The sequence below is a fragment of the Nosocomiicoccus sp. HMSC067E10 genome (genome assembly GCF_001810835.1).
GTDB lineage: Bacteria > Bacillota > Bacilli > Staphylococcales > Salinicoccaceae > Nosocomiicoccus > Nosocomiicoccus ampullae_A.
The window spans coordinates 1-52,540 of the sequence record NZ_KV802780.1; the positions used below are offsets into that span (position 1 = coordinate 1).

Genomic DNA, 52,540 nt, shown 5'->3' on the forward strand with positions numbered 1-52,540 from the left:
CTAGGTTGATTATAAAATCTTCCATTCAAAATATCTTCTTTTGAGTCAAAGTTTCTATAAAAAGTTGTTCTATCTAGATCCGCAAGTTTTGTGATTTCGCCTATGGAAATACTATTAAATGACTTTTCTTGCATAAGTTTTATCAAACTTTCATATATCCATTGCTGTGATTGGATTACTGATGGATGATTAGACATCTTCATTACTATTTCACTCCCGTGCAACAAAAACCGTATTATGTTGAACTTCATTACAAAGTGTTGAGCTTATGTTATATGTAATTTACTATATAATCAAAAGTTCTACAAATGTTGCAATTAGGAGAGAGTATAATGAATAAAATTATATCTAAAAGTTTAGTAAAAGCTGCTAGTTTTATGAATATGGATAATCGAGTGAACTATTTCAAAGTATCTCCAGTTGGAATGGAAAATATCATGTTACAAGAGAAATATGTCAATAAAATAAAGATAGATCGAAAAATGGTCTCTCTAGTGAAACTATATGTTTCTGTTTTAAGTGGATGTTCTTACTGTATAGAGATGCACTATAAAGAGGCATCAAAAAAGAAAGTTGAGAAGAAACATATAGAGTCGATTTTGAATTTAGATATAGATAACGAGAACTTCAATGAAGAAGAAAGAGCGTTACTATTATTTGCTAAAAAATTAACGCTAATCTCAGAGTATTCTATTTCTGATGAAGAGTATTCAAAGATGAGAAAATATTTGTCAGAGAAAGAGTATGTAGATTTTATAATGCTTGTAAATCAAGTCAATACATGGAACCGTATATCTATAGGTACAGGAAATACAGGAGAGGTTATAGATATTTGATGAGATATGGATTTAGGGAAAGGCGAAACGAAAAATAAAAATTATATAATATAAATTATTGTTCTAGCGATGTAATATGCGATTAAAAATATTAATAGTGGTTTTATAAAACTTTTATTTTCTTTTTTGTAAACTATAATAATTGAAATGGAGAATATGAGTGGTAACCATAAGAACCAAAACAATAAATTATTGAAAAAAATTTCTAAAATGCTAATCATCCTTTAGTTAAGATTAATTAGTATACACTATATTTTGAATTTGTTTCTTTAATACATGTGTAGTTCATATGAACATATATAGCTGCTAGCCCTGCAGGTGTTACTTTAGCACCATTTTTATGATGGATTATTAACCTTATACAAGTATATGAATTATGTTAGTATAGAAATAAGAAAACTCAAAACATAGTATATATCAATAACTTTAAAATGTAAGGACTGATTAAATTTTGGATTTCTTTCTTAACGATATTCTAATCGGTTATATAGTAATTCCCTTACTAATAATTTTTGGCATATTTAAAATGAAAAAGAATGATAATAAAGCACAAGTAAAATCTGTTATATCTTTTTTAATTATTTACTTGATTCTAAGAACAGTATATTTGTTTTTATTTTAGAGTTAAATAGTTAAGATTCGTCTTTTACCCAATTTATAGGCGGTAGATCTAGCTTTTTTCTATCTTTTATATTTATTTTCAATTCAAGCACCGACTCTTTCTGGTTTAAATGTAAATTCATAAGCTATTATTGAATTGCAACGTTCATTCGATTTAATTTTTAAATCAGTAAAATATCGTGATAATTCTTTACTAATATGCTTTAAAATGTTTTTATCAATCTCGCTAAAAGTGTAATATTTTTGAGTATCTTATAATTCTTTAAACTTATCTGTAGAAATTATTACACTACCTACTGTGCGCGATTGTTTAAGTAGTCTTTATACTGTGTTATAGCAAAGAAAATTTCATTTCCGCACGTGTCCAATAACTCATATTTACTGTATTAAAATCATTATGATATTTGATGAGATATGGATTTATTGATTATTCCTGATATTATATATGACATATGAAATAGAAAAAATTAAGCACTTCTCGAGAAATCGAGGAGTGCTTGTTTTTTGTTATAACATATCTAGCATTTCAGGATGGAATACGGACAATATGGTATTACCTTTAGTTTTTAAGTCTTCATTAGAAGTGATATTTCCTAAATCTATCATTGCTCTTGCGGTTGGGTATGGTGATTGATGTTTTACGCCTTTATTAATTGCGATATTATAATATTTTATCGCTGTTTCCGTATCCTTATGTACTAAATTGTAAAGAGTGCCAAGATGATAATAAAATAAAGATATTGTTTTAGATATGCCGTAATAATCTTCCCATAAATTCATTTTTTCTTCTATCTCGTTAATGATATAAGCTTGTTGTTCATCTTTAAATAAAAAGAATATATAACTTAATAAAACAATGTCATTTGGCAATAAGTTTTCTCTATTCTGAATTGAGTTCCAAATAATCTTTCTATACTTTTCTTGTTCTTGAGCTGTACCTTCATAAAGTGTAGCTAGGCTATGTAGAATATCTATTTGAAAATCTGTTAGATAAGGATGATTATTAATAAATTCATCAATAACCACTATACGATTGCTTAATTCATTATTTAAATCATCAAAAAAATTAGGAATATCTTTTGACTTAGAATATAAATAAGCGAACTCAGAAAATGGAATGTTTAGTCGATCTAAAATCATAATTAAACTATAAAAATTAGCATTATCAATATCGTTTTCGATATTCGTATATGTATACTCACTCATAATTCCTTTATAAACATCACTTTTTGATAGATCTCTAGATTCTCTTAAAAATTTTATTAAATTTTCCATTATATCACACCTAGCATTAAATATATTACATTTTTTAAAAAATATGATTCATAAAATATTACTTCTAAAAAAATTTAAAATTGTGGTAATCATAAATCTTAGGAGGAATATTATGAATCATTCTTGGAAAAAGATTGTTAAATACTCATTACCCTTCACTATTATCGGAGTAGTAGAAATTTTAATTGTTATGATAGATCTTATGTGGAGTAAGATATTCATCGATGATGTACAAGCTATTTCTGCTATTCGTATCGTATTTTCTTATCTTTTACTAGTAGAAGGAATTGGAGTTGGTTTTACTTCTGCTTTAGTTATATATATGTCACAAAAATTTCATGAGGCACAGTATAGTAAGTCAGTGAATGCTTTTAATACATTATTTAATAGTAATATTATAATCGGTATTGTTATGAGTATATTAGGAATTATATGTCTTCCATTGATCGGAAAAGTATTTCAAGTGAATGATGAGATACTATCTTATGCACAACAATATGTAATTCCAATGTTGATTGGATTTATAATTTTGAGTTTAGCTAATTTTTTAATACTTTTACCGAGATATTTCAATAAATTAAAGCTGATTTACTTAGGTTTAACTATACTCATTATATCAAATATTGTTATATCTCCATTAGTTGTGATGTTCTTTAAAAAGTTAGAATTTAACGAATTGAATGCAATCGCATGGGGTACTGTAATCTCAAATTTTATTATGCTAAGTTATTTATTTTATATGATAATTTATAAAGATAGATTGAGTCTATTTACAACTCAAGATAGATTTCAATTTAAAATTAATTTTAAACTTATTAAAGAGAATGGAAGCTTTATCTTCTCGCAGATTTTTAATGGATTTACATTTAACTTTTCAGCATTTTTATATCTAGTTATTTTATCTATGTATCCTGATACAGCTTTTAATGTATACGCAATGGCTAGTTATATATTTATGATTGTAGGAATATTTGCGCAGAACTTCTCAGCAAGTGTCATACCACTTGTACCAGAATATAAAGCAAAAAATGAAATTAGCAATTTAAAGGTTTTAATCAGAAAGATGATTACGGTCCTACTAGTGTATACAGGAATTGTTTCAATTCTAATTGTAGTAATCGTGAATGTAACAGATTTACAACTGTTTTCAGGACTAGACATACACTATTTTAGAACTTTTATTAATGTATACATTGTGCCTTGGATGCTTGGTACAATTGCAATGATATTTATTTTAGTTAATGCTGGATCAGGCGATGCTAAAGGAAGTATGTACCTCATCATTTCTAATATGTATATAATTGTGATACTTACATTACTAATTATGCCAAAAATGTTTGAAGACCAAATTATTGGAGTGTTTGTTTCGTTAGCTACCATTCAAATACTGACGTTTATAAATTCTATCTCATTCTATAAAACTAACCGCTGGACGAAGAATTATTTTGCATAAAAATTATAATCAATAAATAAGAAATAAAATAAGACAGTGCTTTCATTAATGTGCTACCAAATTGTTCATATCGCTAATCATAATCTCTTTCACCACGTATTAGAGAGATAGAAAAACTAATAATGAAATAAATGACGGTAGTGATTATAAAAATCTTAAATGTAAAGTATCCAAATATAAAAAAGAATAATATTACAATGAAGTATATTGAAGATATTAGAATGTCAAATTTACTTAGTTGCATTTTAATCCCTCCTTATAATAATTATATCATATTAATTTAATTACTAAAAAATCAGAAATATGTGATAAATGTTAAAATGTATTATACAATATAAAAGTAAACGTTTACAAGGATTAAGTGAAGGAGGTATTTTATGACATATATTAAAAAACAAATGAGATATTTATTGATATTTATTTTTCCTATATTTCTATTAGGATGTGCATCTAATGAAGAGAATGGAGTTTATAATTTAGACTCTGACCTTTCTAATATAGTTGATACTATAGAAGATTATGAGGTAATCGTGCTCGCAGAACCAACTCATGCATCTTCAGACATAGACGAGATATTTATAAAATTAATAACACAATTAACAAAAGACGGTGACTATAATGTTGTTGGTTTAGAAACGTCTAGTGCAGAATTGGAATATTATTTAAATTTCTATGATGAGAGTAATTTAGATATAGTCAGAAATGAAAGTGTTATGGAAAAATATAGACAACCCAATTTTTCGAGTCTCTTTAAAAAACATTGGAATAATGAACTATCTGTAGAAGGTATAGATTGGGTACCTACTGTTTATAATCAAACAACAGATAATACACATTTGTTAGAAAATATTTACCAAGATATAAAAAAGAGTAATATAGAGAATGCAGAGGACTTTAAAAATAAAGAAATTAAACTTAGAGAATTCACTAGTAGAATGATTTTTAATGATGAAGAATATATTGATTACGACGAAGTTGATAGTTATCTTAATTTTTATAAAAACCTTAAAAATAGTAGCAGTTATGAAGATTTGGACCCTCATTCAAAAAAATTTATAAATCACAGAATTGATGTGCTACAGAACCCTTTATCTAAAGAATATTTAACAGGTTTAAAGATTACTAATCCTAATCAAGATTATTTTTCACGCAGAGGAATAGGCATGTATGAAAAAATAAATAACTTAGTTAAAGAAGGAAATAAGGTAATAGTATGGGTTCATAATTGGCATGCCTTAAAAAATCCTGGGAAAATAAATATTCCTAGCGAAGAAGGACAAATATCTAGACCTACTGATCATTATTCTTTAGGTTACTTATTAAATCAATCTAATTTAAAAACCTTTGTTATTGGGACGTATTTTAACAGTGCTGAAAACTTTTCTTCAATTTATTTAAACAATGAAGATTTAGAAAAAATAACTGATGAAAAATTTTTAGAAGCACAACTTTCTTATTATCAGGAAAGTCCATTATTTATAAATCTAGAACAACATAAGCTATTAAATAATAGATACAATGCTTACGACGAAGGTTTTATAGGAACCCTAGAGAACAATTCGATGGTCTTATCTATATTGAAGAAATCACTAATTAAGTATATTTTATGATTATATAAACAGTTAATTCACATTAGTGTTACAAATTAATTTTCATAGTGACGGTTTGTCGATGTTCAAATATTTTTATGCAAAGTTAATCTAGGTGGAAAAGTGGCAAACTTGTTTGCTTACAAGTCCAGTACACAAATTGCATAGCAATTTGTATTCATATGAAATTTAAAAGCACTTCTCGAGGAATCGAGGAGTGCTTGTTTTTACTTAACGTTCTGGTATTATTTCATCAAGAAATTCGCCATATTTTACTTCATTATTTTTGGTTAATAAATGGCCGTAATTATCTAAGATAGTAATATGTGTTTCCCAACCGTTTTCTCTATAAAATTCTTCTCCTTCCTTACTTGCAGTTAAAGCGTCAAAAGGATGTTCTTTGCTGTCGCCAGTATCATGTTCTCCGACAATCCAATAAATAGGGAAGTCGCCCGGTATAATTTCATCTTTTGGAATACGCTCACTTATATTTTCAACTTTTGGAGAACCGCCGCCTCCAAAAAGAACTGCGCCTCCTTCTTTAATATCTACTTTTTGAAGCTTTTCGATTAGCCAGTAAGATGTGATTTCGGCACCACCTGAAAATCCACCTATCCAAAGATTATCATGGTGCGGAAGAGACTGAATTAATTCAATAAGATAATCTGAATTAAGATCTCCTTCTTCCCACCACGTATCATATTTTGTTGAAGGTGTTTTAGGAACGACTAGAGTTAAATTTTTATCTTTTGCCACATGTTTAATCCCTTTTGAACCTTCTAAATACTCTTTTGACTTTGGATTCTGATATTCAAAAGCACCGTCACCATGTAACCATAATAGTATGCCTTTAGAATTACTCACCGGGTAAATCATGTATTCACCTTCACGTCCATTGGATGAAGTGAATGTTTAAGTAGAAGGACTGTTTACTTTATAAATAAATAATGTGAGTAATAAAATTGCTATAATTATAAGCAATACCCACTTTAATTTAATGTCCAATTTTAGTTCTCCTTAATGAATTAGCTATTTAAATTTACATCATTGTGACTTTTTATCATAGTATATATAATTAAATTTAATTACAATGAATATTATTTTATGAGAAGAGTGGTCTATCATGAATAAAGTAAGTGAAGAATATTGGAATGATTATTGGAAAAATCAAGAACAGCCTAAATCAGTGAGTGCATGGCAATTTGGGGATGCTCCTGACACTCTTGCACAGTTAGTAGTAGATGGTATTAAAACCGCAACTTGTTCAGCATATATATTGTATGAAATTGAAAACGAACCTCTGCCTACAACAGAGGATTACAGCATTATTTTGAACAGTGAAAATCAGCCCGTAGCAATTATCAAAACAGTTGAAGTGACTATAACTCCAATGAATGAGGTCAGTGAAGAATTTGCGATTGCAGAAGGCGAAGGAGATAGAACTTACCAATATTGGTGGGATGAGCATGAGAAATTCTTTAAAAAAGAGCTCAATGCAATTGGCCATGAGTTTTCAGAAGACATGCTACTTGTTTGTGAACGTTTCGAATTAATTGATGTAAGAAAATAAATTTAATTTTTTGATTAGTACTCTGATTTATAAAATTAAATATACAAAGATATACATTTATAAAGCTTAATCAAGCACTTTCCATTTTAGGAGAGTGCTTTTTTATTTCCAAAATTTTATTTTTCATTTCATATACGTTTTATAAATGGGTTGTATTATAAACTTGTAAAAGTTTGAAGGAGGTTTGTGATGTTAAGGAATGCATGGGTGTATGTTACGAGAAAGATGAGACGGACGTTGATTTTGCTTTTAATTTTAGCGGTCGTTCTCTCATGTTTATTTTCTTGTTTTAATTTTTTATATACGACAAATCAATTGAAGTCGTCGCTTGAGAAGTCTTCTCGCTCTTCTCTAGTGGTGATGAAAAAAGACGGCGGTGACTTTTTACGTTCGGAGTTTGACTCTGTTGAGGGTGATCAAAAGATTGTTTCTAAATATAAAGGGCTTGCGAAACCTAAAGGTTTAAAAGTGATTGAAGGGGCTCAGACGGTGATGCGAGAGGATTTACCGAGTGAGTTTAGAAAGGTGCTCGCTTTTGAAGCGGTTCAGGATGTGAAACGTCATGAGTTATTCCAAAGTGGTGCGTTTACTATTGAAGCGGGTGAAAATTTAAAAGAGAACGATGAGAATGGTATTTTAATCCACGAAGCTCTTGCGAAAGAAAACAACTTAAAAGTGAATGATGAGATTCAGTTAGAAATGTTTGAAACGAACAGTGAGAAAGCACATGAACCATACACGTTCAAAATTAAAGGGATTTTCTCTGGTAAAAAACAAGAACAATATACAGGTTTAACATCTGATTTTAGTGAAAACACAGTGTTTATGAATTACAAAACAAGTCAGCGTGCACTTGGCCTAGAGGATGATCATATAGTGAACGAATTAGAGATGTTCACAAAAGAACCAGCAAAGTTAAAAGAAACGTTAGAAAAGTCGAGTGTGCTTAGTGCAGAGTTTTACTTTGAAGAAAAAAACGATCCATTTAAAGATGTGATTGAATCTTACGGAAGTATAAATGACATGATTAAGCTTATGGCGTATTCGATATTAGTCGGTGGAGTTTTAGTGTTGTCACTCGTACTCACATTCTTTATCAGAGAACGCATTTACGAAATTGCGATTTTACTTTCGATTGGTGTTAGTAAGTTTAAAGTTATTATGCAGTTTTTAGCAGAACTTTTTATTATATCTATACCGGCACTCGTGTTGTCGTTTATCTTTAGCTATTTTGTTGTAGGGAAAATTATTGAGAATCAGTTAGTACAGAGTGAACTACAAATAGAAATGACGTATCAGTTATCTACATTTGTAATGAGTTATGGATTACTCGTTGTCATTATCGTGATATCTATAGTTATCGCATCGTTAATGATTCTCGTTAAAACGCCAAAAGAGCTATTATCAAAAATTAGTTAGGAGATTATTATGAGCATATTAGAGATAAAAAACGTATCGTATCAATATAAAAGCGGTAAAGGAAAAGTATTATCGAATGTAACTGAAACATTTGAGAAAGGTAAATTTTACGCAATTGTCGGTAAATCAGGATCTGGTAAATCGACGTTACTATCACTTCTTGCTGGGCTAGATGAACCGACAGCTGGACAAATACTATTTGACGGTGAAGATATTAAAAATGCCGGGTACACAAAGCATAGAAAAGACCATATATCGTTAGTGTTTCAAAATTATAATTTAATCGATTATTTATCCCCACTTGAAAACATTCGTTTAGTGAACAAAGAAGCGTCGCCAGATATATTATTAGCGCTCGGTCTTGGTCCAAATGAAGTGAAAAGAAACGTATTGAAACTTTCAGGTGGTCAGCAACAACGTGTAGCGATTGCACGTGCGCTAGTATCGAAAGCTCCGATAATATTAGCAGATGAACCAACTGGGAACTTAGATGACAATACAGCGTTAGATATTATCGAAGTACTAAAAGAACTCGCAATCAAAAGAGATAAGTGTGTCATCGTTGTTACACATAGTAGAGAGGTCGCAAAAGCAGCAGACGTCGTATTAGAACTGAAACAAAAAACACTTCAACTTGTCGATAGGGAGGTAAGAAAATGATAAAAAACGCCTTTCACTATGTGACGAGAAAGAAATTAAAAAGTTTAATTATAATGAGTGTCATTTTAATAATGACGACACTATCTTTAATTGGTTTATCTATTAAAGATTCTACTGAAAAAGCATCTGAAGAGACGTTTGGAAACGTCATGAATAGTTTTATTATGGAAATTAACCGACAAGTGAACCCAGGTACACCTAGAGGTGGGGGTAATATTAAAGGCGAAGATATTAAGAAGATATCAGAAGTAAAAAGTATCGATCACTACGTTAAAAGAATTAACAGTGTAGCAGACTTAGCAGACCATGATATTATCGAAACGCCTGAAACAAAAGTCGATCCGTCGAGTGACCGTGCAAAATACTTTAAGCGTACAGTCATGTTAACAGGGGTAAATGATTCATCTAAAGAAACTAAATTTGTATCTGAAAGTTATAAACTTGTTGAAGGTGAGCATTTAAAAGACGGAGACGTGAGTAAAGTCATCCTTCATAAAGAACTCGCTGAAAAGAATAATCTAAAAGTTGGAGATACAATTATAATCAAGTCGAACGTGTATGATGCGGATAACGAAAAAGGCGCTGATGAAACTGTAGAAGCGGAAATCATCGGATTGTTTGATGGAGAGAACAACGGACCAGTAACATCACCACAAGAGTTATATCAAAACACGATTATGACAGATTTAAATACAGCAGCTAAAGTGTACGGAAATACTGAAGACACTGCAGTATATCAAGATGCGACATTCTTTGTTAAAGGGGATACGAGTTTAGAAACGGTCGTTAAAGATCTTGAAAAACTCGACATCAACTGGAGTATGTATAGTTTAGTTAAGAGTACGTCAAACTTCCCAGCGTTAGAAGAGTCAATCTCAAATATTAGCAGCATTGCGAACACGTTGTTTATCGGTTCACTTATATTTGCTGGTGTCATCGTGTCATTACTATTATTCTTATGGATGAACGCCAGAAGAAAAGAAATTGCGATACTATTATCGTTAGGGATTTCTAAAGGTCAAATACTAATGCAACTTATTTTTGAAGTGATATTTATATCAATCCCTGCATTTATTGCCTCAACGATTATCGCAAAATACACAGCTCAAATATTCGGTGAAAAAATCTTAAGCAAAGTATCTGGCGATATCCAAAAACAAATCGAGTCACAATCATCATCTAGTCAGTTAGGTGGCGGTGCGGAAGTCGATGGATTTAATAGAACTTTAACGCATTTAGATGTTAATATATTAACTGAATCAATCGTTTACGTCGTAATCTTTATGTCTATCGTTTTACTCGTATCAGTCATCATTGCTTCTATAAATATTCTTAAAAAGAATCCGAAAGAGTTGCTTATAGATACGAAATAAGAGAATACAAGTATTAGGTAAGGAGATCATATGAAAGTACTCATTGTTGAAGATGACAAAATAATAAGAGAAGGCATCGCGGAGTATTTATCTGAATTTGGCTACACTGTGATAGAAGCTGAAGATGGTGGAGTAGCGCTAGAATTATTTAACCGTGATATAAAGCTCGTTATTCTAGACATACAACTACCAGTCATGAACGGTTTAGATGTGTTAAAAGAGATTAGAAAAAAGAGTACGCTACCGGTCTTGATGTTAACAGCTTTTAACGATGAAGCGTATAAAATCGATGCGTTTACGCACTTTGCAGATGGCTATATCGAAAAACCATTCTCCTTACCTGTATTAAAAGTAAGAGTCGATGCGCTCATTAAAAAACATTATAGTAACGTAGAAAGTTTTGAGTATCGTGATACAGAAGTGAACTTCACAAGTTACACAGCGACAGTGAACGGTGAGCCAGTTGACGTGAATCCGAAAGAATTAGAGATATTAAAGTGTTTACTCATCAATGAAGGTAATGCATTAACGCGGTCGCAAATATTAGATAACGTATGGAAAGATACCGACGACGCCCCCTATGACCGCGTGATTGATGTGTACATTAAAGAGTTACGAAAGAAACTACAGCTCGACTGTATTAAAACAATACGTAATGTCGGCTATAGACTGGAGAGACAATAACTTTATGAAGATATTTCCTAAAATGTTTATACAAATCTTTTCAGTTCTATTAGTCGTTACGCTACTCATTCATCTATTTGTCTTTTTAATTTTCCCAAAACCATATTTAGAAAGTAGAAAAGATGAAATTTATCGTAAAGCAGACGAAATATCAGAGAATTTAAATGGCCAGTCACTCTACTATGTCCAAGAATCATTAAATTTCTATTCGGAGAATAGTGAAATTAAAGTCGCTTTAAAAGGTAATCACAATAACAATGCTGTAGAGATTAACAAAGACGTTGGCATCGATCCGACGAGTAGTAATAACTCACTTATCATCGAAGAGCGTACAATTACTTTAAATAGTGGTGAAAATCTAGACGTTCAGTTTATATCAACAGCAGATATGCAAAAGGATGCGAGAGATTTAAGCTTTAAATTTCTACCGTATTCACTACTGTTATCATTAATCGTATCTGTTATCGTTGCGCTCGTTTATGCAAAATTTATTAAAAATAATATCGAAGAAATAAAATCTGTCACAGACGATATGATGTTGCTCGATAAAAGTGCATCGTTAGCAGTTACGTCAAACGATGAAATCGGAGATTTAAAAAGACAAATTAACGAATTGTATTTTACGCTACTACAGTCGATAGACGATTTAGAAGTTAAAAACAAAGAAATTTTAAAATTAGAAGCGTTAAAGTATGACTTTTATAGAGGCGCATCTCATGAGTTAAAAACACCACTCGCAAGTCTTAAAATTATACTCGAGAACATGCAGTATAACATCGGGAAATACAAAGATAGAGATAAATATATCGCGAATTGTATTGAAATTACAGATGAACTTTCACAAAACATCACGCAAATTTTATCGTTGTCATCTGTCGATCATTTAAAGGAAGATGAAGCGGAAATTCTAATTAACGACGTCTTACAAAACGTTTTAGATAAATATCGTGTTATTTCAAAGCAAAAAAATATTACAATTAGTAATCGAGTAGAAGACGAGACGATATATATTAACCATCAGGCGTTAACAATGATTATGTCAAACTTAGTGAGTAACGCAGTCAAATATACCGACGATCACGGTGAGATTAATATCGGTGTCGGTAATGAATGGTTCTTTATCGAAAATACGTATAAAAATGTTAAAGCGCTAAATACTGACGGGATATTTGATGTGAAATTTGATATCAACAAGAAGACGAGTAATGGGCTCGGGTTATATATCGTGAGTAGTTTATTAGATAATTACAATAAGCAATATAAAGTTGAAACGACAGACAAAGCATTTATTTTTAAAATCAAAATTAACGGATAATAATATGGAATCACCTCTATGAAAATAGAGGTGATTTTTAATATGAATCTATAAAAACGTTTTCTTGAAAACGCTATCTTTATTATTGTATATTCGATATACTAGATTTATAAAACTTCAGAAAGGGAGACAAAATATGATTACATTTTTAGTTAGTATAGTTTTATTAATTATCGGTTACTTTACTTATGGTAAATACGTTGAACGCGTGTTTATGCCAAAAGAACGTCCGACACCTGCGTATACGCATAGTGACGGTGTTGACTATGTGCCGATGAATACGAGAAAAAACTCTCTTATACAGTTATTAAATATCGCAGGAGTCGGACCTATTTTTGGTCCGATTATGGGCGCGCTTTACGGGCCGGTTGCATTCCTTTGGATCGTCATCGGTGCTATCTTTGCTGGTGGTGTACACGACTACTTAACAGGGATGATCTCTATTCGTAACCGTGGTGCACATTTACCAGAGCTTGCAGGTAAATTTTTAGGAAAAGTGATGAAGCACGTCGTAAACGCGTTCTCGTTATTGCTATTAGTGCTCGTTGGAACAGTGTTTGTATCCGCACCTGCAGACTTACTATACAATTTAATGAATGGAAAGATTGCGTTAACAGTTATTTTAGTACTGATATTTGCGTACTATATTTTAGCGACACTGTTACCAATCGATAAAATCATCGGTCGATTTTATCCGATTTTCGGTCTATTACTTCTCATCAGTGCGATTGGTATTGGTGGCGGATTAATTATAAAAGGTGCCCCGATCCCAGAAATCACACTACAAAATTTACATCCGGAAAACCTTCCGATTTTCCCGTTATTATTCTTAACGATTTCATGTGGTGCGTTATCTGGATTCCACGCAACTCAGTCACCAATTATTTCGCGTACGACTGAAAAAGAAGGCCAAGGTCGTAAAATTTTCTATGGTATGATGATCGCAGAAGGAATTATCGCAATGATCTGGGCAGCAGCAGGTATGAGCTTATTCTCAGGTGAAAACTTAAACGAATTACTCGCTTCAGGTGGACCGGCAGTTGTCGTAAGTGAAATCGCAACGACGATGTTAGGGGCAGTTGGTGGAACACTCGCAATTTTAGGGGTAATCATTTTACCAATCACGTCAGGAGACACTGCATTCCGTGGTGCACGTATGATCATTGCAGACTACTTTAACATTGGGCAATCTAAAATTAGTAAACGTCTAATGATTGCTTTACCGATGTTCGTCATTTCAATCGCTTTAACACAAATGGACTTTAATATATTATGGCGCTACTTCTCATGGGCGAACCAATCGACAGCAGTCATCGCACTATTTGTTGGAGCGATGTACTTATTTGTCAGTAAGAAAAACTACTGGATTGCACTCATTCCAGGTATATTTATGTTAATGGCGACGACGACTTATATTTTAAACGCCAAAATCGGATTTAACTTACCAATGAACGTGTCGTATATCGGTGCGACTGTTGTAACAGTTGTATTAACAGCAGCGTTCTTTATTGCAGCAAAACGCGCGCGTAGAGACGAGATACCGTTAGAAGAAGATATATCACATTACAAGCCGACGTATGCCGTGACAGAATGATGATTTAGAAATGTTATAAACAATTGACGTAGTTGAAAGCGTTTTGTATATTAAAGTTAATATAAGAGATACACTAGGGGAATTTAGAAATAAATTGAGATGAGTTTACTCAGACCCTTTGAACCTGATCTAGTTTAAACTAGCGTAGGAAAGTGTGCATATACATAACGGATTGCTGCGTGCAATTCTTCTTTGTGCACCTTCCTAATTGGAAGGTGTATTTTTTATATGAAAAATATTAAAGGAGTATTGGTATGAAGACAATTTTAGTCACAGGTGGCGCACGTGGATTAGGTGCAGCAATTGTTGATGCGTTAAGCGCTAAAGGTTACAACGTCGTTATTAATTATAACGAGAGTAAGGAATTAGCAGAGAAAAAGGTACAAGAATTAGGAGAGGACAAAGCAATCGCATATAAAGCAGATGTTAGAAACCGTGAAGAAGTTGACCAAATGGTTGAAGCGGCGATTGAAAAATTTGGTCGTATCGACGGCATTGTTAATAATGCTTTAATTGGATTTAAGTTCGATCCAGTCGCACAAAAAGCATTTAAAGATTTAGATTGGGAAGATTACGAACAGCAATTAGAAGGTACGATGAAAGCAGCATTTAACGTAAGTCAAAGTGTGATTGAACATTTCATTGAACAAAAAAGCGGTTCGATTGTTAATATCGGTACGAACCTCTTCCAAAACCCGGTCGTACCATATCATGAATACACGAGCGCAAAAGCTGGTTTACTCGGTATGACTAGAAATATCGCAAGTGAACTCGGTCAACATGGAATTCGTGCAAACATGGTGTCTGGTGGGTTATTAAAAACAACGGATGCTTCGAGTGTTACGACAGATGAGGTGTTTGATTTAATAGCGAATAATACACCACTTAGACAAGTGACAACACCAAATGATGTTGCAAATATGGTCGCATTCCTTTCTTCAGATGAAGCGAAAAGTGTGACAGGGCAAAACATTACAGTAGATGGTGGACTGACGATGAACTAGTACGCGCTCTAATATTGAACAGTATTTAATTTTTCAGATAATTTTAAAAATTGTATTGATTTTAATTTCTAGTATGTGCTATAGTTATTCACAACAATAAATTAAAGCTGTTGATGAGGAAAGTAAAAGTAACGAAGACGTTACAGAGAGTCTTTGGTTGGTGAGAAAAGACGGTTGGAATTATTTTGAAAATGGCCTCTAAAGCATTGATTCGAACTTTCTTTAAAGTAAGAGTTAATCGGTTGCTTCCGTTACAAAGCCAGGGTATAAGCGTATATTTACGCCGTACCTGTGAGGTGTATTTCGCAAGAAATGCATAAAGTAAGGTGGTAACACGTATATAGCGTCCTTTGAATTGTATAATTCAAAGGGCGTTTTTTTATTGGCAGCTATTTAAAATGGGGCGATTAAAATCGAAAGTGACATGATGAAAAACGAGTTGAAGAAAAATTAAATTAAAAATTAGGAGATGTTTAATATGACAAAAGGACCATTCAAAGCAGATCACGTAGGAAGTTTACTTAGACCAGAACGTATTCATAACGCACGAAAAGATTTTAAAGCAGGCAATATTTCTAAAGAAGAATTATTTAAAATAGAAACAGAAGAAATTGAAAAAGTTGTCGATAAACAAATCGAAGTAGGGTTAAAAGCAGTCACAGATGGAGAATTCAGAAGACGATTTTGGCACACAGACTTTTTAGAACAATTAAATGGTGTTGAAGGGTACGAGCCAGAACAAGGATACACGTTCGTCGGTGAAGTTACAGAAGCGTGGAACATTCGAAATAACGGTAAAATTTCGTTTAACAAAAACCACCCTCACGTCGAAGAGTTTAAATTGTTTAAGAAAATAGTAAACGGACGTGCAGTCGCAAAACAAACGATCCCAAGCCCGAACCAACTATTTAACGAAGGTATTCGCGATAAGTCTATCTATCCAAATATTAAAGACTATGCAGACGATATTATAAAAACATATCAAGATGCAGTCGAGGCATTTTATGAAGCGGGTTGTCGTTACTTACAATTTGACGATGTGTACATCGCAGGACTTAATGCAGAAGATTACTTATGGGGAGATACTGAATTAAGTCGACAAGAAGCAATTGATCTAGCGCTATATGTCGTGAACTCTATTTTAGAAGTAAAACCAGATGATCTCGTCATCACAACGCATCTATGCCGTGGTAACTACCGTTCAAAACACGCATTCGAAGGCAGTTATGCAAAAATCGCACCGACATTATTTAAAAAAGAGAAAGTCGATGGATTCTTCTTAGAGTATGATGATGACAGATCCGGAGACTTTAAACCACTAGATTATATTCCAAACAACGGTCCAAAAGTAGTGCTTGGATTATTTACCTCTAAACACGGTGAACTTGAAGACAAAGAAACAATAAAAGAAAGAATCGAAGAAGCGAGTCAATTTATACCGAAATCACAAATTTGCTTATCACCGCAATGCGGTTTCGCTTCAACGCACCATGGTAATTTACTCACTGAAGAAGAACAGTGGAACAAACTTCGTTACATTGTAGAGCTAGCAGAAGAACTACTTGTTGAGGGAGAATAATTTGAAAAATTAAAAAAGATGTTTAAGAAAAATTTAAACGGGCATACTTTAATTAACAACATACGATAGGCATATAATCTTAACAATTAAAATAATGATTACCATCAAGGTAAACATAGGAGGAAGATTATAATGAGTTTTGTACAAGGAAGTTATAATTCATCAGAAGAAGCATTAGAAGCAGTTAAAGGGTTAAAAGCAGAAGGTTACAGAGAAGACCAAATTAGATTAGTAGCAAACGAATCAACACGTGATACATTTGTAAATAATTCAGGTGTAGACGTTACTTCAGCAGAAGGAGCAAATGGTGTAAACCATGAAGACGAGTCATTCTGGGACAAAATTGTAAATGCATTTACAGTTGAAGATGACTATGAACATCGTGTTGGACAAGACGGCGATGTGTTAGCAGATTACCGTTCAGATATTGATGCAGGTAAGGTGCTCGTTGTAGTAGACGGTGAACGTGGAAATGTTTCAGAGGCTAACGCAGTAGATGGCGCAGCACCAGTTGGTGGTGCTTATGAAGATAGAGACGTGAATGACCGTAGCCGCGTAGCAGACGCTGACACACAAAATGTAGAATTAAAAGAAGAGCAACTTGACGTTAATAAACGTGAAGTTGAAAGTGGTCAAGTAAACGTTTCTAAAAACGTAGTTGAAGACAGAGAGTCAATTGACGTTCCAGTTGAACATGACGAAGTTGTAATTGAACGCCATAAAGTTGAAGACGGTAGAGAAGCTAAAGATGGAGACTTCCATGACGAAGATTACTCTATTCCATTAACAGAAGAACAAGTAGACGTTGATAAAAAATCAGTAGTCACTGAAGAAGTAGAAGTAGGTAAACGTCGTGTTACAGATACTGAACACTTTGAAGACAACGTTAGACGTGAAGAACTAGACGTTCAAACGGATGGTAATGTTAATGTAGAAAAAGACCAAGATAGATTTGATAGATAAATCAAATAAAAACTTTTAAATAGTAAGTTATTAGACTGTAGATTTAATCTACAGTCTTTTTTATTAATGTTATTTTTCAACACTCTTTGGGTAAATATTTTTTATCAGCTAAAAGGAGTGAATCTTATGGGAGAAATTGTCATTAAAAAGAGCAAAAAGAAAGTAACGATGCTAATCTTATTCTCGATTGCCTTTATCGGTCTAAGCGTATTTATACTGCTCTATGGTTTAAATAAAGAAAGCTTATTACTATCAATCATAGGTGGAGCAGGGATCGGTTTTTCTCTCGCGGGTCTAATTGCTACGATTAAAATGTACCGTTCAGGAGATACGTTACTCGTTATTAACGACAAAGGATTTTACGATTATTCATCACTCATGGCGACAAATGATCAGTTAATTGAATGGAGTGAAGTCAGTCAAATTCAACATGCTGAAATGAGCGGACAGCAATTTGTGAATGTTCAATTAAAGAATCCAGATGAGACGCTACGCAATCTGTCAGACTTTGCTAAAAAGATGGCGAAAGCAAACGAAAACATGGGATTACCGGGCATTAACGTAAACGCAAATATCGCAGTCGGTTACGATGCAACGGAGTTAGTCGAACTCATGAACAATTACTTAAAACAAACGCATAATTAAAAGAGATAGAGTCTTATACTACGAAGTAGTGTAAGGCTCTTTTATTATGAGCGAATCATTGACTTAAAAATTTCAAACATGTTATTATATAGAACGTAACAATTACGATTTAGGAGATTTATAAATGAAAAGAATACCAGTAACTATACTTAGCGGTTACCTCGGAGCGGGTAAAACGACGCTAATGAACCACATTTTAAACAATACAGAAGGCTTAAAAGTAGCAGTACTTGTAAACGATATGAGTGAAATTAATATCGACGCAGACTTAATTGCGAATGGAAGTAGCTTAAGTCGTACAGATGAAAAGTTTGTAGAACTTTCTAACGGATGTATTTGCTGTACATTACGCGAGGACTTACTCGTAGAAATTGAAAAGTTATCTAAACAAGATATCGACTACATTTTAATCGAATCAACAGGTATCAGTGAGCCAGTCCCAGTTGCACAGACGTTTTCATATGTCGATGAATCACTCGGTATCGACTTAACAAAAACGACTTACATCGATACGATGGTCACAGTAGTAGACGCATATCGATTCTGGAATGACTATAACTCAGGTGAAACACTACTCGATCGCCAAGAAGGAATGAGCGAAGTCGACGAGCGTGAAGTGAGTGACTTACTCATCGACCAAATCGAGTTTTGTGACGTCATCGTATTAAATAAAACAGACTTAGTATCTGAAGATGAGTTATCACAATTAAAACGTACAATTCGTACGTTACAACCTGAAGCGGAAATTATTGAAACAGTGAACGCAGAATTACCACTCGAAAAAGTGTTAAACACAGGACGTTTTGACTACGAAAAAGCTGCATCATCTGCAGGATGGTTAAGAGAGCTCGAAATGGGACATGAAAACCATACACCAGAAACAGAAGAATACGGTATTTCAAGTTTCGTATATAAACGCACATTACCATTCAACGCAAAACGCTTTGATGACTTCTTACAAGAAATGCCAGAAAACATCGTCCGTGCAAAAGGACTCGCATGGCTCGCGTCAAGAAATGACTTTGCAATCATGGTATCACAAGCAGGAAGAAGTGTTGGAATCGAACCAGTGAGCTACTGGGTAGCAGCGATGCCTACAGAAACACGCCGTCAAATATTAGCAGAAAATAGAGAAATGGCACAAACGTGGGATCCAGAATACGGAGACAGAAGAAACGAACTCGTATTCATTGGAATCGACTTAGACAAAGAAGCAATCACAAAACAATTAGATGAATGCTTAATCAACACAAAAGAAATGGAACAAGACTGGAACACATTAGAAGATCCATATCCATGGCAGATTGCATAAAATTAAGTCCTACACCTATATTTTAGGTGTAGGGCTTGTTTTAATTCTTATTATGTGGGTTAGCTTCAGGGTTATTTTTGAAATACTCATCATGATCATGATACTCTTCAAACATATTTGCAAGCTGTAAGATTCGTTCATCATCTTTATACTTTTCATATAAATCATCGATACGATATTCTGAAGCTAGAGTAAGACCATGTTCATTAGGTTTCGTATATTCATATCTAGGAGCTTCCTGAGCTGTTACTAATACTACATATTCTTCTCCAATGGAAAAGTAAGCATCACCATGCGAATTTGACTTAGGAAGAACTAAATATATATCGACCTCATAAGGATAGGCTAAATCAAATCCACGATTAACATATGGAATGAGTCCAATCTTTTTAACCCCTGTTAATTCTTTATATTCAATACTTCTATCTGGCATATACAGCTTATATATATATTTATTTTGAATTACATCATTTGCATCGGGCAATATATAATTGTCATCTTCAATAGGGATTTGGTCAAACCAAGTCATTGCGAGAATCTGGTTTCTAGTAAGTTCTTCTCTTTTAATTAACGGTTCGTCTTTCTTTTCTTCTTGTTTAGAATCCTCTACAGAATCATCTTTGTTTGAGTCATCTTTAGTCGATTCATCGAATTCTTCAACATTCGAATTATCCTTTCGTTCAACCATGTTGTCTTGAGTGGGAACAGGAGTTTTGCTACATGCGACTAAAACAAGTGTAAATAACATCATTACATAAATTATTTTCTTCATAATCCACCTCTAAAAACTTTTAATTATATTATATCAGAGTGAATAAACTATACATTTAAAAATATAATCAATATGTAAAATTTGGTATAATAATAAGAGAGGGGAATATAAAAAGGAGGCATCATTATGAGTGAACAATTAACGAATAGACGAAAAGTCAGAGGGCTACTCCGAGAGTTAGAAGACATTCTTTTTGATATTTCTGTAAAGGAAGCGGACAATAACAACTTTCTAATCATAGAAAGCGAGTTAGAGTCTAAACTTTTTAACGAAGGAGTTTCAGGCGGAGAAGACGAGTTAGAAATCGTCATTTCACTAACGGATGAAAATGTGCACTACAAGCTAGAAGTAGAGGCTGAATATCCGTCAAGTAAACTAGAAGTCGAAGTGTATAAAAAAGCTGCGGACGAGCTAAAATTTGTACGTGTCAATGAATTACCGGAACAGTTGAAAACATCAGAAGCATTCAGAGAGAAGTTAAACGAACTATCTAAAGTAGTAGAAAGCCTCGGTGGTGAAAACTTTACAGATCTGTTTGGAGAATAGGGGAACAAAGGAACCAGTATTCTCTTATGAATACTGGTTTCTTTGTATTTAATTGGTATAATTATGAGTAATATTAAACTATTTGAGGTGATGTTATGTACAGTATTGGATTGGATATTGGTATTGCAAGTGTAACTCTTAACCTCAAATTATTGTTATGAATTTTTTCACTCTCGATAATTGCTTATCAATAGAAAATGATTACGTGGTGCTTTCCGATAGGAAACCTTACATCGCAAGTTAATGAAGAAGTTAAAAAACAAGTGAGAAAAAGTACACGTCAAAAAAGAACTAGGTACAATAGGGTCGTACAGGAGTAATTATTTAATTAAATAAATTAAATTTTTGACAAATTACAATTAATACATTAGGTTTTAAAGTAGATTAAAAATAATTATTATATAAAAAGGTGATATATCAATGTCAAATGAGATCGAAAAATTAAAAAAATTAGCTACAAAATCAAAAGTAACAGAAATCGAGTATCCCGAACTAGTTAAAGAAAAATATCGTGAATTTGCGATTGTAGAAGATGAATCAGATGGTTTTGTTTCTAGGGAACAAGTAGATGAGTATATAGAAAAATATGCGTTGTCGAGATTAGAAAAAGATATTTAAATTTTCAACGTGTTTGGTGTATTGGTGTGTATAAATAATTTTGTTAAATGATATATTTGTTGCATAAAGTGTTATATATTTTTGCACTCTCGATAATTGCTTATCAGGTAAACAACTATCAACTTGATAATTTGCAATCGTAATCCTGATGTCGCAAGTTATTGAAGAAAGGTAATGATATTATGTTAATTAATGCAACTATTATTTTATGTTTAATTGGTAAATTTCTAAGAGATGAACCTATTAAAAAAGCAAATAACTTTGTAGGTTATAGAACTAAGAAGGCTTTGGCTAATGATCATAACTGGAATCTCGCACAAAAGACAGCTTTTGAATTGATGTATAAAGTATTCTTTATAGTTTCAACTATATTTGTACCTTTTATCATAATCGATATTCTATCGTTAATAGGTCTATTAAGTGACTCCATATTTACATGGTCTATAATTTTCCAAAGTGCAAATATTGTTGTTGGATTTATACTGATATTTGTACTGACAGAGAAAAAATTAAGTGCTTACGGGGTTAATTAATGAAGATAATGTACCAAATTACATCAAGCATAGAATTAAAACAGTATTACTATAATACTTATAATATAAAACTCCGTTAAATGGGATTTAAATCCAATTTTAACGGAGTTTTTTAATGTTATTTACTTCCCAAACTCTTCTTTCACCTTATCAAACGCTTGATCTAAGTCGTTGATAATGTCTTCTGCCGCTTCAAGTCCAACGGACAAACGTATGAGGCTTTCTGTTAGGTTGAATTCTTTTAACTCTTCCACTGGTATTGCTGAGTGTGTCATGGATGCTGGGTGTTGGATGAGTGTTTCTGGGTCACCTAGGCTGAATGATATGATGATGAGTTTTAAATGGTTTAATAGTGCTTCTGCCATCGTTGAATCTCCATCGATTTCAAATGATACGACTGCACCACTGTCTGCCATTTGTTTCTCTATAATTTCTTTTTGTGGATGGTTTTCATCACCCGGGAAATAGACGTTTTTGACGAATGGATGTGTGTTTAGGTAGTGAAATACTGCTTTTGCATTTTCACAGTGTCTATCCATTCGTACGGATAATGTTTTAATCCCACGGAGGATTAAGAACGCATCCCACGCGTTTAAGTTTTGCCCGAGTTCTCCCATGATGTTTTGACGCATAAATGCGATGTCTTCGTTTGATCCACAAATGAGACCTGCAACGACGTCGCCGTGACCGTTTAAGTATTTTGTTGCGCTATGTACAATGATATCTGCGCCGAGTGTGAGTGGGCGCTGTAAGTATGGTGACATAAACGTGTTATCGATAATGACTTTTAAGTGATGTTTCTTTGCAACGTGTGATATTGCTTCTATGTCTAATATTGTTAACGTCGGGTTGGATGGTGTTTCTATAAAAATCACTTTTGTATTGTCTTTAATATGTTGTTCTATTGTATTTGTATCAGTGCAGTCGATATAGTCGTATTCGATGTTATATCGGCTTGCGATTTTTGTTAAGAAACTGTACGTACCGCCGTATAAGTCTTTTGTAACGAGTACGTGGTCACCTGATTTTAGTTGTGAGAGTAGTGCGATACTAATTGCTGCCATGCCGCTACTTACTGCAAGTGCATCGTCTGCTTCTTCTAGACTCGCAATTTTTTGTTCTAATTGCTTAGTCGTCTCATTACCGTATCGACCGTAATGAATTTCAGATGCACATTTTGTCGCATGCTGAGCATCAGTTGTACAGTCAAATGAGTATGCAACAGCAGGAACAATCGGTTGAACGATTGCGCCCGCTTCTTTTTCTGTCTGACAGTTATGAATAATCTTCGTGTTAAAGTTAACGTTTGAACGCATGATTGAAACTCCTTCAGTTAGAATGTAGTAATTTTTAAATGTATTTTTATTCTCCATATATAGAATCTATTTTTTTGTAATACGCTTCCATGTTTTCATAGCTGTTCATTCGTTCAATGAGGTTTAATATGTTTTCGTTGTTTTTATGCTTTTCGTATAATTCTTTAATGTTATATTTGTGGCCATAGTTTAATGCTTCTTGGTACGTAAGTTCTCCGAGTGATGAGTAGAGTAACGTGTATGTTTCTCCGACTGCAAATACGGACATTCCACCCATGCTTGGTGGGTTGACGACGTAGAATGTGAGTGGATCTTGTGGTGTATCTACGAGTACGTAAGTGACGTCTACACTTATTATACTGACTTCTGGTATTTTATTTGTTACGTCAGCGCTTTCACCACCAGGGTAAAGAGGACGCGAATACTCTCCAGCGAATATCTCGTCTACTGTTGGTAATACGTATTCGTTAAATTCGTCGATCACTTGTTGATCGTAAATCGTCATTGCTAATAGATGTTCTGTCGTTAAGTCTTCAAATGCGATTAGGGGTGTGTCTTCTTTTGTTTCAGTTTCTTCTTTGTCTTTTTCTGTATCAGATTCTGCTTCTTGGTGCGAACGCTCGACTTCGTTTTTAGGCTTCTCAGTTTCAGCAACGTCTTTTTTACTACACGCAGCGAGTATGAGTAAAAGTGAAGCGAATGCGAATAATACTTTTTTCAAAAATTACCACCTCACATTATATGTTGTGTGTTTTCTTCTTAAATTATAATATAGCAGATTTTACATGCAACTATACTGTTATTTCCATTATAATAGATGTTTGGAAACTGGAGGTTACTATGGTAGAAAAAATAAAAGCCGAGTGGCTGAATCAGCCGCTTCAAAATATATTGGCAGGGATTGTCGTCTCACTTGCGTTAATTCCAGAAGTGATTGCTTTTTCTTTTATTGCAGGTGTCGAACCGATGGTTGGATTATACGCGTCGGTTGTTATGGCGATTTCGATTTCGTTTTTAGGTGGGCGCCCGGCGATGATTTCTGCAGCTGCCGGTGCGATTGCGCTTTTAGTGAGCCCACTTGTTAAGGAGTATGGTGTTGATTATTTAATCTTCGCAACGATTGTGATGGGGATTATCCAAGTGATTTTTGGGTTGCTAAAAGTCGGATCTTTACTGAAGTTTATACCGAATTCCGTCATGATTGGTTTTGTGAACGCACTTGGGATTTTAATATTCATGGCACAACTTGAGCATATTTTTAATATATCATTTGCGACATACATATATGTCACTGTCACGTTACTGATCGTTTATATTACACCGCGTTTTGTTAAGACGATTCCAGCACCACTATTTGCGATTGTCATTTTAACGAGTGTATATATTATCTTTGGTGCAGATATTAAAACAGTTGGTGATTTAGGTGAGATTAAACGCACTCTACCTGAATTCATTATTCCGAATGTGCCGTATACGTTAGAAACGCTACTCATCGTTTTACCGTATTCGATTTCTATGGCGATTGTCGGACTCGTTGAGAGTTTATTGACAGCTAAAATCGTCGATGATGCGACAGGTACGATGAGTAACAAAAATAAGGAATCTCGCGGACAAGGGATTTCAAATATTATTACAGGTTTCTTCGGTGGAATGGGTGGTTGTGCGATGATCGGACAATCAGTCGTAAGTGTTGAGTACGGTGGTACAACACGTCTTTCGACGTTTACTGCAGGTGCGTTTTTAATGTTTATGATTCTCGTTTTAGGCGATATTATGGTTCAGATTCCGATGTCTGTACTCGCGGCAATTATGGTAATGGTCGCGTTAAAGACGTTTGACTGGGGCACGTTTAAATACGTGAAGTACGCTGAAAAGAGCGATATTTTCGTAATGCTCGTTACAGTTGTAGCAGTCGTCTTAACGAATAACTTAGCAGTCGGGGTCATTCTCGGGGTGCTTTTAAGTGCGTTATTCTTCTTAAGAAAAATATCGAACGTTACAGTGACTAAAGAAGATGGAGACGTAGTTACGTATAAAGTGTCGGGGAATATTTTTTACGCGTCAATTGAATCGATGATGGACCATATCGATTTAAACGATAAAGGTCGTACGATTTACTTAAATTTCGACGACTCGAGAATTTACGATGACGCTGGATTAGAGGCGATTGAACAGATTGTTCATCAACTAAAAACACACAATCAAGTGTACGTGACACATTTATCTAAAAACAGTTATGATAAGTTTATAACACGAACTACGATAGAAGAGTCTCATCTCATACAAAAAGGAGTGCACGATGATGTATAAATCAATACTACTCGCTTCAGACGGCTCGGATTATAGTTTCCGCGCTGCAAAAGAAGCGTTAAATTTTAGAAGTGAAGAAAGCGTCATAACAGTGTTAAGTGTATTAGAAACTGAAGCGGTGAAATACGACTTTTTACAAGACGAACCTGGCGAGAAAGATATAAAAGAGAAACATATTAAAGTGCTTCAGCCAATTACTGAATTATATGATTCAAACAATGTAAATTATCAACTCCGTTTAGAATCGGGGAATCCGATCCGAAAAGTAGTAGCAATCGCAAACGAAGGTACTTATGACGTTGTCGTTATCGGTTCAAGAGGGTTAAACGCATTCCAAGAGATGATGCTCGGAAGCGTGAGTCATCAAGTCACGAAGAAATCAAAAATACCAGTTGTGATCGTGAAGTAGTGAGAACCTCTAGACGACTAAGCGAATGAAGCGTAAAATTAGTATGTTAGTTTAATCATTAGGGAGAATATAATTATGAATGAATTCTTTAAGTTACATGAACGTGGGACAGACGTCCGTACGGAGTTAATTGCGGGTCTGACAACGTTTCTTACGATGGCGTATATCGTCATCGTAAACCCAGCGATTTTATCAGCAGCTGGGGTACCGTTTAACCAAGTATTTATTGCGACAGTGATTTCTGCAGTTATCGGTACGCTCATTATGGCGTTATGGGCGAATTATCCGATCGCAATCGCGCCAGGTATGGGTATGAACGCATATTTTGTGTCGGTCGTATTCACCGAAGGTGTTACATATCAAGCGGTATTCGGAACAGTGTTTTTTGCAGGGGTAATATTTTTACTGCTAACATTTACGTCACTTCGTGAAACACTGATCCGCTCGATTCCAACACCGTTAAAAGTCGGGGTCGCGAGTGGTATTGGTTTATTTATTGCTTCACTTGGTTTAAAAATGTCTGGCATTATTGTAGCAGATGAAGGGACGCTCGTTGCGTTTGGTGATATTACGTCACCTGTCACGTTACTGACAGTCGTTGGGTTATTACTGACGTTAATTCTTGTCGCGCGTAACGTTAAAGGTGCATTATTTATCGGGATGCTCGTAACGGCAATTATCGGTTACGTGACTGGACTTCTTCACATCGATAATGGTGTCGTATCTACGCCTCCGTCACCAGTATTTTTTGATATCGACTTAGGCGGAGTATTTAGTCAATCGTTATACTCAGTCGTATTCGCATTTTTACTTGTAACACTATTCGACACGACAGGTACGATGATCGGTGTTGCTGAACAAGCAGGTCTTATGAAAAACGGCGAACTACCAGGTGCTAAAAAGGCGTTAATGGCAGATGCGGTCGCAACGACAGTTGGTGCGACGTTTGGTTCGACACCGTCAAGTGCGTATATCGAATCATCATCAGGTGTTCAAGTCGGTGGACGTACTGGGCTTACGACGTTAGTCGTAGCGGTACTATTTATGTTAACGTTATTCTTTTCACCGATTATTGAATCTATTTCAGCGTTATCTGCAATTACAGCACCAGCACTTATAATCGTTGGTAGCTTTATGATGACGGGATTAGCGAAAGTCAATTGGTCGCGTTTTGATGACGCATTCCCAACGTTTATTATCGTTTTAACGATGCCATTTACGGCAAGTATCGCAACGGGAATCGCGCTCGGATTTATCACATATCCGTTACTCAAACTCGTTGCAGGTAGAGGTAAAGAAGTTCATCCTTTAATATATGTGTTTGCGGTATTATTCATTATCCAAATCGGATTCTTATAAGGAGAGATATTTTACTCATACAGAGGACGAATAAAACAAAAATACGGTAAATGATTCAAGAATCATTTACCGTATTTTTTTATTTACATAATTATAGAAAATGTAAAAATCAATACTCTGATGGTTGTACGATAATGCTGTAGGATTTCAAGATATCGTAAGGAACTTCAAGGATAGGTAAAACTTTTGCCTCATTAATAATTCTCTTAGATTCGTTGAGTGAGTAATTATCATCATCTAGCCATCTTCGATCTTGAAAATGTGAAGGCACGAAATAATACGTAAATGTACCATCTTTGTTATCGATAAAAGTCACTTGTCCATCAGCGAGCACTTCAGCATGAATATGTGTCGTTCCTTCCGGTAGCGCGACAGTACTATCTATATTATAGGGATTTAGTGGCTCATTACTCATATCACTATATGTGAGGTAAGGCGTTGTCGGATCTACTGGAATCGAATCTATTGTTTCATCATTGTAAAAATATGTCAGCCACGCTAGAGCGATGATATCTTCTTTTGAGTAATCTTCGTAAGTCATTTCATTAGTTAAAACAATTTTTTGTGATATCTTTTCTAAATCATCATCGTAGTATTTGTCAAATAGATCTTTAATATTAAACACATATCCTATTTCTCTGAATTCTGCATAAGACAAAGTTTGTTGAGTTCCTGTTATGACAATTTCATTTGTTTCTTCATCTATAATTATTATAGATTGAGCGTTTGTTTTTGGTGGAGATACTGAATAAATTTTTTGATTTTTAGTCAAGCCAGGGGAAATATGATAATCCATGGGACTTAATAGTAAACGGTCTATTTGTTCAACTGAAGTAAAACTAGGTGCGCTATGTTCATAAGAGCCAGATAACAAATCATCAGCAGTTATACTAATGTCGCTGATTGAATCTTCTTTAAGCGCCATTGCAACGATGTCATTAACAGTTAGATTTTCATAAGACTGTTTCTCTTTTGACTTATCCTTAGTATCTTTTTTCATATCTGCTTTTTTATTGCTCTCATTATCTTTATCTTTCTTTTTGTCTATTACTTGTTTGTCTTGTTCTGAACTATTCTTTCGCTCAACGACAATCTCTTCAGGATTTTCTTGTGATTGGCTACAAGCAGAAAGAGTTAATGTTAGTAAACATAACATCAATAGAAATCTCATTAGCATTTTCTCCTTAATCTAATTGATTCAGTGTAATTATATCGAAAACTATTAATATTGCCAAATAAAAATAGGGATAAACATAGGAAGTTTATTCCTATTTTGCGATATACGTGTTTGTTTTTAGTATACTCTCGTGATTACTACGTGTATCTGTATTTACAAGTGTTATTTTTAATGAACTTAGATCGTCTAGTGATTCTATATCTATTTAGCATGAGCATATTAATAAAAAGAACTATGTAAGATAACTATCCCTAAAATGTGGAAAGACCTAGCCTTTCTTGAATTCTGTAGAGAATTGTTTTCATAACACTATCTTCTCTTTCTTCTTCATAATCGAGCGTGTAAATACCATCTTCGTTGTTCCAAAGTCTATTGTAGTATTCGTTCATAGCAATCATTTCTTCGCTGTCCGAATTTGACTTCACAATAAGGTCTGTTTCTAAGTTTAAGTCTTTCAAGTTACGTCTTGTAAAGTTAGATGAGCCTAGAATTAATGTGGATTCCTCACCATTGTTATGAAGCATAAATTTTGCATGATACTGCTCGCCATGCGACTTATACCAACGAATTTCAGGTGGGTTTTTGTAGTTCATTAACTACTTTTACCTTAAATTCAAAGCTATGCTTTTTATACTTCATACAAAAACACCCCTAAAGTTGGATTTTAGTGTCCAACTTTAGGGGTGCATCTCATTCTAGACAGGAGTTTTTATTATGAGAAACGGGTATGAGTAATGAAACAGTTAGAAATGAGGTTCTATATGAAAATCGCAATTGTCGGTGCAGGCATGGCCGGCATCGGAACACTTCGCTACTATATTGACCATATCGATAATCCTGATATGGAAATTTATATATTCGATGATTCAAATGCTGCAGGGACTGGATATCCATTCGGTCCAGATGATGACGCACTGCTACTCAATCAGCGACTAAAAAAGATGACACTCGCACCGTGGGATGATAAAAAAGAATACGTCAAATATTTAAAGAAACATGATCCGGACTTATTACAGCATGAATTTATTACGCGACCAGAATTTGGTGAGTATTCTAAAGACGTATTTTTAGATTACATAAAAGATAACCGAGTGACGTTTGTACCGTCAGTCGTCGATGATATCGATGTAATAGAAAAGACGTATATCATACATGCAGATGAAACATACGAAGTCGATATCGTACACTTATGTATCGGTCAGTTACCTCAAACGGATATTTATGATTTAAAAGAAATTGAAAAATATATTAGTACACCGTTTCCGATAGAACGCAATAGTGACGTGTTATTAAATGCAAAATCTGTCGGGGTGATTGGGACAAACTTAACGTCGCTCGATATTATTATGTATTTACATCATAATAACTATAAAAACGATATATTAGTGACGTCACGAAGTGGCACAGTGCCCTTCATTAGAGGAAATGAAGCGGAAGTCGATATCGACGTAGAAGCGCTAAAACAAAATAGAGACATCACGATTCAAACAATCGTCGATATATTTAAAGAAGAAACGAAGAAGCAAGGTATAGATTTTCATCTTTTAACAGAGCTCAATGACATGCCAGTCCTCGATTCTCTCACATATCAACTCGACCATTTAGATACGCTCGGTGTCGTTCAAGAAATTGCAGACGCATTGTCCGAGGTATTACGAGAAGTGTGGAATGACTTATCGTTAGAAGATAAAAAATATTATATGAAGCATCTAAAAGGCATACACGGTCAATTAACAGGACCATTTCCGAAAATGACAGCTGAAAAAATCGTAGAACTAATTGAAGCAGGACAATTAACTTACGTATCGGGAGTAAAAGATATTAGTTATGATGACGAGTTTGTTATCAACTCTGAAGATGGTAGTTATTCAGCAGACGTTATGGTGAGTGCGGTCGGTCCAAACTTAAGTGGCGAAAATTTAGCCGATGAAAACAACGCTTCACCTTTAGTGAAGACGCTTATTGAAAAGGGGATTCTACAAGTCGACGAGCTTGGCGGTATAAAGATTACATACCCCGAGTTTTCGGTAATCTCTAAAGCTGGTGTGTTAGATACTATGAAATTATACGGGAACTTAGTATCTACAACGCACATCAATAACTCTGGTGTGAACTTAATATTAAAGAAAATACCGCATTCGATTGACAAAATTATCCAATGAATGACGACTGATGTGTTATACTTAAGAAAATAATATAGACATTTCGGGGTGCTACTTTTGTGGCTGAGATTATACCCATTGAACCTGTACAGATAATGCTGGCGTAGGTAACAAATGTTTAGGGCTTCTTTGAGCACTCCGAAATTATGAAAATAATTAAGGAGTGCTTTTTTTGTTGGATTTTAAACCGAGTTTTCCGCTTCAATCGAGCCCGCTCGTGAACTGTATTACGAATCAGATTTCTATAGAAATGATCGCAAACAGTTTACTCTATGTCGGTGCAAAACCGATTATGGCCGCTCATATTGATGAACAAGATGAAGTAATTCAAGCCGTAGACGCGTTGTTTATTAACTTAGCGCGCCTACCACACAATGAAGCGACACATTTAGTACATGCAGCGAAGCGTGCGAATTCTCATAAAAAGCCAGTCGTTGTTGATTTAGTCGGATACGGCGTCAGTCAGTTTAGAAATAGTATTGGTGACGCACTTGTTGATCTTAAGCCGGCAGTAGTAAAAGGCAATATGTCTGAAATGCGTGCTTTTTGTAAACTGAAGAGCCATGGCCGAGGGGTAGATGCTGGTGAAGAGGATACGAAAGCGGACCGTTTAGAGGAATTAATCGACGCGTTAAAAGATAAAACACTAGAGCATGAAAACACAGTCTTCTTAGCGACAGGTCCAGTCGATATTATCGTCAGTAAAGATCATGTAGTGAAACTATCGAATGGCGTTGAATATAACGGTCAATTTACTGGAACTGGAGATACTGTCGGTGCATTAGTTGCTGCGAATTTAGGTAGTGGTCTTCATCCTGTAGACGCATGTATTAACGGAGTCAGTTATTTTAACATTTGCGGTGAAGTCGCAGCAGAGAAAAGTCGTGGTCTTAACGAATTTAGATTTCATTTATTAAACGAGTTATCTCTATTAAAAGATACAGATTGGACGAAAGAAGTTAAAGGAGAATACGTATGACATTCGATTTAAGTTTATATTTAGTGACAGGACGCTATGATTATAGCGATGATGAGTTTTTATCGATCATTGAAGAAGCGTGCAAAAATGGGGTCACAATCGTACAACTACGAGAAAAAGAGTTAACGACAAACGCGTTTTATAATCTCGCCGTTAAAGTAAAAGAAGTGACGGACAAATATAACGTGCCACTTATTATTAATGACCGTGTAGATATTGCTTTAGCAGTTGACGCTGCGGGGGTTCATATCGGGGATGACGAGCTACCTGTACATATTACTCGACAAATTATAGGTGACGATAAAATACTCGGTGTCACTGTAAAAACAACCACTCGAGCGATAGAAGCAGAGAGAGGTGGCGCAGATTATTTCGGCGTCGGGGCATTCTTTGATACAAACACAAAAGAAACGATTGTTCAGTCGAAAGAAGCGTTAGTCGAGGTCATTCAATATACGAACGTGCCATCTGTTGGGATCGGTGGTCTTAAAGAAGAAAACATAGACGTATTAAAAGACACAGGAGTAAAAGGTGCAGCTATTGTATCTGAAATTATGTTAGCAGAAAACGTTGCAGAAAAAGTAAGTGGTTTAAAACAAAAAATAGATTATATTTTGGAGGACAATTAGATGATTAACTCAACACCACAAGCAGTTACAATCGCAGGTTCAGACTCTGGAGGTGGCGCAGGAATTCAAGCAGATTTAAAAACATTTCAAGCGCGTAACGTATTTGGAATGAGCATTGTCGTCGCACTCACTGCACAAAACACAAAAGGCGTACAAGACGCGTATTATGTACCGACAGAGTTTATTGATGCACAATTTGATTCTCTCGCAGATGATTTTAAAATCGGTGCGTGTAAAACAGGTATGCTCGCAAGTGAGGCACATGTAAAATGTGTTGTAGAAAATTTAAAAAGAGTCGATTTTGGACCGTACATATTAGATCCCGTGATGATAGCAAAAGGTGGTCATAAATTACTCGAAGACGGCGCAATCGACTCAATAAAGTCAGAATTAGTACCACTTGCAACGGTCATTACACCGAACATTCCAGAAGCGGAAGTGTTAACAGGCTTAACGATTCAATCTGGAGAAGATATGGTTGAAGCGGCGAATTACTTAAAAGCACTAGGGGCAGAAAACGTCATTATTAAAGGCGGACACCGTGATGATTCATATGCTGAAGACTTCGTCAGTTTAAAAGATAAAGAGTTTTGGATGCGCGGCACACGTATCGATACAAATCGTACACACGGTACAGGGGATACGTTCGCAGCGTGTATCGCATCTGAACTTGCTAAAGGAAATGATCTAAAAACGTCAATTATTACGGCGAAGAGTTTTATCCAAAGCGCGATTGAAGAAGGTATCGAAGTTGGTCACGGACATGGTCCCGTTAACCACTGGGCAGAGGTGAAAAATAGTATTGAAATTATCGAAAAATAAAAAAGGGAGTTCCGAATGGAACTCCTTTTGTCGTGCGATTATTCGCCTAATTTACCGATTTGGTCTTTTGTTTTTTTAGATGCATTGTCTACTGCATCTTTCGCTTTACCAGCAGCTTGATCTGCTTTACCTTCGAATTCTTTACTCTTATCGTTTAACGCTTTACCAGCTGTTTCTTTTGCTTTACCTTTTAATTGATCTACTTTACCTTCAAATTTACTCATTCATATCATACCTTTCATTTCTGAAGTACTAGATATATACCCGGTTTATATGTTTTAAAACATCGAACCGTAAAATTGAGTTAGATATTTGAAGTTGTAAGTTCATCGTAAGACATATTATCGTAAGTGTCTTTATCTAATGTACCGTCAGTTTTTGCTGTTACAGTACCTGCGACCATAGAGTCACTAACGTTTAATGCTGTACGTCCCATATCGATTAACGGCTCAACAGAAATTAATACTGCTGCGAGTGCGACTGGTAAGTTCATCGTACTTAAAACGATAATTGCAGCAAATGTCGCACCGCCTCCTACACCAGCGATACCAAGGCTTGTAACTACGATAACGACGATTAACGTGAGTATAAACTGTAAGTCAACATTCACTCCAGCAACTGGTGCAACCATTATCGCAAGCATTGATGGGTAAATTCCTGCACATCCATTTTGTCCAATCGATAATCCGAAACTTGCAGAGAAGTTTGCAACACTTGACGGAACACCGAGGCGTGTCGTTTGAGTTTGAATATTTAACGGTAACGCACCTGCACTTGAACGTGACGTAAATGCGAATAGTAACACTTCAGCCGTCTTTTTAACGTAAGTGATTGGGTTTAATCCTGTAAATGCAATAATAATTAAATGAACGATAAACATCGCAATGAGTGCAACGTAAGATGCCACGACGAATAAGCTTAAATCAACTAAAGCTTTAAAGTCACTTGTTGCAACAGTATTTGCCATAATTGCTAAAATTCCGTATGGCGTTAAGCGTAAAATAATTTTAACGAGTTCCATGACGAAATCGTTGAGGATTAAAATCCCCTCTGATAATTTGTTTGCACGTACTTCATCGTGTTTTTTAAACTTTAATAAACTATATCCGAGTAGTGCTGTGAAAATTACGACCGCAATTGTCGAAGCACCACGCTGACCTGTAAAGTCTAAAAATGGATTTGCTGGAATCAGTTGTGTAATTTGTTCTGGTAACGTTAACCCTTCAATTTCTGAAGCTGTAGATTCAATATCTAAACTACGTGCGTTTTCAGCTTCCCCTAAATTAATACTTGAAGCGTCTAAGTTAAATGCGATAGCTGTCGTAATACCAATTACCGCAGAAATTGCAACGGTAATGAGTAAAATCGAAATCGCCTTAACTGCAGACTTTAAAAATTTCTCTCTAACTTCTAATTTCGCAAATGCACTTAAGATTGATACGAAGATCAGTGGAATAACGATCATACGTAGTAATCGAATGAAGCCATTTCCGATGAGGCCCATCCAACCTGTCGTTTGAGTCGTAACGTATGAATCAGCACCATATAGAAGCTGAAGAATTCCTCCGAATACTAAACCAATACCGAGTGCGATTAATACGCGGTATGAAAATTTAATATGCTTTTTTTGCATGAAAAAAACTCCAACAAGGAGCGCAAAAAATACAACTAGATTTATAATAATAAATGTAGCGTCCATGAATAACATCCTTCTTAAAATTTTGATAAATCGATTATAGGACATTTTTAATTCCTAGTAAATAGATATGTTTTGAATTAATAAAATATTTTTTGGGTATAGTATAAAAATGGAGTGATGATATGAATATATTTTTAACTTTAAATAAAAGTTATATAGATGGAAAATTTGTTGAAGGCGACAGTGGAGAAGTATTTCAGTCGTTAAACCCGTTTGACGACTCGTTGGTTGCAGAAATTCCGCTCGCGAGTTTAGAGCAAACGAACAAGGCATTTGAAGTTGCGGATAACAGTGAATGGAAACACAATCCGAAACAACGTAAGAAAGTACTTAAAAACCTTATAAAATTATTTATTCAGCATAGAAAAAATATCATAGACGTCTTAATTAAAGAGAGTGGAAGTACGTTTGTTAAAGCGAATGCTGAATACGTTGCGACGATCAATATTTTAAGAGAATCGTTAAAATTAGTGGAAAAGATTGGACATGTTGGAAATCGTTCATCTCTTATACCAGGTAAGAAAAATTTAATTTACCGCTTACCAAAAGGAGTAGTGTCGTCCGTTGCGCCATTTAACTTCCCGTTACATTTATCGATGCGTACAATTGCGCCAGCACTAGCGTTAGGCAATGCGGTCGTCCATAAACCAGACGTTCAAACAGGAATCGTGAGTGGGGCGATACCGGCAGTATTATTAAGAGAAGCGGGAGTACCGAGTAACGTTTTTCAGATGGTGTTAACTGAACCGAAACTTGTTGGTGAGGTATTTTTTACGCATGAGAAAATTAATGCGATTAGTTTTACAGGATCGACTGCAGTTGGTAAACACATTCGTAAAGTAACAAACGATAGATTTATATCGACAGCGCTAGAACTTGGCGGGAATAGTCCTTTTATCGTTATGGATGATGCGAATTTAGATCATGCAGTACGTGCGTTAATTCCTGGGAAATTTTTACATTCCGGTCAAATATGTATGAGTGTAAATCGAATCATCGTTCATGAATCAGTATATGATGCGTTTATCGATAAATTTAAAGCGGCAACTGAAAATTTAAAAATGAGTGTCGAACACAATAAAGTTGGAATCATCGGTCCGATTATTAATAAAACACAGCTTGAAAAAACTAAGAAATTTATCGAAATGGCAAAAGCGTCTGGAGAAATGGTGTTAGAAGGTGAAGTGAGTGGTAATTTTGTCACACCATTTATCTTTAAAGATATTAAAAATGACAGTGAGATCGCACAAACTGAATTATTTAGTCCGATAGCGTTAATTATAAAAGCACGTTCTAACGATGAAGCGATTCGTTTTGCAAACGATACAGATTACGGACTATCGGCTGCGATATTTACTGAAGATGTTGAAAAAGGACAGAAGTATGCGGAACAGATAGAAAGTGGTATGGTACACGTCAATGAACAAACGGTTCTTGATTTTCCGAATATACCGTTTGGTGGCGTGAAAAATAGTGGTATGGGACGTTACGGAAATCCATATGTGTTAGAAGATTTTACAGATTTAAAATGGATGAGTACTCAGCGTGGACCATTGCCATATCCGTTTAATTAAAAGAAGACTGCAGCAGAGCTGCAGTCTTTTTTATGGTTTAAATAAGAACATTTCTCTCGTATATTTTGGTAGAAACTTTAAGCATAGTTTATCGACGATAAATGCAGCAATGACAGGAACGATGAGATACGCCACTGTAAGTTTAGCGATATTCATACTCGTACTACCGTCCATTAACGCTAACGAGTTAATTGGACCAACTAATCCTGTGTGACCAAAACCTGCTGACATTGGTGTTCCTTGTACATTCATGAAGTAACCTGTCGCACCGACGATAATTCCGTTAATGACTAACGGAACCGCGATAATTGGGTTTTTGAAGTACACTGGCATCATCATTTTACCTGTACCGATGATGAGAGCGATGATCGTACCTTTGTTGTTAATTCCAATTGAGCCAAATAAAAACGTCATACATGCTGTTAAAATTCCTAAGTTCGCTGCACCACTCGCTAGTCCAGAGAGACTGACAACAGTCGCAATCGCAACGAGTGAAATTGGTGTTGCGAGAAATGCAGAGTAAAATACACAAATTAAAATCGTCATGAGAAGCGGATTTAAATCTGTAAAGTGCGCAATTAATTCACCTAAACTTGTCGTCACAAGTTTTGAGTACGGTAAGATCATTAATCCGATTAAACCGGGAACGACACCACCGAGAAACGGTAAAAATACGATGTTCAGAGATCCGAGTTTATCGCCAATGAATACGATAATAGCCGCTGCAATAATGAGCGTAATTAAAACGTTAATTAGATCTCCCATTCCTTGTAAACGGACACCCGTTTCTTCAAACACTAACGCTCCAGAACCAATTAACGCTGCGCCTCCTAAAATTACGCTGCGAATCCCGTCAAACTTTAAGTTGATCCCCGCTAATACACCGATAATGACAGATGTAATTAACTGAAATGAACTTACTGCATTACCGATCGTTATAAAGATATCAGAATAACGTCCAAAAAACTTTAGTACTTCTCCGAGTAATGCACTAGAAATTAATGCAACGACGATACCAATCGCCATCCCATTTAATATATTAAAAAAGAAATCCTTTTTAGACATTTTCATACGAAAGAATCACTCCGTAATATGTATTTTTCATAATCATATCCCTTATATGGTGAATAAACAATATGTATTCTTGGAAAGTTGAATATAATTTTTATAGATACAAAATAAAAAACCCTACCGATATAAAATCGGTAAGGATAATTTTAGAATACATTGTCTGGATTTTCTCTTTCCATATCTGTATTTGGATGTTCTTCTACGTGTTCGTAATATTCTTCTAACTTATCTTGGTCTGGCGTAATTGTAAGTCCTAAGTTTCGTCTTTCTAAATCTGCGTCTTTATAAAAACTAATTGTCATCAGGATAATTACGATACTAAATGGGAAAGCAGATATAATTGCTGCTGATTGTAACGCGCCTAGACCTTCGTCACCGCCCGTGAGCAATAGTACAAATGCGATGAGTGACAGTAATACTCCCCAAATGACTTTAATTCCTTTAGGTGGTTGTAACGTTCCGTATGACGTTTGCATACCTAAAACGAATGTCGCTGAGTCCGCTGATGTAATAAAGAATATCGATACTAATAGTATTGCGATTGTTGAAAGTACGACACTTAGTGGTAATTCATTAAATATCGCAAATAACTGTGTTTCTGGTGGTAACGCTAATATGCTGTCTGAATTTTGAGCGACAGTAATTCCTGTCGTTCCAAATACACTAAACCAAATTAAGCTTACGATTGTTGGAACGAGTAATACTGCAATAACAAACTGTCTAATTGAACGTCCTTTTGATACACGTGCAATAAATATACCAACGAAAGGACTCCAACTGATCCACCACCCCCAGTAGTAAATGGTCCAGCTTTTCAGCCATTCAGATTTTTGCTCATAGAGAGGGGCTACGTCGAAACTGTTTTGTAAAAAAGTTCCGAGGTAAGATCCTGCAGTTGTTGTCATCATATTTAAAATAAGGATCGTTGGCCCTATGAAAAATAGAGCAACTAATAATAGTACTGCAAGTGACATATTAATGTTACTTAAATATTGAATCCCTTTAGATAATCCACTCCAAGCGCTCGCTAAGAATAGAATAGTAACAACAAAAATAATGACAAACTGTACTAAAATATTTTGAGGCACATTAAATAAATAATTCAGACCTGCGTTAATTTGTAACGTACCTACACCTAAAGATACCGCAACCCCAATAACAGTTGCGAATACCGCAAGTACGTCGACGACTGTACCTAATGGACCATCTACTCGGTCTCCAAAAATAGGTCTTAACGTTTTAGACAGTAAACCATCTTCGTTCTTTCTAAACTGGAAGTATGCGAGAGATAACGCAACGATTCCATATACCGCCCACGGATGGAATCCGTAGTGGAATATCGTTGAACGCATTGACTCCATGAATGCTTCTTTAGTTTCTCTGTCAGTTGATGGTGGTGCTAGATAATGGGAAATAGGTTCTGATGCCCCGTAGAACACAAGGCCGATCCCCATACCGGCACTGAATAACATCGCTAACCAAGAAATTGTTCTGAATTCAGGTTCGTCATTCGGTTTACCAAGTTTTAATTTTCCAATCGGACTAAATATTAAAAATACTGAAAATAAAATAATTACCGTAACAAGTATCATGTAATACCAACCAAAAGTAACTGTAATATAGTTACTTAATGCTCCAGTCATTTCACCGAATCTTGCTGGCATAAACATACCAAATAAAACAAGAATTAGTACTAAAATTGACGCGTATTTAAACACTGGTGATATTTTTTGCTTACTTTTATCGGTCATTTTAACACTCCTTTTTTATACACAAGTATATAGACTAACATATTGATACTTAGAATAAAAGGGTGTTTGAAAATAAAGTAATAATATCTAGTCTAATCTATTGTATTTCTTATTTAAAATTATTATAATTAAGTGTAGATAGAGCATTACATTAAATGATAATTTTCTAAATTAGTAGGTGAACAACTTTGAAAAAATGGCTACAAAATAAAGGCTTTCGAAACACGGTTATTTGTGCATTCCTTATTATTATAGGGATTGTACTTCAGTACCAAGGCCTTGAAAATGTTGCGATTCCAGTATTTATTGCTGCTTTTTTAATCGGGGGATATTATAGCGCAAAAAACGGAATCGAAGAACTGATTCACGACAAACATTTAAACGTAGACGTACTGATGATTTTAGCTGCCGTTGGTGCATCGATCATCGGTTATTGGATGGAAGGTGCACTGTTAATTTTCATTTTCAGTCTTGCTGAAGCAATGGAATCGATGGCAAACGAAAAAAGCCGAAACGCGATTTCTGAGTTAATGAACTTAACGCCAGACGAAGCACGTCGTTACAATGAAAACGGCGAAATTGAAGTCGTTCCAACTGCTGAGCTAAAAGTTGGAGATAAAGTTCAAGTGCCACGCGGTGAAACAATTCCAATTGACGGAAAACTACTTTCAACTGACACGGTTGTTAACGAAGCATCTGTTACAGGTGAATCCGTTCCTGTTGAAAAAGTAACAGGAGACGAGGTCGTCGGGGGGACGATTAACGAAGGTAACAGAATCGATATGGAAGTCACAGTTGAAGACAGTAACACGTTATTTGCTAAAATTATTCGACTTGTCGATGAAGCGCAGTCTTCACCAAGTAAAACAGCGAGTTTTATTGAGTCAATTGAAGATACTTATGTAAAAGTTGTATTAGTCGGGGTTCCGTTATTTATCGCTTTAGCGTATTTTGTACTCGACTGGGGTTGGACAGAGTCGTTTTACCGTGGGATGGTACTTTTAACAGTTGCGTCACCATGTGCATTAGTCGCAAGTGCAACACCTGCAACACTTTCAGCAATTTCAAACGCTGCACGTAACGGAATGGTGTTTAAAGGCGGTCAAACGATTGACAACACGAATGCGTTAAATGCGATTATATTTGACAAAACAGGTACGTTAACAGTCGGTGAGCCTGCTGTTACAGATGTTTATTACGTAGATGGTGTCGACCACGCACATGTCGATGAGGTTATTAAAAGTGCGGAATCAGGATCTATGCATCCAATTGCAGTAGCGATTTTAGATTACTTAGAAGACACGCCACTCATTGAACTCGATCACGTTGAGGATATTACAGGTAAAGGATTCTTAATTCAAAACAAAGGTAGCGAATGGAAAGTCGGAAAGCATAGTTATGTGTTAGATGAATCTAATATTCAGCTATCTGAAGAAGTGAAGCGTGTCGTAATTGAAAAAGAATCGACAGGAAACACGGTAATTTTCGTGAGTCGTGATAACGAGTTACAAGCGTTTTATGCGCTAGAAGACGTCGTGAAAGAAAATGCGAAAATTGCGATTGAAAAACTTAATAACATGGGTATTCAAACGATTATGGTTACGGGTGATAATGAAAATACCGGAAAGCATATCGCAAAACAAGTTGGTATTAAAGAAGTTCATGCAAATAAAATGCCAGATGAAAAATCTTCTATATTAGATGAATTAAAAGAAAAATATGGTAACATCGGAATGGTTGGAGATGGTGTAAACGATGCACCAGCGTTAGCGAAATCTTCAGTTGGATTTGCGATGGGTTCAGGAACAGATATCGCAATGGAAACAGCAGACGTCGTACTTATTAAAGACGACTTAACGATGATACCGTACTCTATAGGATTATCTAAAAAGATGAAACGAATCGTCATTGCGAACGTTTTATTTGCAATTGCGGTCATCGCGTTACTCATCATTGCGAACCTTTTCCAAGCAATAAACTTACCACTAGGAGTCATTGGCCACGAAGGATCAACAATTCTAGTTATATTAAATGGTTTAAGATTATTAGCGTATAGAGATTAAACATTTGTATTCTTGATGAATAATAGCTTATAATAAACGTACATATAAACGTACGTTTGGAGTGAAGGATATGGAAATTATTACACCCACAAAGGCTAGGGAAAATTTTTATAATATTTTAAAAGAAGTTAATGAAAGTCATAGTCCAATAGTTATTAGTGGTAGCAAATCAAACTCTGAAGCAGTCCTTATTAGTAAAGAAGATTGGGATAGTATTAATGAAACGCTATATTTAGAAAATAACGGTGTATTAAATGTAGTTAGAGAACGAATGGAAGATAATAGTGGTTGGACAGATATTGACGATATCAATTGGGATGAGCTATGAGCGTAACACAGTATAAAGTTATTATTAAAAATAGTGCAAAGACCGATTTGAAAAAGATTAAGCAATCAAACTTAAAGTATAACTTTATGAAGATTATAGAGACATTAAAAAATGATCCCTTTAAATCGACACAATCATTTAAAAAGCTCGTACCAAAAAGTGAGGGAAGATATTCTAGAAGAATTAACCATCAACACAGAGTGGTTTATACAGTAAATGAAGATGAGAAAATCGTCTATATTTACTCATGCTGGTCTCATTATGAATAAACGCCGAGTACAGTTGTACTCGGCGTTATTTTATTTGTTCTTACGTTTACTAAATGATTGATGTGCCTCGGCGATGTCGATTGTTTCATCTGCTAAATTATCGAGTCGGTGCAAGATGTTAACGTCTGTGAGTCGCTTTCCTTCGTATGCTTCTGGTGTGATGAATACATATGATGATAGTACGTGTGCTTTCATGTAGTTTAATATTGGCTTCAGCATCATTTCTGCAACTAAGAAATGTCTATTGGATCCTGCTGTTGAGACGATGGATACTGTTTTTCCTTTTAAGCCATTGATTGGTAATAGGTCGAATAAGTTTTTTAGAACTGCAGGGATTGATGCTTGGAACACTGGGAATCCGATAACGATGACGTCAGCGGCTAACATTTTAGAAATAACTTCTTTTGTGTCACCCGACCAGTCTTCATAATGACGACCATCTGCTAAGTTGAGTGTTTTATCTTTTAAATCGATCATCTCGATATTATGAGTATTATAATGTGTTTCAAAATAATCTGTGACGTATTGTAAAGCAGTTGCCGTTTTTGAACCGACATTCGCTCCAACTAATACTAGTATATTCATTACGTTCTCTCCTATAAAATTATCAATTATATCGTATCATTTTCTTGGTGTATTGTAATATATGACGATTAAAATCAGTCAAATTGTTGATGAAAATGTCAGCGATTTTTTGAAAATATTTAAGAAATCGCTACCATTTTTTGTTTTAATCGCTATAATTAAAAAGAGATTATTATTAGGGGGATTTTCAATGAAGGAAAGTAAACTAGAATCACCAAGACAGATTAACGTCTTTTTAGCAATTATACCGTTCATTGTTATGATCTTTTCGATGTATGTTGCGGTGGTTAAATTTGAAATTGATCCGCACGTGCCGTTAATTCTCGGTACGGCAACTGCTGCGATTGTCGCTCTTATTTGTGGTTATAAGTGGGATTCACTTGAAGAATTTATGTATAAAGGAATCAAACTCGCACTACCGGCTGTCGTTATTATTATTTTAGTTGGTCTCGTCATCGGTTCTTGGATCGGTGGAGGTATTGTTGCGACGATGATTTACTACGGTTTAATTTTATTAAATCCTAAATATTTCTTAGTCACGATCATGCTTATCTGTGCATTAGTTGCACTTGCGATTGGAAGCTCATGGTCAACGATGGCAACGATTGGTGTTGCTGGTATGGGTATCGGTATGTCGATGGGGATTGAACCTGCGATGATTGCCGGAGCTGTTATTTCTGGAGCTTATTTTGGAGATAAAATGTCACCGCTATCAGACACGACAAACTTAGCTGCTGGTTTAACACACGTACCTTTATTCGATCACATTAAACACATGTTTTACACGACGATTCCAGGACTTATTATTTCTATAATTGTATTTTTAGTTATCGGTCTTAAAGTAATTGGTAACCAAACGTTAAACGATGAACAAGTAAATGGCATGCTCAGTGCGATGCAAGATAACTTTGTCATTTCACCGTGGCTATTTTTAGTACCAGTAATTGTTATCGTTTTAATCGTATTAAAAATGAGTGCTGCACCTGCACTATTCATCGGTGCGATGCTCGGAGTACTTGCTCAAGTATTTGTTCAAGGTGGATCACTTAGCACGTCGATTGACGTATTAACAAATGGATACGCTTTAGAAAGTGGTAACGAAAGTGTAGATACACTATTTAACCGCGGTGGGTTACTCGATATGATGTACACTGTGTCGATGACAATCGTAGCGATGACTTTCGCAGGGATTATGGAATACTCAGGCATGCTTCAATCGATTATGAACCAAATTTTAAAAATCGCAAAAGGAACATTTGGTTTAATTTCAGCTACACTTGCTTCAGCGTTTTTCACAAACGCAACGTGTTCTGAACAATATATTTCAATCGTTGTACCGTCAAGAATGTACTTAAAATCATATATAGACAATAAACTACATCCGAAAAACTTATCACGAAGCTTAGAAGATGGTGGTACGTTAACGTCAGTATTCATCCCGTGGAATACGTGTGGGGTATTTATATATGGAACGTTAGGAGTGTACGCTTGGGATTACGGCCCATATGCGATTTTAAACTTCTCTGTACCAATTATTGCACTCATTTTAGCTGCGACAGGTATTGGTGTTAAATATATTACTGACAGCGAAAAAGAAGAGTTCTTAGAAGATATTTACGGTTCAGAACAAGCGAAACCAGCAAGCAATGAGTTATAATATACGTATGAAACATATTATTAAACTCATTTTAAGTATCTTTTTTGTGTTTTTCATCAGCATATTTACTGATAAAAAACGCGCAAAATAATGGATCGGAGCTGATGGTGTTGAAACGCTATATTATGTTGATGTCAATGTCGCTACTTTTAGCTGCATGTTCAACGAATACAGATACAAAAGAGCCGTCCGAAAACGTCGAAGAACCAAAAGAAAATATTGAAGAGAAAGATGTAGATAAAGATATGACAAAAACACGTTACATCGTCTCGTTTAATCGTGACGTTACATTAGAAGACTTAAAAGAATATGGTGTAGAAGAATCAGATGTGATTAATGAGATGGACAACCTGAACATGAAGACAATCGATCTCGATGAGTCACAATACGAAAGTTTAAAAGAAGCGCCATTTGTCACGCATATGGAAGCGGATGAAGAAATCGGCATCCCCCCAGGGGAAAAAGAAGATAAATCTGATGAAATGTAATATCACGAAGGCAGACTCCGGTCTGCCTTTTTTGGTACAATGAACCGTGGAGGAGACATATGAGTAAATATTATGCAGTACGTAAAGGGAGAACCCCTGGTATTTATAGAGATTGGGACACTGCAAAGCGCGAAGTGATGGGTTTTAGCGGTGCAGAGTATAAATCATTTAAAACTGAAGATGAAGCACTTCAGTTTATGAATTTAAACAAAAAAGAAGCTATAAAGTTAGATGGGCTTATAGCGTATGTTGACGGGAGTTATGATAAGCGAACAGAACGCGCTGGCTTCGGTGCTATTCTGATTGAAGATGGTAAAGTAATACACGAAGCGTCAAAAGAAATCGCCATTAATAAAGACGACAATTTATGGAACGTCAGCGCTGAAATTGGTGGAGTACTATATGCAGTTAACTATGCGATTTCAAATCAGTACGATAAAATTCACGTCCATTATGACTATGCAGGTTTAGAAAAATGGGCAACGAAAGAGTGGCGTGCAAATAAACCGACAACAAAAGAATATCAGAAGCAAATGGAGCAACTGATGCACCAAATCAAAGTAGATTTTATAAAAGTGAAAGCACACACTGGAGATTTTTATAACGAGCGCGCAGATGATCTTGCAAAACAATCAATTATGGAGGACTAAATGGTGAAAAAATTATTGTTTTTTGACATTGACGGAACACTTTATAATACATCGGTCAAAGTACCAGAATCTACTAAACGTGCGATCGAATCGCTTAAAAAAGATGGACATACGTTAGTTATTGCGACAGGTCGCGCACCGTTTTTATTTAAAGATTTAAGAGAAGAGTTAGGTATTGAGTCGTTCATCGCATTAAACGGACAATACGCAGTCGTTGACGGAGAAGTGATTTACAAAAATCCGATTCCGAGTGACTTGTTAGAAGAAATATCTAAAGACGCTAAAAAACATAACCATCCAGTCGTCTATTTAAACGATACACATATGGTGTCAAATATAAAAGGTCATAGCCGAATCAACGAAGGGTTAGGCTCTTTAAAGTTCGATGAATCACCTGGACATAATGAAAACTTCCACCTTGAAAACGAAGTGTACCAAGGATTACTCTTCTGTACAGAAGATGAAGAAGACTATTATAAAGAAAGATATAGTGAGTTAGACTTTTTAAGATGGCATCGAGTGTCGTTAGACGTAATGCCAAAAGGCGGATCTAAAGCAGAAACAGTTAAAAAAGTGATCGAAAAGCTCGGATTTAATGAAGATGACGTCTATGCATTTGGAGACGGACCGAACGATTATGACATGTTAAAGCTCGTTAAGCACTCTGTTGCGATGGGTAACGGTGTCGATGAAACGAAATCAGTCGCCGAATATGTCACGAGTCACGTCGATGACGACGGATTATATCATGCGTTAAAACATTATAAACTCATTTAAATAAAACAAGCCGTGTCCGTATAAACGGATGCGGCTATTATAATGGTCGAACGAATATAAATTGTGCGATTGTTGAGGATATATATACGATTTCTCCGTTTGTTTCATTGTATAGTTCGTATGAGTCAAGCATATCATCGAAGTTTTTTACCGTGACGACGTCGTTTATATTTAAGTTTTGGTTTTTAAAGTAATGTACGAGTCGGTCTTCGTTTACGAAACGCTGGATGACGACGGAATCGCTAATTTTTATGTCCGGTAAGATCTTTGCGTGGCGATCTGCGATTTCCATATCTTCAGGTAAAATTGCTCCGCCATGTGGACAATATTTTGGACGTCCTAGATATTCGTATATTCTTTTAGCGAGTTTATCTGAAGTTGAGTGCTCTAACAGTTCAGCTTCGTCGTGAACTTCATCGATTGAAAACCCAAGTTTTTCAACGAGGAAGACTTCCCATAGACGGTGTTTATGGACGAGTCGTTTTGCTTCTTCGGCACCTTCAGCGGTAAGCATACTCCCGTGATACGGCTTTAAATCGATCCAGCCGATTTTAACTAGGCTGTTCATCATCTCGGTAACTGTTGGTGGTGAAATATTGAGTTTTTGAGATATCGATTTATTAGATACTCTAGAAAACTCGCCACCGAGTTCATATATTATTTTTAAGTAATCTTCTCTCGTCGGACTCATTTATAATCCACCTCTCGTTATGTAACTTAATTATGCAATGAATATGAATCTCATGCAACATTCGTTTATTTTATCATTTAAATAGGATACGTTATAATGTAAGAATAGAAAAATATGTTCGAAAAAAGTTAAGGAAGTGTATGAATATGACAAGAATGATAGACATCATTACAAAAAAACGCGACAATATCGAATTATCAAAAGAAGAAATTAAATCGTTTGTTCAAGGATATACCAATGGAGATATCCCGGATTATCAAGCATCGAGTCTACTGATGGCAATCTTTTTAAACGGTATGACAGAAGATGAAGTTGCAACGTTAACGATGGAAATGGTTGAGTCTGGAGACCAAATCGACTTATCTGGAATCGAAGGGTTTAAAGTAGATAAACACTCGACAGGTGGTGTTGGTGATACTACGACGTTAGTATTAGCACCACTCGTTGCAGCAGTTGGCGTTCCAGTGCCTAAAATGAGTGGAAGAGGGCTAGGGCATACAGGTGGAACGGTTGATAAGCTTGAAGCGATGGAAGGATTCCATGTTGAATTATCTCAAGAAGAATTTATCAATCTCGTAAACAAACAAAAACTTGCACTAGTCGGACAATCAGGTAACTTAACTCCGGCAGATAAGCTGATTTACGCTTTACGTGACGTTACAGGAACAGTAAACTCGATCCCACTAATCGCAAGTTCGATTATGTCTAAAAAAATCGCAGCAGGTGCAGATGGTATCGTTCTAGACGTAAAAGTTGGTGACGGTGCATTCATGAAAAATGAAAAAGATGCAGAGGCACTCGCACATACGATGGTACAAATTGGTAATAATGTCGGACGAAATACGATGGCAGTTATTTCAAGTATGGAAGAGCCACTCGGTTATGCAATTGGTAACGCGCTAGAAGTGATTGAAGCGATTGAAACGTTAAAAGGAAAAGGTCCAGAAGACCTTACAGAATTATCACTTGTACTCGGTAGTCAAATGGTTGTCCTTGGTGGTGGGGCAAATAGTTTAGAAGAAGCACGTGGACTATTAGAGAAAGCAATCGAAGATGGTTCGGCACTAGAGAAATTTAGACAACTTATCGTAAGTCAAGGTGGAAACGGCGACGTGATTGATGACTATAGTCTATTACCAACTGCTGAATATACGATTGAAGTAAAATCAGACAAAGCAGGATACGTCACGCAAATTGAGTCTGAAAATATGGGAGTAGCAGCATCGATTTTAGGCGCTGGACGTGAAACGAAAGAAAGTGAAATCGACTTAGCGGTCGGTATCGTTCTAGAGAAAAAAGTTGGAGATAAAGTAGAAGTCGGAGATACACTTGCAGTGATTCACTCTAACAAAGAAAATGTCGATGACGTCATTTCACGCGTTAAAGATTGTTATACGTTTGGTGAAGAGGAAGTTCATCCAACACTCATTAAAAAAGTGATTACAGAATAGAGGTGTATATATTGAAACAATGGATTCCGCAATATGACAAGCTTAGAGAAGCATCAAAAGAAAAAGTAGACGCACAGTTAAACGAGTTAGATTTAGAAAAAATAAAATCTGTCTATGAAGAAGTTTATGTAAATCAGACGACGTTTGATACGTCAAACGTTGAAGAAGTCCCCTACGTGACAAAAGAAGAGTTAGACGTAGAAGTGTTAGAACGTTTAGCACACACATCGATTGAAGACGGGAAAGTCGCGGTACTTTTAATGGCTGGTGGACAAGGAACACGCCTCGGGTACGATGGACCGAAAGGAACGTTTACATTTGACGACGTATCGCTTTTTGAACTACAAGCGCGTCAAATCTTAAAATATAAAAAAGAAGACGTGTTAAACGTTCATTGGTACATTATGACGAGCGATATTAATCACGATGAAACGGTTCAATTTTTCGAAGATAAAAAATACTTCGGATTACCAAAAGAAAATGTTCACTTCTTTAAGCAAGAACATTTTCCATCTCTATCAAAATCTGGAGAGTTACTATTAACTAAAGATGAAGAAATAATGATCACACCGAACGGGAACGGTGGAATATTTAGTGCGCTTAAAGCGAGTGGCATGCTAGAAGATATGAAAACGCGTGGCGTTGAAGCGGTATTTATGAATAACGTCGACAACGTCGTCGTAAAAGTACTCGACGAAGTACTTGTCGGACTTCATTTAGATGAGGAAAATGAAGTGACGTCAAAATCGATTACACCTAAACCAAATGAAAGTGTCGGTCGACTCGCGTTACTTGACGGTAAGAAAACAGTCGTTGAATACACTGAAATTCCTGACGGAGAAGATGCGTCATTTACAAATGGAAATATCGGTATTCATGTATTTAGTATCCCGTTTATCGAGAAAGCGGCAGAGGCGGATATGCCATATCACCTCGCGCTTAAAAACTTAGAGTTTTTAGATGATGATTTAAAGTTAGTAAAAGAAGAAGCGTTAAAATTTGAAAAGTTCTATTTCGACGCATTTATCGTTGCAAATAAACATAAGACGCTTCAAGTGGACCGTGCAGGAGAATTTTCACCACTTAAAAACAAAGAGGGTCAAGATAGTGTGGAAACAGCGCGTCGTGATCTTGAGAGGTACGAACTGATATAGATGAAAGAAAATAATATCTCTGTTGAAAAAACTTTAAAACACATTATTCCTTTATCGTTTGGTGAAGAAGTAGGAAATAGCGTCAGTCACGGTGTCGCAACATTTCTATTTATATTTTTACTTCCTTTTACTGCTATATATATGTATGTAGAAGGTGGGGCAATGCATGCGTTTGGCGGTAGCGTGTATGTCATTTCAATCATTACGATGTTTTTATCGTCGACGATTTACCATATTATGGCACCGGGCACACATCACAAATATGTCATGCGTTTAATTGACCATAGTTGTATATACATTGCGATTGCCGGTACGTATACACCAGTCGCGCTTAGCGTTATCGGTGGATTTTGGGGATATACGATTCTCATACTCCAGTGGAGTGCGGCGATTTTAGGTGTACTATATAAGACGTTAAGTCCGAAAGTCAGTCCAAAAATTAGCTTAGCGTTTTATCTTGTGATGGGGTGGATGATTGTACCGTTTTTACCTGCCGTATTATTTGGTACAAATATTATGTTTTTAGTCATGCTTTTTATAGGTGGCGTATTATATACAATTGGCGCATGGTTCTATGCGCAAAAAGATAAGCGATACTTCCATATGATATGGCACTTTTTTATATTTATAGCGAGTGTCGCTCATTATATCGGTATCGTGTTCTACATGATTTAACATAAAATCAGACTTCATACGCATTTTATTGCATGAAGCAATCGCTTATTATGATAATATAAGTTCAAATAGCGATTATCGAGAGGGGATTTTAAATGATAACAGAGTCAGAAGTACGTCAAATAGTGGAGAGTGTAAACGATCCGATTTTAAACGTACCGATTTCTGAAACGAGTGGTATCGAATCAGTCAAAATAATAGAAGATAAAGGACACGTCAGCTTAAAGATTTTAATTGGGCGTTTAGGTGGACAAGAGCAGTTAGACCTACAAATTAAAATCGTTAATTTATTAAAAGAAGCGGGCGCAAATAGTGTCGGTCTTCGCTTTGACGAGTTACCAGAAGAAGAAATTAATAAACATAAAGCGACGATGGGTAACCAGTACGAAAGCCAGTTTGATATGGAAAAAACGAAGTTCATTTCTGTAGCATCTGGTAAAGGTGGCGTTGGTAAATCAACGGTTACGGTAAACCTTGCGGTTAAATTACAAAAGCTTGGTAAAAAAGTTGGTATCATCGACGCAGATATATACGGGTTTAGTGTGCCAGATATGATGGGGATTTCAGAGCAACCTGAAATTAAAGACAAAAAAATTATTCCAGTTGAACGCTTCGGTGTTCAAGTTATTTCTATGGGATTCTTTGTTGAAGAGAATACACCTGTCATTTGGAGAGGACCGATGCTCGGTAAAATGCTAACGAGTTTCTTTAAAGAAGTAGAATGGGGCGACCTAGACTATCTTCTACTCGATTTACCACCTGGAACAGGAGATGTGGCGCTCGACGTGCATCAAATGTTACCGGAGAGTAAAGAAATTATCGTAACGACACCACATCCAACAGCAGCGTTCGTTGCAGCTCGTGCAGGAGCGATGGCGATTCATACGGATCACGAAATTTTAGGTGTTGTAGAGAATATGTCTTACTTTGAAAGTAAAGAAACAGGCAATAAGGAATATATATTCGGTAAAGGTGGCGGACAAAAACTCGCGGAAGAGTTAAACGTGCCGTTACTCGGGCAGATTCCACTTGGCCAACCAAACTTTGACAAAGAAGACTTTGCACCGTCCGTTTACCTTGAAGGTGAAATTAGCGATCATTATGAGAAAATCGCAAAACGCATTATCGAGGAAGAAGAATGAGTTCAAAATATGTTGTTAAGTTTTACTTTACGACGTTAATTATCGGTGTGATTGCGTCTACATTTATCAGTCTGTTTACAGAATATGAAAATGTCACGAGTCATTTGTTTAAAGGGGACTTTTCTGAGTTTTTCGTCGGTTTAATATGGATTATAGGATACGGACTTATTATCGCGACTGTCGCGCAAGTCGTTTTCTATATATACTTATTCATTAACCCACTTGGGCTCGGGATATTTAGAGGCATTTGGCCATACGTACAAATACTTCTTATTATGTATGCGATATTCGATCTTTTTTACTTAAGATTTTTCAAAGTTGGAAAAGATCACGGTTCAACGTTTGAGTTTATATGGATACCAATTATTGTCGTAATTGTTGGATTCGTAGTCGCATATGTTAAAAATAAACAAGTCGAAAAGAATATCTTTATACCATCATTATTCTTTATGATATTTATGACGTCGTTAACACTACTACCATTTATATCAGTAGAAGATACGACTTGGATTTACCGTTCGATATTTACTGTACTCATATTAAATGCGTACCAATTACTTAGATTGCCAAAATATATTGAAGCATCTAAAGAGGATAAGATCGCACGTGGTATCGTTAAAAAAGATAAATAAAGGTCTATAACTTTATAGCGTGATTATCACGCTATAAAGTTTTTTAAAAAGTTAATTTTAATGCTTGACCATTTTTTGTTTACTTGCTATTATATAAAAGTCGTCAAAATCAAGAAACGACAGACGCACGAAAAATAAATTTTAAAATATCAAAAAATAACTTGCTTTAATTTTTTGAACGTGCTATAGTAAATATTGCGCTTTTCAAAAGCGCGACGAATGAACATTGAAAACTGAATGACAATATGTCAACGTTAATTCCGATAAAAAGAAGTTACTATATAAAAGTAACTAAAACTAGAGCGACTAGTATAAAACGCATTTTATAAAGAGCTAGAAAACTCTAACTATTATGGAGA

Annotated in this window: 52 protein-coding genes, 1 pseudogene, 2 riboswitches and 1 other annotated feature; of the genes and pseudogenes, 38 read left to right on the top strand and 15 right to left on the bottom strand. The window is 35.4% G+C overall.

Translation table 11 applies throughout. The annotated features are described in order from the left end of the window. On the bottom strand, nt 1-203 hold a 203-nt coding region (locus tag HMPREF2767_RS07925; protein WP_148129013.1), incomplete at its 3' end, for a TetR/AcrR family transcriptional regulator. Nucleotides 204-332: 129 nt separating this feature from the next. Between HMPREF2767_RS07925 and HMPREF2767_RS07930 the strand changes: the two genes are divergently transcribed. Further along, nucleotides 333-836 (top strand): carboxymuconolactone decarboxylase family protein, encoded by a 504-nt coding sequence (locus tag HMPREF2767_RS07930; RefSeq protein WP_168162133.1) that lies wholly within the window; start codon nt 333-335, stop codon nt 834-836. A 705-nt stretch (nt 837-1,541) separates the two neighbouring features. On the opposite strand, the pseudogene HMPREF2767_RS08955 reads toward HMPREF2767_RS07930, so the two are convergent. Then, nucleotides 1,542-1,691, bottom strand: a pseudogene (locus HMPREF2767_RS08955) (replication initiation protein); the annotation flags it as partial. A 273-nt stretch (nt 1,692-1,964) separates the two neighbouring features. Next, entirely contained in the window at nt 1,965-2,732 is a 768-nt protein-coding gene (locus HMPREF2767_RS07935; RefSeq protein ID WP_070623768.1) for a helix-turn-helix domain-containing protein, read from the bottom strand. Between the two features lie 112 nt (nt 2,733-2,844). Between HMPREF2767_RS07935 and HMPREF2767_RS07940 the strand changes: the two genes are divergently transcribed. Then, entirely contained in the window at nt 2,845-4,185 is a 1,341-nt protein-coding gene (locus tag HMPREF2767_RS07940; RefSeq protein WP_070623771.1) for an MATE family efflux transporter, read from the top strand. Nucleotides 4,186-4,562: 377 nt separating this feature from the next. Then, nucleotides 4,563-5,795 (top strand): TraB/GumN family protein, encoded by a 1,233-nt coding sequence (locus HMPREF2767_RS07945; RefSeq protein WP_070623774.1) that lies wholly within the window; start codon nt 4,563-4,565, stop codon nt 5,793-5,795. 210 nt (nt 5,796-6,005) lie between these two features. Here HMPREF2767_RS07945 and HMPREF2767_RS07950 read toward each other — a convergent pair whose 3' ends face one another. Further along, nucleotides 6,006-6,638 (bottom strand): hypothetical protein, encoded by a 633-nt coding sequence (locus HMPREF2767_RS07950; protein ID WP_246828784.1) that lies wholly within the window; start codon nt 6,636-6,638, stop codon nt 6,006-6,008. A 259-nt stretch (nt 6,639-6,897) separates the two neighbouring features. On the opposite strand from HMPREF2767_RS07950, the gene HMPREF2767_RS07955 reads away from it, so the two are divergent. The 12 genes from HMPREF2767_RS07955 (at nt 6,898) to HMPREF2767_RS08010 (ending at nt 19,892) form a co-directional block, all read left to right on the top strand. Next, nucleotides 6,898-7,344 (top strand): ASCH domain-containing protein, encoded by a 447-nt coding sequence (locus HMPREF2767_RS07955; RefSeq protein WP_070623780.1) that lies wholly within the window; start codon nt 6,898-6,900, stop codon nt 7,342-7,344. Nucleotides 7,345-7,533: 189 nt separating this feature from the next. Continuing rightward, nucleotides 7,534-8,763 carry an ABC transporter permease gene (locus tag HMPREF2767_RS07960; protein ID WP_070623782.1) on the top strand — a complete coding sequence of 410 codons (1,230 nt, stop codon included), beginning with the start codon at nt 7,534-7,536 and terminating at the stop codon, nt 8,761-8,763. A gap of 9 nt (nt 8,764-8,772) precedes the next feature. After that, nucleotides 8,773-9,423 (top strand): ABC transporter ATP-binding protein, encoded by a 651-nt coding sequence (locus HMPREF2767_RS07965; RefSeq protein ID WP_070623786.1) that lies wholly within the window; start codon nt 8,773-8,775, stop codon nt 9,421-9,423. Then, complete coding sequence (locus HMPREF2767_RS07970) at nt 9,420-10,796, top strand: ABC transporter permease (protein WP_070623788.1); 1,377 nt, start codon at nt 9,420-9,422, stop codon at nt 10,794-10,796. Before HMPREF2767_RS07965 ends, HMPREF2767_RS07970 begins: the two co-directional genes overlap by 4 nt. Nucleotides 10,797-10,826: 30 nt before the next feature. Then, nucleotides 10,827-11,480 carry a response regulator transcription factor gene (locus HMPREF2767_RS07975; RefSeq protein ID WP_070623791.1) on the top strand — a complete coding sequence of 218 codons (654 nt, stop codon included), beginning with the start codon at nt 10,827-10,829 and terminating at the stop codon, nt 11,478-11,480. A gap of 4 nt (nt 11,481-11,484) precedes the next feature. Next, nucleotides 11,485-12,795 (top strand): sensor histidine kinase, encoded by a 1,311-nt coding sequence (locus tag HMPREF2767_RS07980; RefSeq protein WP_070623794.1) that lies wholly within the window; start codon nt 11,485-11,487, stop codon nt 12,793-12,795. A 136-nt stretch (nt 12,796-12,931) separates the two neighbouring features. Then, entirely contained in the window at nt 12,932-14,389 is a 1,458-nt protein-coding gene (locus tag HMPREF2767_RS07985; RefSeq protein WP_070457109.1) for a carbon starvation CstA family protein, read from the top strand. Between the two features lie 65 nt (nt 14,390-14,454). Continuing rightward, a riboswitch (TPP riboswitch) is annotated at nt 14,455-14,557 on the top strand. An 86-nt stretch (nt 14,558-14,643) separates the two neighbouring features. Further along, complete coding sequence (locus tag HMPREF2767_RS07990) at nt 14,644-15,393, top strand: 3-oxoacyl-ACP reductase (protein ID WP_040928465.1); 750 nt, start codon at nt 14,644-14,646, stop codon at nt 15,391-15,393. A gap of 101 nt (nt 15,394-15,494) precedes the next feature. Next, nucleotides 15,495-15,747: a binding site (T-box leader), on the top strand. A gap of 115 nt (nt 15,748-15,862) precedes the next feature. Further along, on the top strand, nt 15,863-16,972 hold the full coding sequence (locus HMPREF2767_RS07995; RefSeq protein WP_371440531.1) for a 5-methyltetrahydropteroyltriglutamate--homocysteine S-methyltransferase: 1,110 nt from the start codon (nt 15,863-15,865) through the stop codon (nt 16,970-16,972). A 132-nt stretch (nt 16,973-17,104) separates the two neighbouring features. After that, a complete protein-coding gene (locus tag HMPREF2767_RS08000; RefSeq protein WP_070457107.1) occupies nt 17,105-17,935 on the top strand; it encodes a DUF2382 domain-containing protein in 831 nt (276 codons plus the stop codon). 126 nt (nt 17,936-18,061) lie between these two features. Beyond that, nucleotides 18,062-18,580 carry an STM3941 family protein gene (locus HMPREF2767_RS08005; protein WP_070457106.1) on the top strand — a complete coding sequence of 173 codons (519 nt, stop codon included), beginning with the start codon at nt 18,062-18,064 and terminating at the stop codon, nt 18,578-18,580. A 124-nt stretch (nt 18,581-18,704) separates the two neighbouring features. Continuing rightward, entirely contained in the window at nt 18,705-19,892 is a 1,188-nt protein-coding gene (locus tag HMPREF2767_RS08010) for a GTP-binding protein (RefSeq protein WP_070457105.1), read from the top strand. 40 nt (nt 19,893-19,932) lie between these two features. Here the strand turns inward: HMPREF2767_RS08010 and HMPREF2767_RS08015 are convergent, their stop codons facing one another. Continuing rightward, nucleotides 19,933-20,580 (bottom strand): hypothetical protein, encoded by a 648-nt coding sequence (locus HMPREF2767_RS08015; protein WP_148129014.1) that lies wholly within the window; start codon nt 20,578-20,580, stop codon nt 19,933-19,935. Between the two features lie 210 nt (nt 20,581-20,790). Between HMPREF2767_RS08015 and HMPREF2767_RS08020 the strand changes: the two genes are divergently transcribed. The 3 genes from HMPREF2767_RS08020 (at nt 20,791) to HMPREF2767_RS08030 (ending at nt 22,361) form a co-directional block, all read left to right on the top strand. Next, the gene (locus tag HMPREF2767_RS08020; RefSeq protein ID WP_070623800.1) at nt 20,791-21,210 is read left to right on the top strand and encodes a hypothetical protein; all 420 of its coding nucleotides are present in this window, start codon (nt 20,791-20,793) and stop codon (nt 21,208-21,210) included. 420 nt (nt 21,211-21,630) lie between these two features. Further along, complete coding sequence (locus tag HMPREF2767_RS08025) at nt 21,631-21,828, top strand: hypothetical protein (protein WP_070457102.1); 198 nt, start codon at nt 21,631-21,633, stop codon at nt 21,826-21,828. 182 nt (nt 21,829-22,010) lie between these two features. Further along, the gene (locus HMPREF2767_RS08030) at nt 22,011-22,361 is read left to right on the top strand and encodes an SdpI family protein (RefSeq protein WP_070623803.1); all 351 of its coding nucleotides are present in this window, start codon (nt 22,011-22,013) and stop codon (nt 22,359-22,361) included. 122 nt (nt 22,362-22,483) lie between these two features. Here HMPREF2767_RS08030 and HMPREF2767_RS08035 read toward each other — a convergent pair whose 3' ends face one another. Both HMPREF2767_RS08035 and HMPREF2767_RS08040 read right to left on the bottom strand, forming a co-directional pair. Beyond that, complete coding sequence (locus HMPREF2767_RS08035) at nt 22,484-23,734, bottom strand: trans-sulfuration enzyme family protein (RefSeq protein WP_371440766.1); 1,251 nt, start codon at nt 23,732-23,734, stop codon at nt 22,484-22,486. Next, a complete protein-coding gene (locus tag HMPREF2767_RS08040; RefSeq protein WP_070623810.1) occupies nt 23,724-24,398 on the bottom strand; it encodes a hypothetical protein in 675 nt (224 codons plus the stop codon). The genes HMPREF2767_RS08035 and HMPREF2767_RS08040 overlap by 11 nt, the downstream gene beginning before the upstream one ends. Before the next feature lie 119 nt (nt 24,399-24,517). Between HMPREF2767_RS08040 and HMPREF2767_RS08045 the strand changes: the two genes are divergently transcribed. The 3 genes from HMPREF2767_RS08045 (at nt 24,518) to HMPREF2767_RS08055 (ending at nt 27,755) form a co-directional block, all read left to right on the top strand. Further along, nucleotides 24,518-25,987, top strand: a complete 1,470-nt coding sequence (locus tag HMPREF2767_RS08045) for a SulP family inorganic anion transporter (protein WP_070623813.1) — start codon at nt 24,518-24,520, stop codon at nt 25,985-25,987. Continuing rightward, a complete protein-coding gene (locus HMPREF2767_RS08050) occupies nt 25,980-26,396 on the top strand; it encodes a universal stress protein (protein WP_070457097.1) in 417 nt (138 codons plus the stop codon). The genes HMPREF2767_RS08045 and HMPREF2767_RS08050 overlap by 8 nt, the downstream gene beginning before the upstream one ends. 75 nt (nt 26,397-26,471) lie before the next feature. Beyond that, nucleotides 26,472-27,755 carry an NCS2 family permease gene (locus HMPREF2767_RS08055; RefSeq protein WP_210391814.1) on the top strand — a complete coding sequence of 428 codons (1,284 nt, stop codon included), beginning with the start codon at nt 26,472-26,474 and terminating at the stop codon, nt 27,753-27,755. Between the two features lie 109 nt (nt 27,756-27,864). Here HMPREF2767_RS08055 and HMPREF2767_RS08060 read toward each other — a convergent pair whose 3' ends face one another. Both HMPREF2767_RS08060 and HMPREF2767_RS08065 read right to left on the bottom strand, forming a co-directional pair. Continuing rightward, complete coding sequence (locus tag HMPREF2767_RS08060; protein WP_070623818.1) at nt 27,865-28,926, bottom strand: hypothetical protein; 1,062 nt, start codon at nt 28,924-28,926, stop codon at nt 27,865-27,867. Between the two features lie 257 nt (nt 28,927-29,183). Continuing rightward, entirely contained in the window at nt 29,184-29,525 is a 342-nt protein-coding gene (locus tag HMPREF2767_RS08065) for a phospholipase D-like domain-containing protein (protein WP_070623820.1), read from the bottom strand. 168 nt (nt 29,526-29,693) lie between these two features. On the opposite strand from HMPREF2767_RS08065, the gene HMPREF2767_RS08070 reads away from it, so the two are divergent. The 4 genes from HMPREF2767_RS08070 (at nt 29,694) to thiD (ending at nt 33,524) form a co-directional block, all read left to right on the top strand. Then, on the top strand, nt 29,694-31,094 hold the full coding sequence (locus HMPREF2767_RS08070) for an FAD/NAD(P)-binding protein (protein ID WP_070623823.1): 1,401 nt from the start codon (nt 29,694-29,696) through the stop codon (nt 31,092-31,094). 34 nt (nt 31,095-31,128) lie between these two features. Then, a riboswitch (TPP riboswitch) is annotated at nt 31,129-31,223 on the top strand. A 43-nt stretch (nt 31,224-31,266) separates the two neighbouring features. Next, a complete protein-coding gene (locus HMPREF2767_RS08075) occupies nt 31,267-32,073 on the top strand; it encodes a hydroxyethylthiazole kinase (RefSeq protein ID WP_070623826.1) in 807 nt (268 codons plus the stop codon). After that, the gene (thiE, locus tag HMPREF2767_RS08080; protein ID WP_070623829.1) at nt 32,070-32,702 is read left to right on the top strand and encodes a thiamine phosphate synthase; all 633 of its coding nucleotides are present in this window, start codon (nt 32,070-32,072) and stop codon (nt 32,700-32,702) included. Before HMPREF2767_RS08075 ends, thiE begins: the two co-directional genes overlap by 4 nt. Then, entirely contained in the window at nt 32,703-33,524 is an 822-nt protein-coding gene (thiD, locus tag HMPREF2767_RS08085) for a bifunctional hydroxymethylpyrimidine kinase/phosphomethylpyrimidine kinase (protein ID WP_070457090.1), read from the top strand. A 38-nt stretch (nt 33,525-33,562) separates the two neighbouring features. Here the strand turns inward: thiD and HMPREF2767_RS08090 are convergent, their stop codons facing one another. Both HMPREF2767_RS08090 and HMPREF2767_RS08095 read right to left on the bottom strand, forming a co-directional pair. After that, a complete protein-coding gene (locus HMPREF2767_RS08090) occupies nt 33,563-33,748 on the bottom strand; it encodes a CsbD family protein (protein ID WP_040928447.1) in 186 nt (61 codons plus the stop codon). 80 nt (nt 33,749-33,828) lie between these two features. After that, a complete protein-coding gene (locus tag HMPREF2767_RS08095; protein ID WP_070623832.1) occupies nt 33,829-35,223 on the bottom strand; it encodes an L-cystine transporter in 1,395 nt (464 codons plus the stop codon). Nucleotides 35,224-35,345: 122 nt separating this feature from the next. On the opposite strand from HMPREF2767_RS08095, the gene HMPREF2767_RS08100 reads away from it, so the two are divergent. After that, the gene (locus HMPREF2767_RS08100; protein WP_070623837.1) at nt 35,346-36,797 is read left to right on the top strand and encodes an aldehyde dehydrogenase family protein; all 1,452 of its coding nucleotides are present in this window, start codon (nt 35,346-35,348) and stop codon (nt 36,795-36,797) included. Nucleotides 36,798-36,827: 30 nt separating this feature from the next. On the opposite strand, the gene HMPREF2767_RS08105 is transcribed toward HMPREF2767_RS08100, so the two are convergent. Further along, entirely contained in the window at nt 36,828-37,868 is a 1,041-nt protein-coding gene (locus HMPREF2767_RS08105) for a PTS sugar transporter subunit IIC (RefSeq protein ID WP_070623840.1), read from the bottom strand. A 146-nt stretch (nt 37,869-38,014) separates the two neighbouring features. Next, the gene (locus HMPREF2767_RS08110) at nt 38,015-39,619 is read right to left on the bottom strand and encodes a BCCT family transporter (protein ID WP_070623843.1); all 1,605 of its coding nucleotides are present in this window, start codon (nt 39,617-39,619) and stop codon (nt 38,015-38,017) included. A gap of 188 nt (nt 39,620-39,807) precedes the next feature. Here HMPREF2767_RS08110 and HMPREF2767_RS08115 point away from each other — a divergent pair, with 188 nt between their 5' ends. From HMPREF2767_RS08115 to HMPREF2767_RS08125, 3 genes are all read left to right on the top strand, one after another. Then, nucleotides 39,808-41,682, top strand: a complete 1,875-nt coding sequence (locus tag HMPREF2767_RS08115) for a heavy metal translocating P-type ATPase (RefSeq protein WP_070623846.1) — start codon at nt 39,808-39,810, stop codon at nt 41,680-41,682. A 70-nt stretch (nt 41,683-41,752) separates the two neighbouring features. Then, nucleotides 41,753-42,010, top strand: a complete 258-nt coding sequence (locus HMPREF2767_RS08120) for a type II toxin-antitoxin system Phd/YefM family antitoxin (protein ID WP_068129527.1) — start codon at nt 41,753-41,755, stop codon at nt 42,008-42,010. Then, nucleotides 42,007-42,279: a Txe/YoeB family addiction module toxin gene (locus HMPREF2767_RS08125; protein WP_068129529.1), complete on the top strand. Its 273-nt coding sequence runs from the start codon at nt 42,007-42,009 to the stop codon at nt 42,277-42,279. The genes HMPREF2767_RS08120 and HMPREF2767_RS08125 overlap by 4 nt, the downstream gene beginning before the upstream one ends. A 30-nt stretch (nt 42,280-42,309) precedes the next feature. Here HMPREF2767_RS08125 and HMPREF2767_RS08130 read toward each other — a convergent pair whose 3' ends face one another. Then, complete coding sequence (locus HMPREF2767_RS08130) at nt 42,310-42,864, bottom strand: NADPH-dependent FMN reductase (protein ID WP_070457085.1); 555 nt, start codon at nt 42,862-42,864, stop codon at nt 42,310-42,312. 190 nt (nt 42,865-43,054) lie between these two features. Here HMPREF2767_RS08130 and nhaC point away from each other — a divergent pair, with 190 nt between their 5' ends. The 4 genes from nhaC to HMPREF2767_RS08150 all read left to right on the top strand — a co-directional run bounded on the left by nhaC (nt 43,055) and on the right by HMPREF2767_RS08150 (nt 46,436). Continuing rightward, nucleotides 43,055-44,521, top strand: a complete 1,467-nt coding sequence (gene nhaC, locus HMPREF2767_RS08135; protein WP_070623849.1) for a Na+/H+ antiporter NhaC — start codon at nt 43,055-43,057, stop codon at nt 44,519-44,521. A 125-nt stretch (nt 44,522-44,646) separates the two neighbouring features. Then, nucleotides 44,647-45,009: a hypothetical protein gene (locus tag HMPREF2767_RS08140; protein WP_148129016.1), complete on the top strand. Its 363-nt coding sequence runs from the start codon at nt 44,647-44,649 to the stop codon at nt 45,007-45,009. A 59-nt stretch (nt 45,010-45,068) separates the two neighbouring features. Beyond that, a complete protein-coding gene (locus tag HMPREF2767_RS08145) occupies nt 45,069-45,659 on the top strand; it encodes a ribonuclease H1 domain-containing protein (protein ID WP_068129534.1) in 591 nt (196 codons plus the stop codon). After that, nucleotides 45,660-46,436, top strand: coding sequence for a Cof-type HAD-IIB family hydrolase (locus HMPREF2767_RS08150; protein WP_070623855.1), 777 nt, complete (start codon nt 45,660-45,662; stop codon nt 46,434-46,436). It abuts the gene before it with no gap. A gap of 37 nt (nt 46,437-46,473) precedes the next feature. Here the strand turns inward: HMPREF2767_RS08150 and HMPREF2767_RS08155 are convergent, their stop codons facing one another. Further along, a complete protein-coding gene (locus HMPREF2767_RS08155; RefSeq protein WP_070623858.1) occupies nt 46,474-47,127 on the bottom strand; it encodes a metal-dependent transcriptional regulator in 654 nt (217 codons plus the stop codon). A 146-nt stretch (nt 47,128-47,273) separates the two neighbouring features. Between HMPREF2767_RS08155 and HMPREF2767_RS08160 the strand changes: the two genes are divergently transcribed. The 5 genes from HMPREF2767_RS08160 (at nt 47,274) to HMPREF2767_RS08180 (ending at nt 52,181) form a co-directional block, all read left to right on the top strand. After that, nucleotides 47,274-48,578, top strand: a complete 1,305-nt coding sequence (locus tag HMPREF2767_RS08160; protein ID WP_070623861.1) for a pyrimidine-nucleoside phosphorylase — start codon at nt 47,274-47,276, stop codon at nt 48,576-48,578. A gap of 8 nt (nt 48,579-48,586) precedes the next feature. Further along, complete coding sequence (locus HMPREF2767_RS08165; protein WP_083302098.1) at nt 48,587-49,732, top strand: UTP--glucose-1-phosphate uridylyltransferase; 1,146 nt, start codon at nt 48,587-48,589, stop codon at nt 49,730-49,732. Then, complete coding sequence (locus tag HMPREF2767_RS08170; RefSeq protein WP_070623868.1) at nt 49,733-50,407, top strand: PAQR family membrane homeostasis protein TrhA; 675 nt, start codon at nt 49,733-49,735, stop codon at nt 50,405-50,407. Between the two features lie 95 nt (nt 50,408-50,502). Next, a complete protein-coding gene (locus HMPREF2767_RS08175; protein WP_070623871.1) occupies nt 50,503-51,549 on the top strand; it encodes an Mrp/NBP35 family ATP-binding protein in 1,047 nt (348 codons plus the stop codon). Then, nucleotides 51,546-52,181 carry a KinB-signaling pathway activation protein gene (locus tag HMPREF2767_RS08180; protein WP_070623875.1) on the top strand — a complete coding sequence of 212 codons (636 nt, stop codon included), beginning with the start codon at nt 51,546-51,548 and terminating at the stop codon, nt 52,179-52,181. Before HMPREF2767_RS08175 ends, HMPREF2767_RS08180 begins: the two co-directional genes overlap by 4 nt. The last annotated feature ends 359 nt before the right edge of the window (nt 52,182-52,540 follow it).

Bases quoted from the DNA above. Each gene is read 5' to 3' on its own strand.
- HMPREF2767_RS07930 (WP_168162133.1), top strand. From the start codon at position 333: ATGAATAAAATTATATCTAAAAGTTTAGTAAAAGCTGCTAGTTTTATG.
- HMPREF2767_RS07935 (WP_070623768.1), bottom strand. From the start codon at position 2,732: ATGGAAAATTTAATAAAATTTTTAAGAGAATCTAGAGATCTATCAAAA.
- HMPREF2767_RS07940 (WP_070623771.1), top strand. From the start codon at position 2,845: ATGAATCATTCTTGGAAAAAGATTGTTAAATACTCATTACCCTTCACT.
- HMPREF2767_RS07945 (WP_070623774.1), top strand. From the start codon at position 4,563: ATGACATATATTAAAAAACAAATGAGATATTTATTGATATTTATTTTT.
- HMPREF2767_RS07955 (WP_070623780.1), top strand. From the start codon at position 6,898: ATGAATAAAGTAAGTGAAGAATATTGGAATGATTATTGGAAAAATCAA.
- HMPREF2767_RS07960 (WP_070623782.1), top strand. From the start codon at position 7,534: ATGTTAAGGAATGCATGGGTGTATGTTACGAGAAAGATGAGACGGACG.
- HMPREF2767_RS07965 (WP_070623786.1), top strand. From the start codon at position 8,773: ATGAGCATATTAGAGATAAAAAACGTATCGTATCAATATAAAAGCGGT.
- HMPREF2767_RS07970 (WP_070623788.1), top strand. From the start codon at position 9,420: ATGATAAAAAACGCCTTTCACTATGTGACGAGAAAGAAATTAAAAAGT.
- HMPREF2767_RS07975 (WP_070623791.1), top strand. From the start codon at position 10,827: ATGAAAGTACTCATTGTTGAAGATGACAAAATAATAAGAGAAGGCATC.
- HMPREF2767_RS07980 (WP_070623794.1), top strand. From the start codon at position 11,485: ATGAAGATATTTCCTAAAATGTTTATACAAATCTTTTCAGTTCTATTA.
- HMPREF2767_RS07985 (WP_070457109.1), top strand. From the start codon at position 12,932: ATGATTACATTTTTAGTTAGTATAGTTTTATTAATTATCGGTTACTTT.
- HMPREF2767_RS07990 (WP_040928465.1), top strand. From the start codon at position 14,644: ATGAAGACAATTTTAGTCACAGGTGGCGCACGTGGATTAGGTGCAGCA.
- HMPREF2767_RS07995 (WP_371440531.1), top strand. From the start codon at position 15,863: ATGTTTAATATGACAAAAGGACCATTCAAAGCAGATCACGTAGGAAGT.
- HMPREF2767_RS08000 (WP_070457107.1), top strand. From the start codon at position 17,105: ATGAGTTTTGTACAAGGAAGTTATAATTCATCAGAAGAAGCATTAGAA.
- HMPREF2767_RS08005 (WP_070457106.1), top strand. From the start codon at position 18,062: ATGGGAGAAATTGTCATTAAAAAGAGCAAAAAGAAAGTAACGATGCTA.
- HMPREF2767_RS08010 (WP_070457105.1), top strand. From the start codon at position 18,705: ATGAAAAGAATACCAGTAACTATACTTAGCGGTTACCTCGGAGCGGGT.
- HMPREF2767_RS08015 (WP_148129014.1), bottom strand. From the start codon at position 20,580: ATGGTTGAACGAAAGGATAATTCGAATGTTGAAGAATTCGATGAATCG.
- HMPREF2767_RS08020 (WP_070623800.1), top strand. From the start codon at position 20,791: ATGAGTGAACAATTAACGAATAGACGAAAAGTCAGAGGGCTACTCCGA.
- HMPREF2767_RS08025 (WP_070457102.1), top strand. From the start codon at position 21,631: ATGTCAAATGAGATCGAAAAATTAAAAAAATTAGCTACAAAATCAAAA.
- HMPREF2767_RS08030 (WP_070623803.1), top strand. From the start codon at position 22,011: ATGTTAATTAATGCAACTATTATTTTATGTTTAATTGGTAAATTTCTA.
- HMPREF2767_RS08035 (WP_371440766.1), bottom strand. From the start codon at position 23,734: ATGGAGAATAAAAATACATTTAAAAATTACTACATTCTAACTGAAGGA.
- HMPREF2767_RS08045 (WP_070623813.1), top strand. From the start codon at position 24,518: ATGGTAGAAAAAATAAAAGCCGAGTGGCTGAATCAGCCGCTTCAAAAT.
- HMPREF2767_RS08050 (WP_070457097.1), top strand. From the start codon at position 25,980: ATGTATAAATCAATACTACTCGCTTCAGACGGCTCGGATTATAGTTTC.
- HMPREF2767_RS08055 (WP_210391814.1), top strand. From the start codon at position 26,472: ATGAATGAATTCTTTAAGTTACATGAACGTGGGACAGACGTCCGTACG.
- HMPREF2767_RS08060 (WP_070623818.1), bottom strand. From the start codon at position 28,926: ATGAGATTTCTATTGATGTTATGTTTACTAACATTAACTCTTTCTGCT.
- HMPREF2767_RS08065 (WP_070623820.1), bottom strand. From the start codon at position 29,525: ATGAACTACAAAAACCCACCTGAAATTCGTTGGTATAAGTCGCATGGC.
- HMPREF2767_RS08070 (WP_070623823.1), top strand. From the start codon at position 29,694: ATGAAAATCGCAATTGTCGGTGCAGGCATGGCCGGCATCGGAACACTT.
- thiE (WP_070623829.1), top strand. From the start codon at position 32,070: ATGACATTCGATTTAAGTTTATATTTAGTGACAGGACGCTATGATTAT.
- thiD (WP_070457090.1), top strand. From the start codon at position 32,703: ATGATTAACTCAACACCACAAGCAGTTACAATCGCAGGTTCAGACTCT.
- HMPREF2767_RS08090 (WP_040928447.1), bottom strand. From the start codon at position 33,748: ATGAGTAAATTTGAAGGTAAAGTAGATCAATTAAAAGGTAAAGCAAAA.
- HMPREF2767_RS08095 (WP_070623832.1), bottom strand. From the start codon at position 35,223: ATGGACGCTACATTTATTATTATAAATCTAGTTGTATTTTTTGCGCTC.
- HMPREF2767_RS08100 (WP_070623837.1), top strand. From the start codon at position 35,346: ATGAATATATTTTTAACTTTAAATAAAAGTTATATAGATGGAAAATTT.
- HMPREF2767_RS08105 (WP_070623840.1), bottom strand. From the start codon at position 37,868: ATGAAAATGTCTAAAAAGGATTTCTTTTTTAATATATTAAATGGGATG.
- HMPREF2767_RS08110 (WP_070623843.1), bottom strand. From the start codon at position 39,619: ATGACCGATAAAAGTAAGCAAAAAATATCACCAGTGTTTAAATACGCG.
- HMPREF2767_RS08120 (WP_068129527.1), top strand. From the start codon at position 41,753: ATGGAAATTATTACACCCACAAAGGCTAGGGAAAATTTTTATAATATT.
- HMPREF2767_RS08125 (WP_068129529.1), top strand. From the start codon at position 42,007: ATGAGCGTAACACAGTATAAAGTTATTATTAAAAATAGTGCAAAGACC.
- HMPREF2767_RS08130 (WP_070457085.1), bottom strand. From the start codon at position 42,864: ATGAATATACTAGTATTAGTTGGAGCGAATGTCGGTTCAAAAACGGCA.
- nhaC (WP_070623849.1), top strand. From the start codon at position 43,055: ATGAAGGAAAGTAAACTAGAATCACCAAGACAGATTAACGTCTTTTTA.
- HMPREF2767_RS08140 (WP_148129016.1), top strand. From the start codon at position 44,647: ATGTTGATGTCAATGTCGCTACTTTTAGCTGCATGTTCAACGAATACA.
- HMPREF2767_RS08145 (WP_068129534.1), top strand. From the start codon at position 45,069: ATGAGTAAATATTATGCAGTACGTAAAGGGAGAACCCCTGGTATTTAT.
- HMPREF2767_RS08150 (WP_070623855.1), top strand. From the start codon at position 45,660: ATGGTGAAAAAATTATTGTTTTTTGACATTGACGGAACACTTTATAAT.
- HMPREF2767_RS08155 (WP_070623858.1), bottom strand. From the start codon at position 47,127: ATGAGTCCGACGAGAGAAGATTACTTAAAAATAATATATGAACTCGGT.
- HMPREF2767_RS08160 (WP_070623861.1), top strand. From the start codon at position 47,274: ATGACAAGAATGATAGACATCATTACAAAAAAACGCGACAATATCGAA.
- HMPREF2767_RS08170 (WP_070623868.1), top strand. From the start codon at position 49,733: ATGAAAGAAAATAATATCTCTGTTGAAAAAACTTTAAAACACATTATT.
- HMPREF2767_RS08175 (WP_070623871.1), top strand. From the start codon at position 50,503: ATGATAACAGAGTCAGAAGTACGTCAAATAGTGGAGAGTGTAAACGAT.
- HMPREF2767_RS08180 (WP_070623875.1), top strand. From the start codon at position 51,546: ATGAGTTCAAAATATGTTGTTAAGTTTTACTTTACGACGTTAATTATC.